Genomic DNA, 57671 nt, shown 5'->3' with positions numbered 1-57671 from the left:
GACTTCAGAGAACAACCCTCTCCCCGGAGAGGGTTGTTTGCTTTAAGCCCCCCCCATAAAATCTCTTCCTTATTCCAGATCCACCTTACATCACCGATCATTGAGTGATAGCTTGGGTGGTGAATCACTACTCAAATCCTGAAGCAACATACCGGGCGCACGTTCAAAATCATGGCGGGACTGATTCCACAAGGCTTTATAGATGATCTGCTGGCCCGCACCGATATTATCGATGTGATCGGTGAACGCATGACCTTGAAAAAGGCCGGCCGCAACCATCAGGGTCTTTGCCCGTTCCATAAAGAAAAATCTCCGTCCTTTACCGCCAATCAGGATAAACAGTTCTATTACTGCTTCGGCTGTGGGGCCAGCGGTAATGCTATGGGCTTCGTGATGGATTTCGACCATGTCGATTTTCCTGAAGCCGTTGAAATGCTGGCTCGCCGAGCGGGCATGCAGGTACCGAGAGAAGCTTCAGCTTCACCAGAGAAACGTGAACGCTACGATACGCTCTACAACCAACTGGCCACCGCCGCCAAATGGTACGCCGAGCAACTGGCTTCAAGTGACGCTTCCCACAAGGCCAGTGACTACCTGAAACGTCGCGGCCTCGATCAGTCCACCATTGAACGCTTCCAGATAGGTTATGCCCCGGAAGGCTGGGATAACCTGATCCAGAAACTGGGCAATACGCCGGAACGGTTACGTCTATTACTTGATGCCGGCCTTGTTGTTGAGAACGAAGAGCGTAAGTCCACCTATGATCGCTTCCGTGACCGGGTCATTTTCCCTATCCGGGATCAGCGTGGTCGGGTTATTGGTTTTGGCGGGCGCGTACTCGGTGATGAAAAACCTAAATACCTGAACTCACCAGAAACGGCAGTCTTCCATAAAGGAAGAGAGCTGTACGGTCTGTACGAAGCACGCCAGGCGAATCGTGACCTCAGCCAGATTCTGGTGGTTGAAGGCTATATGGATGTAATTGCCCTGGCACAGCAAGGCATTACTAATGCGGTTGCCACACTGGGTACAGCAACCTCTGCCGAACACCTGAATATTCTGTTCAAACACACCAGCCAGGTAACCTTCTGCTTTGATGGCGACAATGCCGGCCGTCAGGCAGCATGGCGCGCGCTCGAGAATGCTCTTTCGGTAATGGACGACGGTCGCCAGATTCGCTTCCTGTTTCTGCCGCAGGGAGAAGATCCGGATTCACTGGTACGCACCGAAGGTCCGGAAGCTTTCCTGACCCGTCTGCAAGATAAAACCCAGGCACTGCCGTTTGATGATTACTTCTTCAAACACTTTGAGCAGGAAATCGATACCACAACACTGGATGGCAAAGCGCGGCTTGTGCATAAGGTCACGCCATTTATCCATAAGCTGCCACAAGGCTCATTCAAAAGTCTGATGATCAAGAAGCTGGGTGATATCAGCGATCTTGGCACCGAAACGGTGAACTCCATCATCCAGACCAATATTGATGCGGGTACACCAACGTATCAGCAGCAACCTGCGACAACCTACGAAGCCCCATACCAGCCCCAGGACAACTATCAGGACAGTCCTTACGCATATCAGGCTGAAGAACACTACGGTTCAACTGATAGCAGCCAACCTTATAAAGGTGGCAAAAAGCCTTTCAAAAAATTTCGGCCTTTTGGAAAGGGTGAAGAGCGTCCGGCACCGCCGCCGTCCATTATGCTCCGCCCACAGCAGCGAGCTCTGCGTCTTCTGTTGGAACGGCCTGATCTCGCGAGTCAGATTGATGCCAGCAAACTGAATATGTCGTCTGGCGATGAAGATATTCGCTTTCTGGGCATGCTGGTTGAATCACTGCTTCGTAATCCGGTTGAAAGTGTCTATGGCGTTCTTGGAAGCTGGTACGGTACCCGTCTGGGTGAACGGCTGACCCTGCTCATGAAGACAGATATCCCCACCGATAACGCTGAGCAGACACTTGAACACTGCCTTAAAAGCTTGACCGTTGACGTACAACAAGGTGACAAAGAGCTAAGCGACATGGATCGTTTACGCATGCTCCACGCCAAGCGCCAAAAGGACTGGTTCGAGAAAAAACAAATCATCCAACAGGAAAATCCTACAAAACACTGATACAATGCCTTGAAATCCGGGCCGTCAACCCCAACAAATTACTTATCCCGGTCTTCTGCCTATTGTCAGTTAGTGGAAGTACATGAATGCTGCATCGCATGGAAAGCAGCTAAGGCAAGGGGAGCCTGATCATTTTCTCCCGGTTTATATGCCGGGTATTCGTATTCGGCATATAGCATACGGGAAGCCCTGTACGCTATAATTGCCCGCTTATTGTCAATACGCCGGGAACATTTCGTCTTGAAAAGGTCTCGCTGTTAAAGGGTTGATATGTCCGCAAATTCTCAACAACAATCCCGACTGAAAGAGCTCATCAGCCGAGGTAAGGAACAGGGTTACCTGACCTATGCGGAGGTCAACGACCACTTGCCGGATGATATTTCTGATCCGGAACAGGTCGAAGACATCATCCGCATGATCAACGACATGGGTATCCGGGTGTTTGAAACAGCACCTGATGCGGATTCCCTGCTCCTGGACGAAGACGACAGCTCCACTGATGACGACGCAGCAGAAGAAGCTGCCGCCGCACTTGCCGCTGTAGAACAGGAAGCTGGTCGTACGACTGACCCTGTGCGCATGTACATGCGGGAAATGGGTACTGTTGAGCTTCTGACCCGCGAAGGCGAAATCCAGATCGCCAAGCGTATTGAAGAAGGCCAGCGTGAAGTTTCTACCGCTCTGGCTCACTTCCCGGGTACCGTTGAACTGGTTCTTAACGAATACCAGCGTATCGTTGACGAAGAAGGTCGCCTGAGCGATCTGTTTACCGGTTACATCGACCCTGTTGACGAAGAAGAAGCTTCCAGCAGCGACGAAGACGACATCCCTGAAGACGCCCTCGAAGATGACGAGGACGATGAGGATGAAAGCGAAGACAACTCCGGCCCTGATCCAGAAGAAGCCAAAATCCGTTTTGGCGAACTGGCTCAAGCTCACTTCGGCGCGCAGGACATTATCGAGAAGCACGGCCGCAAGAGCCCTGAAGCTCGTGCAGCCATGGCCGCGACTGCCGAACTGTTTGTTGCCATCAAACTGGTTCCACGTATCGTTGATCTGATGATCTTCCGTGTGCGTAACGCTCTGGACCAGATCCGTGCCAACGAAAAAGCCATCATGCAGCTGTGCGTACGTAAAGCACGCCTGCCACGCAAGACTTTCCTGTCAGAGTTTCCGGGCAACGAAACCAATCTGGACTGGCTGGACCAGCTGATTGAGCAGAACCCGAACCTGGCAAACAGCCTGAATGCCCAGCGTGTTGAGATTGTCCGTGCCCTGCGCAAGCTGAAAGCTGTTGAAGACGAAATTGCTCTGCCGCTGACCGACATCAAAGATATCAACCGTCAGATGTCTATCGGTGAAGCCCGTGCTCGCCGCGCCAAGAAAGAGATGGTTGAGGCCAACCTGCGTCTGGTTATTTCTATCGCCAAGAAATACACCAACCGCGGTCTGCAGTTCCTGGACCTGATTCAGGAAGGCAACATCGGTCTGATGAAGGCAGTGGACAAGTTTGAATACCGTCGTGGTTATAAGTTCTCCACTTATGCCACCTGGTGGATCCGTCAGGCGATTACCCGCTCTATCGCTGACCAGGCGCGCACCATCCGTATCCCGGTTCATATGATCGAAACGATCAACAAGCTGAACCGTATTTCTCGCCAGATGCTTCAGGAGATGGGCCGCGAGCCAACTCCGGAAGAACTGGCAGAACGTATGGAAATGCCGGAAGACAAGATCCGCAAGGTTCTGAAGATTGCCAAAGAGCCAATCTCCATGGAGACGCCGATCGGTGACGATGAAGACTCCCATCTGGGTGACTTCATTGAAGATACCACCATCAGCTCCCCAATTGACTCCGCAACCTCTGAAGGCCTGCGTGAAGCAACCCGTCAGGTTCTGGGTGGTCTGACCGCTCGTGAAGCCAAGGTTCTGCGCATGCGCTTCGGTATCGATATGAACACTGACCACACCCTTGAGGAAGTGGGCAAGCAGTTCGACGTTACCCGTGAGCGTATCCGTCAGATCGAAGCCAAGGCTCTGCGCAAGCTGCGTCACCCTACCCGTTCTGACCACCTGCGCAGCTTTCTGGACGAGCAATAAGCTCTCCGGTTAGAGCCCGCAATAAAAAAGACGCCACCCGGCGTCTTTTTTATTGGCTTCATTTAACTTAAAAAGATTAGAGCTGCCCTGCTACCCACTCACCCAGCAAGCGATGACCAATCTGTGTTGTCGGATGCTTGCCATTAAAGAAAAAGTAGCCATCACACGCCTCCTGCTTATGCGCTGCCACACAACTGGTTTCAGCCCCATAAACAAAGTGATTAGCGTCTTTATTATCCAGAACTTCATTCAGCCAGCTATAGATATCAATAACCTTCACTTCCGAAAAACCTGCCAGAACCATCTCCACTTTCAGAACCTTGTCATAACCGCTACAGAAGCCCTTCAGCAGCTTATTAAGAAACGGCTTACCGCTCGTTAGCTCATGACCAATAGGTGTACGAGACAAGTCCGGGAGATTCATTACTGCAATATTACTTTTAGGAACCCCAGCCTTAACCAGTAAATTGACTGCTGAAATAGTGTTGGATATAGGAAAGTCCAATTGTTGATGCCCGGACGAAGCATCAGCCTGCTTTTCATTCAGCAAGTTGGCGATACCGCCTGCAAGGTTAAAGTAATAGCTCAGCTTATCCTTTTCACGCTTAGCCCATTGTTCAATACGCAGGATGTTATCGATCACATCATTACCACCGGCAAAAATCAGGTATTGCCGCTCTTTCTTACTCTTCACATCTGATGCAAGAAAAAGCTGCACCTGTCGCAACACTCCCGGCACACAACTGTAGCCCGCAAACAAACCTGCACCATTACAATTTTCGCCAACAGGGAAAGGGGCACCGGCAAGATCATTTAAATAATTATCCCCTGTTTCAGCGCTTGCCCATGCTGCATTGATAGCCAGATCCTCAGGCACCGCCTGACTGCTTGGAACAGAGTCCACACCATATTGCTTTTTTGAGAGATACTGAAACCAGACTACACCATGGTTTCTTTCCAACGGGACTCCCGGCCAGTTTGTTAGAGGTGCGCCTTTGCTTTTACCACTACGCCCATCATCTTCACACCAGCAATTATTACCCTGGTCACTAAGGCTATCCCCAAAGACGACAATACCTGCAGAAGTCGTAGCCCCGACAAAAGATGAGAAAAGAATCAGAACAAGAGTGACAACAAAGCGCATAATCAGTTGTCCAGCTAACGGGAAGGGTTGAGTCACACTAGACGCTGAACAAGCAATCAGCAAAACAGCCATCTCTCATTTGACGGAAGAAAAACCATAAAAAAAGGCGATCCGAAGATCGCCTCTTATCAAACCGGGAACGGTTTAGGAGTCAGAATTATTCCTGATCCTGCGCGTTAGCCAGTTCTTTCATGCTCAGCTTGATGCGGCCACGGTTATCAACATCCATAACCACAACTTTAACCATCTGGCCTTCGCTCAGGTAATCGCTAACATTGTTCACACGCTCGTCAGAGATCTGGGAGATGTGAACCAGACCATCACGACCTGGCAGGATGTTAACAAACGCACCGAACTCAACGATACGAACAACCTTACCTTCGTAGATCTTGCCAACTTCAGCTTCAGCAGTAATACCGAATACCTTGTCGTAAGCCGCCTGACAAACGTCTTTGTTCTCACCGTAGATCTTAACCTGACCATCGTCAGCGATATCGATGGACGCACCAGTCTCTTCACACAGAGCACGGATGGTAGAACCACCCTTACCGATAACGTCACGGATCTTGTCCGGATGAATCTTCAGGGTCATGGTCATTGGCGCGTTAGCGTTCAGCTCGGTACGGGAGCTGGCAATAACCTGGTTCATCTGGGACAGGATGGTCTGACGAGCTTCCAGCGCCTGTTCCAGAGCAATCTCCATGATCTCTTCGGTGATACCCTGAATTTTGATGTCCATCTGCAGGGCAGTGACACCTTCAGCAGTACCGGCAACCTTGAAGTCCATGTCGCCCAGGTGATCTTCGTCACCCAGGATATCGGTCAGAACAGCAAAACGGCCGTCTTCGTCCTTGATCAGACCCATGGCGATACCGGCAACAGGCGCCTTCAGAGGAACACCAGCGTCCATCAGCGCCAGAGAAGTACCACATACGGAAGCCATGGAGCTGGAACCGTTGGATTCAGTGATCTCGGAAACCACACGCAGGGTGTATGGGAACTCTTCTTCGTTTGGCAGTACCGCAGCAACACCACGACGAGCCAGACGACCGTGACCGATTTCACGACGACCAACACCACCCATACGACCACACTCACCTACAGAGTAAGGAGGGAAGTTGTAGTGCAGCATGAAGGAATCGCGGCTTTCGCCTTCCAGGCTGTCGATCAGCTGTGCGTCACGGGCAGTACCCAGAGTAGTGGTTACCAGAGCCTGAGTTTCACCACGGGTGAACAGAGCGGAACCGTGAGTCTTTGGCAGAACGCCAACTTCGATGTGCAGCTGACGTACAGTCTTGGTGTCACGACCGTCGATACGTGGCTTGCCATCCAGGATAGCGTTACGTACGTGCGCTTTTTCCAGCTTGCCGAACAGACCCTGAACTTCACCAGCGGAAGGACCGTTTTCAACAGCGAACTGCTCAACAGCCGCGCGACGCAGATCGCCCAGAGTGTTGTTACGCACCTGCTTTTCAGCGATAGCGAAAGCGTCAGCAATCTTACCAGCGTAAGATGCCTTGATTGCGTCGCTCAGCTCGGTGTTTACGACAGGAGCAGTCCACTCACGGGTTGGCTTGCCAGCTTCAGCGGCAAATTCCTTGATCGCCTGAACGGCGCCACGGTAGCCTTCCTGAGCAAACAGAACCGCACCCAGCATTTCGTCTTCGGTCAGCTCTTTCGCTTCGGATTCAACCATCAGTACCGCGTTTTCGGTACCGGCTACCACCATGTCCAGCTCGGAAGCCTTCAGGTCTTCGTAACTAGGGTTCAGGATGTAACCACCCTTCTCTTCGTCAAAACCAACACGGGCTGCACCGATAGGACCAGCAAATGGAATGCCGGAGATAGCCAGAGCTGCGGAAGTGGCGATCATGGCCAGAATGTCTGGATCGTTCTTCTTGTCGGTAGACAGTACAGTGATGATGACCTGAACTTCGTTCATGTAACCCTTAGGGAACAGAGGACGAATAGGACGGTCAATCAGACGGGAAGTCAGAGTTTCTTTTTCGGAAGGACGGCCTTCACGCTTCAGGAAGCCACCAGGGATCTTACCAGCTGCGTAGGTCTTTTCGATGTAGTGTACGGACAGTGGGAAGAAGTCCTGACCTTCGTTGCAGCTATGAGCGCCAACAACAGTTGCCAAAACAACCAGATCGCCCATGGTTGCTACAACAGCACCATCAGCCTGACGAGCCATACGGCCAGTTTCCAGAGTGACCTGCTGGCCACCAAATTCAAACGTCTTAGTTACAGGTTTCACAATTATTTCCTTTCAACTTTCAACCAAACCTGACTGACGCTGCGACCTTCTGGGCGGCAGGATGAATGCCGCCTGACTGGGATGCAATCCAGAATACAGCCATAAGCTTCTGTATTCGCCCTGCACTCTGGATTGCACCCGGGCATATAAGTTCGCCATCAGTCAGCGCTGCACCCCGTGAGAACATAAAAAACGATGTTCTGGCATCGAGGTGTCTTCTTGCCGATTCCAGATTCAACCAGGAACCGGTTGCCAACGCTTTCACTCTGTATAGAGCCAGCCTTGGCAAGCTGTCTGTTAATGCACCGATCACTGGCACGGTTAACAACGCAGCTACAAACACAACATATAACAAAACACCGCCACCTTCCCCTTACGGGTTACGGAAGCGGTGTCCTGTCAATTGTACCCCCATCTGCAAGAAACAGGGATACAAAGTCCACCGGAAAAGTAAACTTCGCCGATGCCGACCGCCTCACCCATTGCCTGAGCAATAAGAAAATGAAGCAGGCCAGAAGCTCTTGAGGAGCTATTAACGACGCAGACCCAGGCTCTGGATCAGAGCACGGTAGCGCTCAACGTCTTTCTTCTTCAGGTAGTCCAGCAGGGAACGACGAGCGTTAACCATGCGGATCAGACCACGACGGGAGTGGTGATCGTGGATGTGTGCCTTGAAGTGGGACTGCAGACCTTCGATGTTAGCGGTCAGCAGAGCAACCTGAACTTCAGGGGAACCAGTGTCGTTCTCGCCACGGGCGTACTTGGCTACGATTTCAGCCTTTTGCTCTACAGTCAGAGACATTGTGTAACTCCTATTAAAAATATGCATCAATCAAGGGAATAGCCGCGCATATTAACAGCCACCCCGAAATCACAAATGACCAGCCAGAAGCCAGTCATTTATAAAGAAGCGGTATTCTAAACCGTTCCTCCCGATTATTCACCCCGCAAATCACCTCAAAAATGTTACGAGTGATTCCAGCGCAAATAGAGGTTATCGCAAAATTCGCCAAGTCTCGTCCCTACGGTCCTCCGTGGGAATGCATACCTATCTACATCTGGTCGCTAGCGGTATGGGTTACCACGCAGAGCATGGGAACCAGAGCTCAGCAAACATCGGGAGTTACGCAGTCAGCCTTTCTCTTCAGCTAGCTGCGCTCAGTTTTTAGCCACTAAGCGGCGTGGAGCCACCAAACCATCATCCTGGATCTCACCGATACCGAGGAAGATATTCGGTGCACCTTCAACCTGATGGTAAATGCGCACAAACCCGGAAGTCGGCGCGCGGGAAACCTGCACCGGCTGCCCCTGGCTGACATAGTGAGCACTGCTATCACCCAGCAGCACCTGCGGCCAATGGCTAACGGCAGAATCCTGATCCAGAAGAATCGCATCCAGAGCGGCATGGCCACCATTGTTACGAATCTCTTCCAGCTCTTCGATGGTGTAGGACTGCTCTTCCTCGTAAGGACCGGCCTTCAAGCGACGCAGTTCGGCAACGTGGGCACCACAGCCCAGCATTTCTCCGATATCCTCAACCAGAGTCCGGATATAAGTACCCTTGCTGCAGTCCACTTCCAGCACCAGCTCATCGCCGCGGAACTCAATCAGAGTCAGACGGTAGATGTTCACCTTACGGGCCGGACGCTCAATCTCGATACCCTGACGGGCATACTCATACAACGGCTTGCCGTTGTGCTTGAGCGCGGAGAACATGGACGGAACCTGTTCGATCGGACCGCGGAACTTGGCCAGAACCGGCTCCAGATCAGACTCAGTGACAGCAACCGGACGCTCGGCAACCACCTCACCTTCGGCATCGCCAGTATTGGTGCGAATGCCCAGCTTGGCAGTAGTGCGATAGCTCTTGTCAGAGTCCAGCAGGTACTGGGACAACTTGGTCGCCTCACCCAGACACACCGGCAGCACGCCAGTTGCCAGCGGATCGAGGCTACCGGTGTGACCGGCTTTCGCAGCGCCATACAGACGCTTAACCTGCTGTAGAACCTGGTTGGAAGAAGCACCGATCGGCTTGTCGACCACTACAATCCCGTTAACGGGACGACCACGAAAACGACGACGACCACCAGACATCAGTTATCCTCCTGCTCTTCATCCTGCTTTGCCACATCAGCAACATTGGCTGAATCGTTGGCACGAGCCTGATCAATCAGGGAAGAAATGTGGCGGCCACGCACCAGGCTGCCGTCGTAACGGAAACGCAGTTTTGGGGTGAAGCGCAGACGCATCCGGTGAGACAGCTCGGTACGCAGGAAGCCGGCCGCTTCAGTCAGCAGCTCAACAGCTTCGTTAATTTCCTGCTCACCATCCAGACCCAGGAAGGTCACGTGAATGGTGGCAAAAGCCATATCCCGACTTACCTCTACCGCACTCACGGTAACCATACCGAGGCGCGGGTCTTTCATATCCTGCTGCAGAATGGTGGCCAGCTCACGCTGAATCTGGTCGCCAACGCGCTGGGTTCTACTGAATTCTCTTGGCATAGCTTGATTCTTCTAGAAGCATGCTTTACGAAAAAAGGCGTGCAGGTGACCAAAGTCGCGCCGCACGCCTTTCTGCTTGTTCCGTAAAAATGCCCACGCATGTTCATGCTTGATGTGGGCATTTTCAGCTCATGGCTGTTACGTCAATGTACGCTAGCGTACCGGCGCTTACAGGGTCCGCTGAACTTCAACAGACTTGTAAACTTCGATCTTGTCGCCAACCTTGACGTCATTGTAGTTCTTAACGCCGATACCACATTCGTAGCCGGTGCGAACTTCGTTAACGTCATCCTTGAAGCGACGCAGGGATTCCAGCTCACCTTCGTAGATAACCACGTCTTCACGCAGTACGCGGATGCGTTCGTTGCGGAACATGGTACCTTCGATAACCATACAGCCGGCAACCGCACCGATCTTAGGCGCACGGAATACGTCACGTACTTCGGCAACACCCACGATCTGCTCACGGAACTCAGCCTTGAGCATACCGGTCAGAGCCTGTTTCACATCGTCAATGATGTCGTAGATTACGCTGTAGTAGCGCAGATCCAGACCTTCAGACTCAACGATACGACGGGCAGACGCGTCAGCACGTACGTTGAAGCCAACCAGAATCGCGTTGGAAGCCAGAGCCAGGTTAGCGTCGGTTTCGGTGAGACCACCTACGCCGCCGAAGATAACCTTAACATCCACCTCATCGTTACCCTGCTCATGCAGCGCAGCGGTGATCGCTTCCAGGGAACCACGTACGTCGGTCTTCAGAACAACCTTCAGAGTACGCTTCTCGTCGGCACCCATGTCCTTGAACATGTTCTCCAGCTTGGCAGCCTGTGCACGGGCCAGCTTAACCTCACGGAACTTGCCCTGACGGAACAGTGCAATTTCACGGGCCTTACGCTCGTCCTGTACAGCCAGCATGTCGTCACCGGCATCCGGAGTACCGTCGAGGCCGAGAATCTCAACCGGAATGGATGGGCCAGCTTCGTCGATTGGCTTGCCGTTTTCGTCCAGCATCGCACGGATACGGCCGAACTGCTGACCAACCAGAACGTTGTCGCCTTTCTTCAGAGTACCGGACTGAACCAGTACGGAAGCAACAGGGCCACGACCCTTGTCCAGACGGGATTCGATAACCACACCCTTCGCCGGACCATCTGCAACAGCAGTCAGTTCCAGAACTTCGGATTGCAGCAATACCGCTTCCAGCAGGTCGTCGATGCCCTGACCAGTGTGAGCAGACACACTGATGAACTGAGTGTCACCACCCCACTCTTCAGGGATAACTTCACGTACAGCCAGCTCGTTCTTCACACGATCAGGATCCGCAGATTCCTTATCGATCTTGTTCACGGCCACAACCAGAGGAACGCCAGCGTCCTTCGCGTGCTGGATCGCTTCTTCGGTCTGAGGCATTACGCCGTCGTCCGCAGCAACAACCAGGATTACGATATCGGTCGCCTTGGCACCACGGGCACGCATTGCGGTAAACGCCGCGTGTCCTGGAGTATCCAGGAAGGTGATCATGCCGCGATCGGTGGTTACATGGTACGCACCGATATGCTGGGTAATACCACCCGCTTCGCCGGACTGAACCTTGGCTTTACGGATGTAATCCAGCAGGGAGGTCTTACCGTGGTCAACGTGACCCATTACGGTCACAACCGGCGCACGGGTAACTTCTTCACCAGAACTCTGAGCGACAGCGTCCTGCAGGGAATCTTCCAGTGCATCCGCCTTAACCAGCTTGACCTTGTGACCCATTTCTTCAACCACAATCGATGCAGTGTCCTGATCGATAACCTGGTTGATGGTCACCATGGTGCCCAGCTTGAACATGTACTTGATAACTTCAGCGGCCTTAACAGCCATCTTGTTAGCAAGTTCACCAACAGTAATGGTTTCCGGAATCGCAACTTCACGCACTACCGCAGCGGTAGGCTTGGTGAAGCCGTGCTGATCAAACTCGGAAGAACGCAGTGGCTTACGGGACAGCGGCTTACGGCCACCGCGATCATCGCGACCGCCACGACCCTTGCCACCCTTACCGCGACGACGATCATCGTCATCATCACGCTCACCTTTCTTCTTGCTGCCAGGAGCAGCGCGACGACGGCGACGATCATCCTCATTTGGAGGCGGTGGAGGTGCATCCGCAGCTACAGGTGCAGGAGATGGACGTACATCATCACGACGTGGACGACGATCACCTTCTTCCTTACGACGTGCGTCAGCAGTACGACGTGCGCCGTCTTCATCGCGACGAACATTGTCACGACGACGATCGGTAGCCGCACGATCTTCCTTGCGACGATCATCACGGCCTTTTTCCTGTTCGCGCTTCTTCTTCTGCGCGTCCAGATCTGCCTTGGCATCTTCCTTAACGAAAGTACGCTTCTTGCGAACTTCTACGTTAACAATCTTTTGCTTGTTGCCGCTGCCGCCAGCTACTTTCATCTGGCTTACGGTCTTACGCTTCAGGGTGACCTGCTTAGGTTCTGCATCCTTAGGCAGGGTAGACGGATCTACGCCACCCTTATGGGAATTGCGCAGGTGGGAAAGCAGTTGCGCCTTCTCAGCATCAGAAACGGACTGATCACCCTTTTTATGGGGCAGACCTGCGTCGCTCATCTGCTTGAGCAGGCGTTCCAGTGGAGCTCCGACCACCTCGGCAAGTTGTTGTACTGTTACATCTGCCATAAAACTTCTCCTCTAGTGGCCAGCTCAGTTCTGTTCCCCGAACCAGCAGATATTCCTTGCCTTCATAATCAGCTCTGCAGCTTGTTCAGAGTCAAGGCCTTCAATACCTTCCAGCTCATCCGTCGCCTGTTCGGCGAGATCTTCCAGGGTGATAACACCCTTGGCAGCCAGCGCGTACGCCAGGCTTTCTTCAAGACCTTCCAGTCCCAGAAGATCTTCGGCGGGCTGAGTACCCTCTTCACGGGCAATCGCCTGAGTTAACAGACGATCTTTGGCGCGTTGGCGCAGCTCTTCGACCACTTCGTCATCAAAGCCATCGATTCCCATCATTTCTTCAACAGGAACGTAAGCAATCTCTTCCAGACTGGTGAAGCCTTCGTCTACCAGAGTGCGGGCCAGATCGATGTCCACATCCAGATGATCAACGAACACCTGCGCCTGCTTGTCGGATTCCTTGGCCTGCTTCTCTTCAGCCGCAGACTCGGTCATCACGTTCAGATTCCAGCCAGTCAGCTCGGACGCCAGACGCACGTTCTGACCACCACGACCGATAGCCTGAGCCAGGTTGTCTTCTGCTACTGCCAGATCCATGGTGTGACTATCTTCATCAACGATGATGGAGGCCACTTCCGCAGGTTGCATGGCGTTGATCACCAGCTGCACAGGGTTGTCGTCCCACAGCACGATATCCACACGCTCGTTACCGAGTTCGTTGGAAACCGCCTGTACACGGGAACCACGCATACCTACGCAGGCACCAACCGGGTCGATACGACCATCGTTGGTCTTCACGGCGATCTTGGCACGGGAGCCTGGATCACGGGCCGCGGCACGGATTTCGATCACTTCTTCAGCAATCTCTGGCACTTCCAGACGGAACAGCTCAATCAGCATTTCCGGGCTGGTACGGCTCAGCATCAGCTGTGGACCACGGTTCTCTTCAGAGATGGTCTGCAGCAGTGCGCGAACGTGGGAACCCATACGGAAGGTTTCACGCGGGATCACCTGATCCTTACGCAGAACCGCTTCAGCATTGTTACCCAGATCCACGATCAAATTGTCACGGTTCACCTTCTTGATGGTGCCGTTAATCAGCTCGCCCAGCTTGTCGCGGTAGGAATCCACCATCTGACGACGTTCGGCTTCGCGCACCTTCTGCACGATAACCTGCTTGGCAGTCTGTGCCGCAATACGGCCAAACGCGATGGACTCAATCGGATCTTCGTAAACAGAACCGATTTCCGCATTCTCATCCCGCTCTTTACCTTCATCCAGGGTCAGGTGCGCACCGGGAATGGAGAAGTCTTCATCAGCGACAACTGTCCAGCGACGGAAGGTGTCATATTCACCTGTCGCACGATCAATCGCTACGCGAATATCGAGTTCGTACTCGTAGCGTTTCTTTGTTGCCGTCGCCAGGGCAGTCTCCATCGCCTCGAAGATCACTTCTGGCGGTACACCCTTTTCGTTGGAGACGGATTCAACCACCAACAGAATTTCTTTGCTCATGCTCTGCCTCGCGTATCGCTAAACCGGTTCTTCCCTTTCGGACCCGCGCACCCTTCTTTCAAGGTTTTTTGCGGGCAGGCATCAGAACTGCGGTATCACATTCGCTTTCTCAATAGTGTCAAAGGGGAACAGGAACTCGTGATCATCACAGACAACCACCACTTCATCATTTTCCACCCCAGTGATCACTCCCCGGTACTTGCGGCGCCCTTCAAAAGGAACGCGCAAACGCATCTCTACCCGACTTCCTGCCAGACGTACATACTGCTCCAGCGTAAAGATCGGTCGATCCATACCCGGTGAAGACACCTCAAGGGTGTACTCGCCCGGAATCGGATCTTCCACATCGAGAACTGCACTGAGCTGACGGCTGACTGCTTCACAGTCAGACAGGCCAACACCGCCTTCTTCTCGATCAATAAACACTCTCAGCAGCGTTTGTCTGCCCTGTGAGACGAACTCAATACCCCAGAGTTCACATCCCAGGGACTTAACAATAGGGTCAACGAGCTCGCTCAGTACTTCCAGCTTGCCTGCCACTTACCACGCCCTCGCACTGACGAATCCACCCACCGCACGCCCATGCAGGGCCCTTTCCTCGGAAAGTCCTATACGGCAGCAATAAAAAATGGGCATAAAGCCCATCCTCGACTGGCATCACCAGATGGCAACGCCAGCCGGGATACCTGCAAACCAGAACGAATCCTGGTCTCCATTTATCTACCCGAACAGCCAAAGTCGGCTTTTGTCCGGATATAACTTCAGGTCGGCAGCCAAGATGCTATGCCAACCTGAGAAATCACTTGCTGAAGTTAACTTTAAATCCTATTCCAGCCAGCTGCTTAATGCTTTGGTTACCGAAATACTGCGACACAGTCAGATCAGCTTACAAATTCTACCAAAACATCCCAGATAAACCGCCACATCCAAAACATTTTTTTGGATCATAGCAAAAGGCCCCTACTTGAGGGGCCTTTATAAATAAGTTGGTAGCGGGGGCCGGATTTGAACCGACGACCTTCGGGTTATGAGCCCGACGAGCTACCAGGCTGCTCCACCCCGCACCAAAACTCTGCGAATTATATTGCTGAAAGCCGGTACAGGTCAACCTGACACAACCTTCAACAATATCGACATTCTAACACGTAGATGTCTTTCAAACTGGTGCCCAGGGCGGGACTTGAACCCGCACGCGCATAGCGCACCACCCCCTCAAGATGGCGTGTCTACCAATTCCACCACCTGGGCAACAATCTTCTCGCTATCTTATTTAACAGCAGAGGATCACTCAGCAAAAATCAGCTTACTCAGCTGGCTTTTCTGCAGGCTCTCCCTCAGAAGACGCGGCAGAGTCTACCACAGGAGTTTCTGAAGAATCTACTGAAAAATCACCGACTTCCGGCACATCAGTAGATGCCGCAGGCACCTCCTGAACAGTGGTGGTTTCCACTGCCTGAGGGATACCCAGAACACCACCGGAGGTCAGAGCTTCTGCCTTATCTTTAGCAATCATGGCCAGGCCAATGCTGGTCACGAAGAAGACTGTTGCCAGAATCGCTGTGGATCGGGACAGGAAGTTACCTGAACCTGAACTGCCAAATACAGTCTGAGATGCACCAGTACCAAAAGAAGCACCGGTTTCAGCACCTTTACCCTGCTGAAGCATCACCAGACCAATCAGGCCCAGAGCCACAAACACATGTACGATTAGAATTACTGTTTCCATTCCTTATCCCGCAGCACCACATATAGTAAGGAAGTCCTGTACGTCCAGAGACGCACCGCCAACCAGGCCCCCATCAACATCTGCACCGGCAAAAATTTCTGCCGCGTTGGCACCCTTCACACTGCCACCATAAAGGATTCGAGTGCGAGCCGCCATATCTGCATCGTGTTCAGCCAGCAGTTCACGGATTGCCGCATGCACTTCCTGAGCCTGCTCAGGTGTTGCGGTCAGACCGGTACCGATAGCCCAGACTGGTTCATAGGCAATAACCAGCTGCGCCAGAGATTCAGGAGAAGCACCTTTCAGTACCGCCTGCACCTGCTGGGCAACAACGTCCATAGTACGGCCAGATTCACGCTCTTCGAGGCTTTCACCCACACACAGAACCGGAATCAGGCCCGCCAGACCAGCGCGCTGAACCTTGGCCACTACATCTGCGTCAGTTTCGCCATAGAGGGCGCGACGCTCAGAGTGACCGACAAGCACGAGCTTACAGGCAAAGTCTTTGGCCATCGCCACAGACGTTTCACCCGTGTAAGCACCTTCTTCTTCAGTGCAGATATTTTGCAGACCCCAGGAGATATTGGTTGAAGCCAATACATTTCCTACCTGCTCAACAAAAATGGCAGAAGGAAATACGGCAACATCCACAGCCAGACCATCTTCAGTAGCCAGACCGGCTTTCAGACCATCAACCAGTGCAGACACTGATTCACGGGAGCCGTTCATTTTCCAGTTACCGGCAACAAGTGGCTTGCGCATACAGAACCTCATTAGAGAAGGGACAAGATGTTAGCTACGCTCTGCGCCTATTACAATGGGCACAAAACCAAAGAAGCGGCTGCGTAGCGCAACCGCCATGGTATTTTTCAGGTTCAGGCAGTTAATTTCCGGTCAATCAGCCCAATTCAGCCTCAACCACGTCCGCCAGAGCCCGGCAGCGAGTCTCAACCTCAGAGGCGTCCTCACCTTCGATCATAACCCGGATCACCGGCTCTGTACCGGAGGTACGCAACAGCACGCGACCGCGCCCTGCCATTTCAGTCTCAGTAGTACGAACAGCTTCCGAGATCACAGAGTTTTCCTGCGGATTCACCCGTGAAGACATACGCACATTGATCATAGTTTGCGGGAACTTGGTCATATCACCACACAATTCCGCAAGACTGCGTCCGGTTGCTGCCAAAACCCGCAAAACCTGAAGGGCAGCCACAATACCATCTCCAGTGGTAGAAACATGGCGACAGATCAAATGACCGGAAGATTCACCACCCAGCTGCCAGCCTTTTTCCAGCAGCAGCTCATTCACATAGCGGTCGCCCACCTTGGCTCGGGCAAAAGGAATACCAGCCGCCTCGAATGCTTTCTCAAGACCCAGGTTAGACATTAACGTACCCACAACACCACCACCCAGCAGGCCATTTTCATGGCGATAGCGGGCAATCACATAGAGCAGCTCGTCCCCATCAATCTCGCGACCGGTATGGTCAACCATCAGCACACGGTCACCGTCCCCATCAAAGGCGATACCAAGACCTGCACCTTTTTCCAGAACCGCCTCACGCAGAGCACCCATATGGGTTGAGCCAACACCCTCGTTGATATTGAGACCATCAGGGGAGACACCAATCGCATCGACCTTCGCACCCAGCTCCCGGAATACATCAGGGCCTACGTGATAGGTGGCGCCATGGGCGGCATCCACAACAATGTGCATACCGGTCAGATCCAGCAACGGACGCACGGTCGCCTTGCAGTATTCAATGTAACGACCAGCCGCATCTTCTATACGACGGGCACGGCCCAGTGCCGCCGGCTCAGCAAAATCCATCTCCTTGTCGAGCATTTCCTCAATGGCAAGCTCCACTTCATCTGGCAGTTTGGTGCCATCGGCTGAGAAGAACTTAATACCATTGTCGTAGAACGGATTATGGGATGCGCTGATCACAATGCCGGCATTGGCATTAAACGTACGGGTCAGATAGGCAATCGCCGGCGTTGGCATAGGACCCAGCAGCCAGGCATCAACACCTGCCGCAGAAAGACCAGCCTCGAGAGCGGACTCAAACATATAACCGGACAGACGGGTATCTTTACCAATAAGAACCCGGTTTGCGCCCTGGCCGGCAAACACTTTACCAGCCGCCCAACCCAACTTGAGCACAAACTCAGGGGTGATAGGAAACTGGCCAACACGACCACGAACACCATCTGTTCCGAAATATTTACGTCCCATGAAACTCCTACCTGCTTTCCATTTTCAAGTACGCTCTTCCAATCCCTGATCAGACCGTAGCGACTGCTTTTAACATGGCCAGTGCATCGGCAGTTTCCTGCACATCATGCACCCTTAAAATTTGCGCACCAGACTGCGCCAACAGAACGGCAAGTGCAAGACTGGCTGACAGTCTTTGCCCTTCTGTATTACTCAATACCGAACCAATAAATGACTTGCGCGATACACCGGCAAGAAGTGGGAACCCAAGTTCGTGCAGCTCCGCAAAACGCCGGATCAGCTCAAAGTTCTGCGGTGGTGTTTTCCCAAACATACCGGCACCAAAGCCAGGGTCCAGAATAATATTCTCCCGTCGCACACCGGCAGACTCACAAGCCACAACCCGCTCAAGAAGGTATTCACCGACAGATAAAACAACATCTGCATATTCAGGCTCAACACCCTGCGCCGGCTGCTCAACCAGTGAATGCATAAGAATAACCGGCACCTGCAACATAACCGCCGCATCCAGAGCTCCGGGGAGGGACAGCGCACGAACATCATTGATAATCCCCGCGCCGGCAGCAACCGCCTCACGCATAACATCGGGGGAACTGGTATCAATGGAGATGATGACATCCGACTCACGGCGCAAAGCCTCGATGACCGGTACAACCCGATCAATCTCTTCCTGAGTTGTCACCTTGTGCGCATTGGGGCGCGTTGACTCTCCGCCGATATCGACAATTCTGGCACCGGCAGCAATCATCTCCCGGGCATGAATCAGAGCCCGCTCCAACGTATTGTAACGGCCACCATCAGAGAAGGAGTCGGGCGTAACATTGAGGATGCCCATAATCTGGGGCACAGAGAGATCGAGCTCTCGCCCGGCACACAGCTTTAGCAAATCAGACGGTCTCTGCATTCGTTTCCACACTTGCACCAGCCGAGGCATAACTCATTGGCAGCCTCGGGCAACAAAATCACGCAAGTATACCCGCAAAACGAATAAAGACGCAGGTTGACCTTACAGGAAGTCTTAAAAGCGAGGAGTGAACTACATAAAGCAACAGCAAACCGAAGAAACCGGGAGCCAAAACACAACTCCCGGCATTCACATTTTTACCGCAGACCGCGCTCATAGAGGATTTGGGTTGTCAGCGCCGGATAGTCACCAATAACACCATCCGCCCCCATATCAAGCGCTCTTTCAATATCCTTACGGCTATTGGTGGTCCAGATATGTACTTTGACATTCTTGCTCTGCAGGAAGCTTACAAACGGTTTTGAAGCGATAGCCAGAGGAACCTGCGCAGCCTCATACTTCGGCTTTACAAAACGCCCAAAGCCAAAGAACCAACCTGCAGCCGCATCTGAAATCTCAGTTGAGAAAGCACTGGTAGGCACAGAGCCCTGCACAATCTCTCTGAATCTCTTCATGGGCTTCTTATTGAAACTGGCCACAACAATTCGGTCAGTCAGCTCCAGACGCTCAATCTCTGCCACCATCAGCTCGGCAACCTGAGTATTGTTGGGCTTCATTTCAACATTCAGACGAAATTCTGGATAGCGTAGGGCCACATCCTCAAGAGTCAGAAATTGCAGTCCCTGCCCGCGCCACGGATACGTCTTGCCACCATCGGTAGAAAATTCATGTCCGGCATCAAGTGCACGAATATCTGTCAGCGTCATATCCGCAACCTTCTGATTTACGCCGGCTGTCGCCTTAAAGTTGTCATCATGATGAACCAGCAGCTGACCATCGGCCGTTACCTGCACATCCATCTCGAGCACATCCGCACCACGAACAATGGCTTCATCAAAGGCGACAGCGGTTGCCTGTGGAAACAAGCCCGACGCGCCCCGGTGAGCCAAATTATGCGGACATGGACAATCAAACGAAGTGGTTTCTGCCCAAGCACCTTGCGCAAAGAACAGCACAACACTCACTAGACTGGCTTTTATTACCTTTATCATTGTTTTTCCTTTTTCTGGTAAGACCAGCCCAATAAGCTAGGCATGCCCTGTGAACAAATAATTATCAATTCATGACAATTACCTCACCAGAAAGGCAGACAAAGAACAACGATACAAGACAGTGGGTAGAGGAAGACTTGAAAGGAATCACTTAAGTGATTTTGAGAAAATGAAAAAGGGAGCCGAAGCTCCCTTTTTAACATCTAACCCTAAGGTTTAGATTTAGTGCTGCCCTGCTGGACCACCAACCGGCTTATCACCTTCCTCATCGGAAGAGTCATCAGCAGAAGGCGCATCAGATTCAGGCTTTTCTTCAGTGGCTTTTACACCACCAGCGCCATTGTCCTTATCCCAGTCTTTAGGTGGACGAGGTTTTTTGCCTTCCATGATGTCGTCGATCTGAGGTGCATCAATGGTTTCATATTCCATCAAGGCATCTTTCATCATTTCCAGCTTGTCACGGTGCTCTTCAAGAATCCTGTAAGCGGTGTCGTAGCAGTGGTCAATGATGGTACGAACTTCTTCATCAATCAGCTTGGCAGTCTCACCGCTCACATTCATATGATGGGAGCCCTGACTCTTACCCAGGAAGACTTCACCTTCTTCCTCAGCGTACAACAGAGGACCAAGCTTCTCGGACAAGCCCCACTTGGTCACCATATTGCGAACCATCTGGGTAGCCTGCTGAATATCATTAGATGCACCAGTGGAGACACCATCTGCACCGTAGAGCAGCTCTTCCGCGATACGGCCACCGTACATGGACGCCACACGGCCAATTAAATAACGACGGCTGTAGCTGACCTTGTCTTCCTCAGGCAGGTACATGGTGACACCCAGCGCCCGACCACGAGGAATGATCGTGACCTTATAAACCGGATCATGCTCTGGCATCAGACGGCCGACAATCGCGTGACCAGCTTCATGATAAGCGGTCATCTCTTTGTCTTTCTCGCTCATCACCATGGACTTACGCTCAGCGCCCATCATGATCTTGTCTTTAGCCTGATCGAATTCCAGCTTGCCGACAGTGCGCTTGTTGGCGCGGGCAGCAAACAGAGCGGCTTCGTTCACCAGGTTGGCCAGATCAGCACCGGAGAAGCCTGGAGTACCACGGGCAACAACACTTGGATCCACATCATCACCACAAGGCACCTTGCGCATGTGAACCTTCAGGATCTGCTCACGACCGCGGATATCCGGCAGCGGCACAACAACCTGACGGTCGAAACGACCAGGACGCAGCAGTGCAGGGTCCAGTACGTCAGGACGGTTAGTCGCAGCGATAACAATAATGCCATCGTTGGCTTCAAAGCCATCCATCTCAACCAACAGCTGGTTCAGGGTCTGTTCACGTTCGTCATGACCACCGCCCAGACCGGCACCGCGGTGACGACCCACCGCATCGATCTCGTCAATAAAGATGATACATGGAGCCTGCTTCTTGGCCTGCTCAAACATATCGCGGACACGGGATGCACCCACACCCACAAACATTTCTACGAAGTCGGAACCGGAGATGGTGAAGAATGGCACCTTGGCCTCACCAGCAATCGCTTTTGCCAGCAGGGTCTTACCAGTACCCGGAGAACCCACCATCAGTACGCCACGAGGAATACGACCACCCAGGCGCTGGAACTTGCTTGGGTCTTTCAGGAAGTCTACGAGCTCCTGAACATCTTCCTTGGCTTCATCTACACCCGCCACATCAGCAAAGGTGGTTTTGATCTGGTCTTCAGACAGCAGGCGCGCTTTGCTCTTACCAAAGCTCATTGGACCGCCTTTGCCGCCACCGCCGCCCTGCATCTGGCGCATGAAGAACATGAACACCGCAATGATGACCAGGATCGGGAAGCTGGCTACCAGCAACTGGGACCAGATACTCTGTTTTTCAATCTCCTTCGCCTGAACCTGAACGCCGCTGCGGAGCATTTCGTCCATCAGCTTATCGTCACGGATAGTCGGAGGAAGATTCACAACGAAGCGTTCGTTGTTGGTGTAGGAACCATTCAGGGTGTAGCCATCGATCAGCACACTGCTAACCTGACCACTTTCCACCTTGGAGACAAAGTCGGAATAGTTAACTTTCTGAGTAGAACTTTGCATGCCGTCGAAGTTTTTAAACACCGTCAGCAGCACCAGGGCGATGATCACCCAGAGAATCAGATTTTTTGCCATATCATTCAAATGTGTACCCTCACCGAGCGCCTTCGGTACTTCGGAAACAGCCAGGAGCTTAAAGCTCTGAGCAAAAAGTCATGCTCTGTACCGGGGATAAAATACCAGAGCGTCCTGTTATTTTTTAGGAGGCAGGCCCGCCGGATTTAAAGCCCTGCGCAGCGAATTTCCCCCATCAAACATTACTACAGAATGGTGTGTAGAAACAGCCTGTAACTGATGTATCTACCTATCCCTGCCATTACAAAATTCTATTACTTATCCATAAAATGATAAGCGTATTTACTGTAAGTGGGGGCAAAATTAACAACTTCAACCCCCAAAATTCTCATCTCTTATCCATCGGCCTGTCAGCCTTTGAATTGACGACCCAGCAGATAGGTTTCACTGGAACGTGAGCGGGAAGCGCCGGGCTTACGGGTAACAACCGTGCCAAAGCTGGTTTTCATATCCCGCAGGTATTCATCAAACCCTTCACCATGGAAGATTTTTACCAGGAAGGTACCACCCGGCTTCAGCACCTGACGGGCCAGATCCAGCGCCAGCTCAACCAGATACATGGCGCGCGGCTGATCGGAAGCCTTCACACCGCTCATATTTGGTGCCATATCCGAGATCACCATATCAACCTGATCGGAACCGATAGCTTCCAGAATCTCTTCCAGCACCGCCTCTTCGGTGAAATCGCCCTGCACAAAGGCCACATCGGCAATCGGTGCCATCGGCAGAATATCGGAGGCAACAATCTTACCCTTTCCGCCAATCTTCTCGGCTACCACCTGAGTCCAGCCACCCGGAGCCGCACCAAGGTCAACCACACTCATGCCCGGACGAAACAGCTTGTCCTTTTCAGCGAGTTCCAGCAGCTTATAACTGGCCCGTGAGCGGTAGCCGTCCTGCTGGGACTGCTGCACATACTGATCATCAAAATGCTCTTTCAGCCAACCCTTACTGCTTTTTGATCTCGCCATAAAAAGAAGCCCTCGTAAATTTGAGGGCATTCTAGCGAAACAGCGAGCCATACCCAATCGGGATAATGCCTCTTGTACTGCTGATAAGTCCTAAATACTGATGAATGTGCTTCGGTCTTACTTAGCGAAGTTCACCAACGGGAAACACTTGAAGAAGCCATTTTCCGCACAGTTGACCAGACCAATCTGCACGCCATCAATATGATCAGTCACATTGACGAAGCCCAGCTGGAAATTGGATTTGGCTGACAGGCTGAAAAAGCCAACATCCGCCATTGTATGACCTTCGGAAAAGTTCACCGCACTGAGATTCAGGCCTTTTACATTATTGGTCAGGTTTACAAACCCCAGATTCAGGCCGGTCGCCTGCCCTTCATTCCAGTTCAGCGCGCTGAAAGAGACACCTTTCATCTCCTGGTTCACCTTGGAAGCACCAAAGAAGATACCCAGATTCAAACCGGTCGTGCGATCAGACTCAGACAAGCCCAGAGCAGAGATATCAATGCCTTTCACTTCATTGACCTGCCCGTGGAGCACAGAGAAGCGTACACCACCCACAGCACTCTGCTCCGGCAGGTTGGTCCCATCCAGAGTGGAAAACATGGCAGGGCTATTTGCAAACACGGAAGACGATACCATCACAGAAGCAACGGCCAGTGCTTTAAAGAGTTTTTTCATAAGGAAGGGAAGCTATACAAAGGAGGGAAAACAGAAAAAAGCGCGGGATTCTACCACCACATTTTCCCGAATATAAAGGGCTATCACGGGAATCGACGCTTGCATCCCCTGCCTGCCACTATAGAATGCGCCACCAGCAAAAATTTACCGGAGAGTCTGCCATGGCGCTGACCAACGAGAAAAAACGTGAATATCGTGCCATCGGGCACACTCTCAAGCCAGTTGTAATGGTGTCTGAAAACGGCCTGACTGACGGCGTTGTTGAAGAGACCCGTCGCGCCCTGAACGACCACGAGCTGATCAAGGTTCGCTTTGCCGTTCTGGACCGTGAAGCGCGCAAAATGCTGATGGATGAACTGTGTGAAGCAACCGGCGCTCTGAACATTCAGACCATTGGCAAGATCGCCCTGATCTTCAAGGCTGCCAAAGAGCCAAACCCGAAGCTTTCCAACCTGCTGCGTTAAACTTCGTTTACACACAGGTACAAAAAAGGCAGCTCAGAGAGCTGCCTTTTTAATGCACTGTCAACAATCAGAGATGCTCGACACTGTCGATCTCATACTCAATCTTGCCGCCAGGCGTGGTAACCACAACCACATCACCTTCTTCCTTGCCGATCAGAGCACGGGCTATCGGTGAGGTGACAGAGATTTTCCCTTCCTTAATAGACGCTTCATCTTCCCCTACGATCTTGTAGGACACTTCAGCGTCATCTTCCGTGTTAATCACAGTCACGGTCACACCAAAAATTACCTTGCCGGTATTTTCGATCTGGGTCACATCAATGATCTGGGAATTGGACAGCTTGGCTTCCAACTCCTGTACACGGCCCTCATTGAAGCTCTGCTGCTCACGGGCTGCGTGATATTCAGCATTTTCTTTGAGGTCGCCCAGTTCACGGGCTTCTGCAATCGCAGCGGCAATGCGCGGGCGATCCTTGCTTTTACGAGTGTGCAACTCCTCGCGGAGGGCCTTTTCGCCCTCTACGGTCATTGGGTAGCGCTGCATTCAGTTATACCTTCGTGTAAATCCTGTAGTCTTCTGACATCGCGCTCCGGCCCAAAGCTGATCGCTTCGGCGACGGCCAGTGCACAAGGCATTGTTGTGGTGTAGAGCACTTTGTTCATCAGAGCTGATCGACGGATTGTAAAGGAATCAGCTATTGCCTGACGACCCTCAGTAGTATTAACCACCAGAGAGATTTCGCCATTTACAATCATATCGACCAGATGAGGGCGCCCTTCCTTCACTTTGCTTACCACTTCTACAGGAATACCCGCATCAGTCAGAACCTTGGCAGTTCCTTGAGTCGCCAGGATCTCAAAGCCACACTTCCGCAGCATTTCTGCCAGCCTCGGTGCCTGCGGCTTATCACGCTCACGCACACTCAGAATCGCCTTACCACCTTCAGGCAGCGCCATCTTCACGGCCAGCTGCGCCTTGGCATAGGCTTCCGGGAAGGTTGCACCAACGCCCATAACCTCACCGGTGGATTTCATTTCAGGGCCAAGAATCGGGTCAACACCCGGGAACTTGTTGAACGGGAACACCGCTTCTTTCACATAGAAGTGCTCAGGAATAATTTCCTGGGTGAAGCCCAGATCCTGCAGCGTTGAGCCCGCCATAACCCGTGCAGCCAGCTTGGCCAGAGAGACACCGATCGCCTTGGATACAAATGGCACTGTACGGGAGGCGCGAGGGTTCACCTCGATTACGTAGATCTCGCCATCCTGAATCGCCATCTGCACATTCATCAGACCAACCACGCCCAGCTCCAGCGCCATCGCCTTACACTGCTCACGGATAGTGTCCTGAACATCCATCGGCAGACTGTAAGGCGGCAGGGAGCAGCCAGAGTCACCGGAGTGAATACCGGCCTGCTCGATATGCTCCATGATCGCGCCGATCACCACATCCTTACCGTCGCAGACAGCATCCACATCAACTTCAACCGCGTGGGTCAGGTAGAAGTCCAGCAGTACAGGGCTTTCGTTGGAAACCTGCACAGCCTCATTCATGTAGCGGTTCAGTTCATCTTCACCGTACACAATTTCCATCGCACGGCCGCCCAGAACATAAGATGGACGCACCACCAGCGGGTAACCAATGGACTTGGCCTTCTCGATAGCTTCATCAATGCTGCGGGCCGTGGCATTCGCCGGCTGCTTGAGGCCCAGCTTTTCAATCATCTGCTGGAAGCGCTCACGGTCTTCCGCCATATCGATGGCTTCAGGGCTGGTACCGATAATTTTTACGCCAGCCTCTTCCAGCGCAAGTGCCAGCTTCAACGGAGTCTGGCCGCCGTACTGAACAATCACACCATCCGGTTGTTCAACATCAACAATGGCCAGTACATCTTCCAGCGTGATTGGCTCGAAGTAGAGGCGGTCGGAGGTGTCATAATCGGTAGAAACAGTTTCCGGATTACAGTTGACCATAATGGTCTCGTAACCATCTTCACGCATCGCCAGCGCCGCGTGTACACAGCAGTAGTCAAACTCGATACCCTGACCGATACGGTTCGGGCCGCCACCGATAACCATGATTTTCTTTTTATCGGATGGGTTGGCCTCACACTCTTCCTCGTAGGTTGAGTACATGTAGGCGGTATCGGAAGCAAACTCAGCGGCACAGGTATCCACACGTTTGAATACCGGACGCAGACCCAGCTGATGACGATGGGCGCGCACCTCACCTTCTAGGGCACCCAGCAAGGCGGAAAGACGCGCATCACTAAAGCCCTTGCGCTTCAGGCTGCGCATAAAGGCGTAATCAATATCGGCCAGTGAACCTTCAGCGACCTTGGCTTCATCCAGCAGCAGATCTTCAATCTGTACAAGGAACCATGGATCGATTTTGGTGAGCTTGAAGATATCAACCAGCGTCATCCCGGAACGGAACGCATCACCGAGGTACCAGATACGCTCGGCTCCTGGAGTAATCAGTTCTTCCTGCAGTTTTGCCACAGCATCCGGATGGGAGAGATCCATCTTTGGATCAAAGCCGGTCGCACCGACTTCCAGGCCTCGCAACGCTTTCTGCATGGACTCCTGGAAAGTCCGACCAATCGCCATGACCTCACCAACAGATTTCATCTGAGTAGTCAGGCGCGCATCAGCCTGCGGGAACTTTTCAAAAGCAAAGCGAGGAATTTTGGTAACAACATAATCGATGGACGGCTCAAACGACGCTGGTGTCACACCACCGGTAATATCGTTTTGCAGTTCATCCAGCGTGTAACCCACAGCCAGCTTGGCCGCAACCTTGGCAATCGGAAAACCAGTAGCCTTGGAAGCCAGAGCGGAAGAACGGGATACCCGCGGGTTCATCTCGATAACAACCATACGACCATCGTCAGGGTTAATACCGAACTGAACATTGGAGCCGCCAGTTTCCACACCAATCTCACGCAGCACCGCCAGAGAGGCGTTACGCATGATCTGGTATTCCTTGTCGGTCAGAGTCTGTGCCGGTGCAACAGTGATGGAATCACCAGTGTGAACACCCATTGGATCAAAGTTTTCGATGGCACAAACAATAATGCAGTTGTCGTTTTTATCTCGGACAACTTCCATCTCGTACTCTTTCCAGCCGATCAGGGATTCATCAATCAGCAATTCATTGGTTGGGGAAAGGTCGAGTCCGCGATTACAGATCTCTTCAAATTCTTCTTTGTTATAGGCGATACCACCGCCGGTTCCGCCCATAGTGAATGAAGGACGAATAATGCAGGGGAAACCAACTTCATTAAGAACGCCGTAGGCCTCTTCCATACTGCGGGCAATACCGGCACGCGGACATTCCAGGCCAATATTTTTCATGGCCACATCGAACTTGCTGCGGTCTTCCGCTTTGTCGATGGTTTCTGCGTTGGCGCCAATCATCTCTACGCCATACTTTTCCAGAACACCATGCTGCTCAAGTGCCAGCGCACAGTTCAGAGCCGTCTGTCCGCCCATGGTTGGCAGAACAGCATCCGGACGCTCTTTCTCGATAATCTTTTCTACAGTTTCCCAACGGATCGGCTCGATGTAGGTGGCATCAGCCATCGCCGGATCAGTCATAATGGTGGCCGGGTTGGAGTTCACCAGAATGACTCTATACCCCTCCTCTCTCAGGGCTTTGCAGGCCTGGGCGCCAGAATAGTCAAATTCACAGGCCTGCCCGATGACGATAGGGCCGGCACCAAGAATCAGAATGCTTTTGATGTCTGTCCGTTTTGCCATGATATGTTCTTCTGCGCTCAGTCTTTCCAATGGCGGCCTGCCTTAAAGAGGATTCAGGCCGCATGCGATACCGTTTTCTTTTAGCGAGGCGCCAGTTCTTTAAAGTAAGTACTTCAAAGTAAGAACTTTAAAGCCGCAACCTCAAAGCGGCTTTTAACGCCGCTCTTCCAGCTCTTTGATAAAGCGATCAAACAGTGGTGCCACATCGTGTGGGCCGGGGCTGGCTTCCGGGTGCCCCTGGAAGCTGAAGGCCGGCACATCTGTACGCTCGATGCCCTGCAGGGAACCATCAAACAGGGATTTATGGGTCGCCTTCAGGTTTTCCGGCAGAGTCGCTTCGGAGACAGCAAAACCATGGTTCTGACTGGTAATCATCACCACATTGTCTTTCAGGTCCTGCACCGGGTGGTTGGCACCGTGATGACCAAACTTCATCTTTTCAGTCTGGGCACCAGAGGCCAGTGCCAACAACTGATGACCAAGGCAGATACCAAAGACCGGCAGCCCGGTGGTTAGAATTTCACGAATGGCTTCAATCGCATAGTCACACGGCTCAGGGTCGCCAGGACCATTGGATAGGAATACGCCATCAGGATTCAGAGCCAGAACATCTTTGGCTGGCGTAGTTGCCGGAACCACGGTCAGACGGCAGCCACGTTCCGCCAGCATGCGCAGGATATTGCGCTTCACACCGAAGTCGTAAGCGACAACATGGTATTTAGCCTGATCGGCACGGTCGGTATGGCTATCAGTTTCCAGATTCCAGACACCTTCCGTCCAGCCATAGCTTTCAGCAGTCGTTACCTCTTTGGCGAGATCCATTCCCTTCAAGCCTGGGAAAGCTCTGGCCAACTCCAGCGCCCGCTCTTCAGAAGCACCAACGCCAGCAACGATAGCGCCGTTCTGAGCACCTTTTTCCCGCAGAATACGCGTGAGACGACGGGTATCGATATCAGCGATAGCGACAATATTGTGGTCTTCAAGGTATTCATTAAGAGGCTGGGAATTACGCCAGTTACTGGCTAAAAGAGGGAGGTCACGAATAACAAGTCCGGCGGACCAGATCTGGCTGGCTTCTTCATCTTCCGGGGTAGTGCCGGTATTGCCGATATGGGGATAAGTAAGGGTCACAATCTGACGAGCATAGGAGGGATCGGTGAGAATCTCCTGATACCCGGTCATTGCCGTATTGAAAACGACTTCTCCGCTGGTTTCGCCGTCACTGCCAATAGCGATACCGTGGAAAATGCTGCCGTCCTCAAGAGCAAGTATGGCCGTCCTGCTCAAAGCGTCCTCCTGCTGCACAACGCTGCTTTGGTTATATTCTTTCCGCAAAAAGGCGAGATGCAACCAAGGTTCCATCTCGCCTTCACAAATCCTTATTTTGTTCGAGCCCCACGAGCTGGTTAAAAAACGACTAACTCGCAAGCAAATTTTACATACGTTATCAGAAAAACAACCTACCGTCGATCGGTTTTTACTTACAACATTTTTCCAGCGAGGATAACCACAGCGCATCAAGGGTATCTATTTCCGCGACATCGAACTGATCTACACATTTCCAGTACTCGCCGTCCTCAACAAAGTAACCAAGCCGGACTTCTTGACTCAGAGCTCGATCAACAATCCCCTGATTAAAAACCAGATCAGGAAAATCACTGGCTTGAGTCAGCTGTTCAAATGATATTTTTGGAAAAACCTGCCGACTGGCTTCAAGACTGGTCAGGTTCAGAACCTGACATCCATCCCGCTGTGCCAAGGCTGAAAAGCGCGCTGACTTAGCCTCCAAGGATCTCAGAGAGATATCTTCCCGCAAAGGGTCAGGCTGGCCGTTACCATAAAAATGTGTATTTCCAGCTTTGGGATACACCATGTCACAGCCAATAAAGCAGATAACCTTAGGCTTTAAAGCTGCCAGCACCCAATAAGCCGCAGTAAATGCCATTGTGCCGCCAGCATAGACAAAACCACCATAAAGGTTCTGCAAGGGAACAAAACCTTCCTCGGTGATTAACTGCTGATTTGCCAGGGGAACAGGCTGGCGCGCTTCAGGAAAGTCTGCAGGGAAAATACAGTGAGTCCAGTCAGGACAGATACGCCAGGCATTATTCACAGCAACCACCTGACTGAAAGCAGAAAGACTCCACTCGCTGACTCGAGAAGCATCCGGAGAGCTACCAATGATCAGAACAACATTCTTGTTATCCGTCAAAGCAGCCCTCTCGGTGTTTGGAGTTGAATTTCCAGATTAGATCAGCGTAACCCCAAAACATCCTGCATATCAAACAGGCCCTTGCCTTTGCCCATCAACCATTTGGCACCGCGTACCGCACCATTGGCATAGGTCGCCCGACTGGCGGAGCGAATGCCTATCTCGACCCGCTCACCTTCTGCGATAAACATGGCATTGTGCTCACCAACAATATCGCCACCGCGAATGGTCGCAAAACCGATAGTATCTTTATCACGGGCACCGGTATGACCTTCACGGCCATATACCGCACATTTACTCAGATCACGCCCCAGGGTTTCCGCAATAATTTCACCCATACGCAAGGCTGTACCGGACGGTGCATCAACCTTATGGCGGTGGTGAGCTTCCACAATTTCAATATCACTCTCATCACCAATCACCCGGGCAGCAGTTTCCAGCAATTTGAAAATCAGGTTCACCCCGACACTCATATTGGCCGCAAAGATAACCGGAATCTCATCACCGGCAGCCTTCAGCTCAGCCTTCTGCTCGTCACTAAAGCCCGTAGTGCCAATCACAATACCTTTGCCATGCTGACGGCAGTACGCAATATGAGCGAGCGTGCTTTCCGGGGAGGTGAAATCAATCAACACATCAAAGTCAGGCGCTTTGGTAATATCATCTACCAACGTCACACCAACCTTGCCAATACCAGCCAGTTCACCGGCATCTGCACCGATCAGAGAACTGCCAGCACGATCCGTCGCAGCGGCAAGAGTAGTTACCTCATCCTGAGAAACAGCCTGAACCAGAGCCTTACCCATTCGCCCTGCTGCACCGGCCACTGCTATTTTCGTCATCATTTATTCTCGTTCGTTTATCGGGATATGGAGCCATTATCGCAGGGCAACACAACACCGCAAGCCTGCAGGGGTTTACACCGTAGAAAACACCTTCAATGACATAAGTTCATGTTAATCTGAGCACCATCCGGCTAATCTGGCCGCAGAATTACTTGTATCAGGTATAAGAACGGCAATGAACATCCTCTCCATTCAGTCGCACGTTGCCTACGGCCATGCCGGAAACGCGTCTGCAGTCTTTCCACTCCAGCGCATGGGCTATGAAGTCTGGCCCGTGTTCACGGTTATGTTCTCAAACCATACCGGTCATGGTGCATGGCGTGGCCCGGTTTTTGGTGCCGATGTCGTGACCGACGTGATTACCGGCATTGAAGATCGCGGGGTTATGTCTGAGTGCAACGCCGTACTATCCGGCTATATGGGCGCCCCGGAACTGGGTGATGCAATCCTTGAGGCTGTGGATAAAGTCAAAGCCGCCAACCCTGAAGCACTCTACTGCTGCGACCCGGTGATTGGCGATTTTGATCGCGGTATCTTTGTCCGTGCCGGCATTCCCGAGTTTTTCCGGGACAAGGTACTGAGGCGTGCTGATATCATCACCCCTAATCATTTCGAGCTGGAATTACTAACCGGCCAGAAGGTCAACACTCTGGAAGATGCCCTGCAGGCCGTACGCTCCCTGCAGGCCATTGGCCCATCCAAGGTTCTGGTGACAAGCCTGATTCGCACCGACGCAGACAGCGGTGTTATCGAAATGCTGGCCGTGGATGAAAACGAAGCCTGGCTGGTTGCTACGCCGCGTCTGGAATTCCCATACCCCGTCAATGGTTCCGGTGATGCGACTGCGGCCGTGTTCTTAGGGAAATATCTGGAAACCAAAGATTTGAAACAATCTCTAGAGCATGTCGCCGGCGCCATCTTTGCTTTGTTTGAGAAGACCTGGGCCACCAAGAGTCGCGAGCTTACTCTGATCGCCTCACAGGATGCCTATGTAAATCCACCTCAACGGTTTACTGCAGAGAAAGTCGTTTAACTTCCCTTTCTGCAATAAAGCAGACAATAAAAAAGCGAGCACTGCGTAAACAGTTGCTCGCTTTTTTGATCCCAGAATTCTTTTACGAGGACATATCGTCAAAGAATTTTTTCACACCATCAAAGAAGCCACGCTTTTGTGGTGAGTGCTTGTGGTCACCTTCAAAGGTGGCCTGCAGTTCATTCAGCAGTTCTTTCTGACGGGAAGTCAGATTCACCGGTGTTTCAACTACAACCTTGCAGATCAGATCACCCTGCGCACCACCGCGCACTGGCTCAACGCCCTTGCCACGCAGGCGGAACATTTTGCCAGTCTGAGTTTCGGCAGGGATCTTCAACTTAACCTTGCCATCCAGAGTCGGCACTTCCATCTCGCCACCCAAGGCAGCGTCAGTGAAAGTAATCGGTACTTCACAGTACAGATGCTTGCCATCACGATGGAAGATCTTGTGTTCGCGCACTTCGACCTGAACGTATAGATCGCCAGCCGGACCACCGTTAACGCCCGCTTCACCTTCGCCGGTCAGACGGATACGATCACCGGTATCCACGCCCTTAGGCACTTTAACGGACAGTGTCTTGTATTCCTGAACACGACCCTGGCCATGACAATCCGGGCAAGGATCCTTGATCATCTTGCCGGTACCATGACAGTCCGGGCAAGTCTGCTGCACAGCAAAGAAGCCCTGCTGCATACGCACCTGCCCCACACCACCACAGGTGGTACAGGTTACTGGAGAAGTTCCCTTCTTGGCGCCGCTGCCATCACAGGTCTTACAGCTAACCAGGGTCGGAATACGAATTTTCTTTTCTACACCACGAACGGCTTCTTCAAGATCCAGTTCGAGGTTGTAACGCAGATCAGCACCACGCTGAACGCTGGAATGGCCGCGACCACTGCCGCCTCCACCGAAGATGTCACCAAAAACATCCCCGAAAATATCACCGAAGTTGCCACCGCCGAAGCCGCCACCAAAGCCACCAGCACCACCCATGTTCGGATCAACACCGGCATGACCGTACTGGTCGTAGGCTGCGCGCTTTTGCGGGTCGGAAAGAATTTCAAAGGCTTCGTTAACTTCTTTGAATTTATCTTCCGCTTCTTTATCTCCCGGGTTCCGGTCAGGATGAAACTTCATCGCCAGACGGCGATAAGCCTTCTTCATCTCTTTGTCGCTGGTGTCACGGGCAACCCCGAGCACCTCGTAATAATCTCTTTTCGACATAACCGTTCTTAAACCTGGGCGAAAACCTTTACAGCAAAACGCGGGAGAATCCCCCCGCGCGTTTCAAATCACGTGTGCAGGAGCTGTGAAAAGCCACCAACTCCTGCCAAGGGAAAGACAGAATTACTTCTTGTCGTCCTTCACTTCTTCAAACTCCGCATCAACAACATCGTCGTCTTTTGCAGAAGATTCTTCACCAGAAGCCTGCTGAGCACCAGCATCGTCAGCCATCTTCTGAGCCAGAGGGCCGGAAGCCTGAATCAGAGCCTGAGTCTTGGCTTCGATCGCGTCCTTGTCGTCACCCTTCAGGGCTTCTTCAAGCTCTTTGATCGCAGCTTCAACAGTGTTCTTCTCGTCTTCAGTGACCTTGTCGCCAGCTTCAGTCAGAGTCTTGCGAGTCGCGTGAACCATGGCGTCGCCCTGGTTACGTGCCTGAGCCAGCTCTTCAAACTTCTTGTCTTCTTCAGCGTTCTTCTCGGCGTCACGAACCATTGCATCGATTTCTTCATCGGACAGACCGGAAGACGCCTTGATAACGATGGACTGCTCTTTGCCGGTGTTCTTGTCCTTGGCGGACACGTTCAGAATACCGTTGGCATCCAGGTCGAAGGACACTTCGATCTGTGGCATGCCACGCTGGGCGGCAGGAATGCCTTCCAGGTTGAACTGACCGAGGGACTTGTTGCCGGAAGCCTGCTTACGCTCACCCTGCAGTACGTGGATAGTTACCGCGGACTGATTGTCTTCTGCAGTGGAGAAGGTCTGGGACTTCTTGGTCGGGATAGTGGTGTTCTTCTCGATCAGAGGAGTCATCACGCCGCCCATGGTTTCGATACCCAGAGTCAGCGGAGTTACGTCCAGCAGCAGAACGTCGGTACGGTCGCCAGACAGTACGCCACCCTGCAGAGCAGCACCCATGGCTACAGCTTCGTCAGGGTTTACGTCGCGACGAGCTTCCTTACCGAACAGCTCAGCAACCTTCTGCTGAACCAGAGGCATACGGGTCTGACCGCCTACCAGGATCACTTCGTTGATCTCGGAAACGCTCAGGTCAGCATCTTTGATCGCCTGACGAACCGGCTCCAGAGAGCGGGCAACCAGGTCTTCTACCAGAGATTCCAGCTTGGCGCGGGTCAGTTTAACGTTCAGGTGCTTAGGACCGGTGGCGTCTGCAGTGATGTAAGGCAGATTCACATCAGTCTGGGTTGCAGAGGACAGCTCGATCTTGGCTTTTTCTGCAGCTTCTTTCAGACGCTGCATGGCCAGAGGGTCGCCAGTCAGGTCGATGCCCTGGTCTTTCTTGAATTCTGCGGCCAGGAATTCGATAACGCGCATATCGAAGTCTTCACCACCCAGGAAGGTGTCACCGTTGGTGGACAGCACTTCAAACTGGTGCTCACCGTCTACGTCAGCGATTTCAATGATGGAGATATCGAAAGTACCACCACCCAGATCGTATACCGCTACAGTCTGATCACCGCCTTTGGCTTTACCCAGACCGTAAGCCAGAGCGGCAGCGGTTGGCTCGTTGATAATACGCTTAACGTCCAGACCTGCGATGCGGCCTGCGTCCTTAGTAGCCTGACGCTGTGCATCGTTGAAGTAAGCCGGTACGGTTACAACCGCTTCGGTAACTGCTTCACCCAGATAGTCTTCTGCAGTCTTCTTCATCTTCTTCAGAATCTCAGCGGAGATCTGAGGAGGAGCCAGCTTGTCGCCTTTAACGTCAACCCAGGCGTCGCCATTGTCGGCCTTGATGATCTTGTAAGGCACCATCTTGATGTCTTTCTGAACTTCGTTGTCTTCAAAACGACGACCGATCAGACGCTTGATGGCGTACAGGGTGTTGTCCGGGTTGGTAACAGCCTGACGCTTGGCCGGCATACCTACCAGAGTCTCACCATCGTTGGTGTAAGCAACAATGGAAGGCGTAGTACGGGCACCTTCTGCGTTCTCAATAACCTTTACGCTGTCACCATCCAGTACAGCTACACAAGAGTTAGTGGTACCCAGGTCGATACCGATAATTTTGCCTTTACTCATCGAAACCCTCTCCGTAAACCTTGCCCGGATGCATATACCGGGATGTAAACCGTGATCAAAGACTGATCAAAAGTTCGTAATCTTTGCCAGTTCCGTGGCAGCTCCGGGATAGCCTGGAGGCCTTACCCATCTGCCTTTCTGGCTGCTTGGCTTGGTATATGGGAACGCACCAAAACCTTTTCAAGGGAGAAATGTTATTTTTTTGTATTTTTTTGCTCTTGCCACCCAGAAAGCCCCTCAAAGGTAGTAAAAAAGCTGATTGGCGGAGGGATTCAGAAGTCTGACTGTTCAGGCAGGTAAGCGGAAAGTGTGGCAGGCCGGCACAATGTCTATCCGGTATGGCTTTGCCAAAAGCAAAAAAAGCAGCGACGGGCGCTGCTTTTTGGAGATTTTGAGGCTTATTTAAGGTGCCTTGGAAACCACAACCATTGCCGGGCGTACAACACGACCGTTCAGCAGGTAACCTTTCTGCACAACATCCATAACAGTATTAGGCTCCATCGCAGGGTTAGGCACCATGGTCATAGCCTGATGGAAGTTAGGATCCAGTGGCTCACCCACCGGGTTCAGCTGCTCGACATTGTGCTTGGCCAGCGTGTCGACCAGCAGTTTCAGAGTCAGCTCCATACCTTCACGAACCGCAGGATCTGCACCTTCAGTGCTCTTCAGGCCCTGCTCAAGGCTGTCTACAACTGGCAGCAGGTTTTCAACAAACTTGTCCAGCGCAAACTTGTGCGCTTTTTCAACGTCCTGCTGGGCACGACGCTTAATATTCTGGGCTTCAGCCACCGCACGCAGCGCCTGATCCTGAGCCTTGGCGACCTCTTCCTGAGCACGCACGAGTTCATTTTGCAGAGCAGACAGGGCATCTTCCTCTTCAGTGATCTCTTCGATCACCTCTTCGGCAGCTTCCTCAATCGCTTCAACACTTTCAGCCAGCGCCTCTTCCACGGCAGCTTCAACCTGATCTTCCGGCTTGTTCTGCTGTTCACTCATTACGCAACTCCTGTCCTTAAAATACATTCTGCGGTGTGCTTCAGTGCGCGTATCAACCGCATCAGAATCTTGGGCATATATTGGGGATAGATTTCCAACATTCAAGTAAGAACCGCTTTTTTCTGCGAGCAGTTTTTTCACAACAGGGATTGCAGAGAACACATTTGCAGATTACTGTATAAAAAAACAGTTACGTTGTTCGGATTGGCTCCATGCTTACCCACCTGTCCATCAGCAACTTTGCCATTGTCGACAAGCTCGACCTGGACATCCCCACCGGCATGACCGTAATCACAGGGGAAACCGGCGCCGGCAAATCTATCATGCTTGATGCTCTCTCCCTCGCTACCGGCGCAAGGGCCGATACCGACTGCGTGCGTACCGGCTGCGATCGAGCCGAGATTCTGGCCACCTTCGATATCCGCAATCTGCCGCAAGCCACCAAGTGGCTGAAAGAACGGGAACTGGATAGCGATGACGAATGCATCCTTCGCAGGGTGATTACTCGTGAGGGCCGCGGACGGGGCTATATCAATGGCACACCGTCACCGCTCAACCATTTACGAGAGCTGGGTGAGCTACTGGTCGATATCCATGCCCAGCATGAATCCCAGTCCCTGCTGCGCTCTGAAACCCACCAGCGCCTGCTGGATGAATTTACCGGCTGCGGCAAACTGACAACTCAGGTAGCCAGCTGCTGGCAGGAGTGGAAAGGGCTTCAGCGTCAGATTGAAACACTGCGCACCTCCAGTAAAGAACAGGATGCCCGCATTCAGCTGTTGCAGTATCAGGTGGAAGAACTGGATCACCTTTCCCTGTTTGAAGGCGAAGTTGAGGAGCTGGAACAAGAGCAGAAGCAACTGGCCAATGCTGAAACCAGTCTGCACACCTGCCAGCAGGTACTGGACCTCTGCTCTGAAAACGACAATGGAAACATTCTGCATAGCCTGACCCTGTGCCAGCATCTGCTTGTTGATCTTGGCTTAGACCTTCCGGCCTTGCAGGAAACTATCAACCTTCTCTCCAATGCCCAAATCCAGGTGGAAGAGGCTATTGGCGAGATGAATCGTTTTGTAGATAACTTCCAGGCTGACCCTGATCGCCTGCAGGAGATTAATGAACGACTGTCTTCTGCTTATTCTCTGGCACGTAAACACTTTGTTGCTGCAGAAGATCTCCATAAGAAACACGAAGAGCTTCAACATGAACTGGAAGGTCTCCAGTGCAGCGACGAGAAGATAGAAGAACTGGAGCAGCTCCTACTTACGACAGAACAGTCCTATTTTGAGCTGGCAGGCAAGCTAAGCGAGAAGCGCAACAAAGGCGCTGCGAAGCTCAATAAAGCCGTCACCAAACATATTCATGATCTGGGCATGCCTGCAGGTCGCTTTGTCGTTGAGCTGGCAGCGGTTAATGCAGCCAAATGCGAGCCTCGCAGCCAGGGTATGGAAGAGATTCGCTTTCTGGTCAGCACCAACCCGGGAAACCCGCCTCGCCCGCTGGACAAAGTCGCATCTGGTGGCGAACTGTCCCGCATCAGCCTGGCCATTCAGGTTATCACCGCAAAGACATCCGGCATCTCGACTTTGATCTTTGACGAGGTCGATGTGGGTATTGGTGGTGGCACCGCAGAGATTGTTGGCCGCCTGCTGAAGGAGCTGGGCGCTCAGGGACAGGTTCTTTGTGTTACCCACCAGCCACAAGTCGCCTCTCAGGGACATACCCATTTCCATGTCCGTAAGAAGCTCGGCAAGAACAGCACCAGCACCCAGATTACTACCTTGCTGGAGGAAGCCCGCACTCAAGAGGTTGCCCGGATGCTGGGAGGCCTCGAGATGACCGAGCACACTCTGGCCCACGCCAGAGAAATGATCTCCCGCGCAGAGCCGTCACCGGCAACAGCCTGATGAATACATTGTCAGCCACTTCAACAGGCTTGTTACCCTTCTAGCACCACGCCCCTTGTCTAACCCTGACAAAGTTTCAGGGTCTGACGCGGGGCTGGTATGTCACTACTTCAAACACTTCAATCTGTTGCTGAACGCACAATTCAAAAAAGCAGCGGCAGCAAAAAAACAGTTTTATTCCTCACACTGCTGGCAGTGTCTCTTGTCGCTCTGGGCAACAAAGAGTTTGAAGAAGTCACACAAGTGCTTTCGCGCACTATTAGTCAATGGACAGGCTTTGCACCCGACAGCCTGAATGACGACGAGCTTAGCTGGAACGACCAGCTGGCCTTGATGGAACAGGCCGAGCTTAACAAGGAAGCTTTTACCGCAGCCTCTCAACAAAAACAGGCTGTAGACCGGGAGCAGATGAACCTTCTGAACGGCATCGATAAAACAACCGAACATGTATTGAATCGAAACAATTGGCAGTCGGGTATTCGGGATGCCAAAGAGGGCGGAAAAACAGTCGCAAAGAATGTTGGAGCAGCCGTCAACGCACTGCGAGGCAGCAAACAGACATCCCAGCCCAACTCAAACGACAGAGATAGCAATGCTGAGCCCAGCGTTGAAAATAAGCTCCAGAACTCTAAGAGCAGATTTCACTCGGCAGGCTCAGGTGACAATCTTGAACTGTCCGCCACCCTGGATCAGCTTAAGCAGCGCCTTTTAGCCCTTAACCTGCCGCTGAATCAGTGGGAGCTTTACAAAAAGAAGGACAGATTAGCGTTCGATATTGCCTTTGCTGAGCAGATCATTCAGCAAAATCCTTCCTACAGCCTGGTCATCTCGACTTTTGCCGACCGCCTTGCTGCTGCCAGCCAACAAACGACAACGAACGACTTTAGTGAACTGTTTGCAGAGATCACACTGCTCCACCTTTATCTCCATCCGGCTCACGGACTGCGACTGACAGCATTAGGAATGAGAAAGAAACACCCTTCTTACAGACAGGAATACCAAAAGCGGTTTCATCTACAGTCGGACCTGCAGATAGAAGACCAAAAGCTCAAGACCATGGAGCTTCATCAGGAGAACCTGCAACAAGCACTTACTCCTAACGATGAAGAATATCGTCGTTTAACGAGTGCTCTGAATTCTATTCTGGAAAAACACGCAGGCGCCCTGAGTACTTTTTCGTTTCATCAGTACCAGTTGCAAACAGCCATTACTCTGAGCGCAATCGTTCATGATCTTAGCGAAGCAAAAGCCACACGCAATGATGCCGTAAAACTGGCAAAGCGTATGCAGCCTCTTGCGACGCTTTGGGAATTCAGTGACTGTCGCCAACATATCCCCAATGGTCAAAACCGAAACAGAATCTGCTCCGATCTGCTGGAGCAGGATCTGACACCAGATCACCACCAAACGATCGCGCAAGCAGACAAATTATTTTTAAGCACAGAAGTCACTCACTTTACTGTGCATCAATTATTCCATGCCAAAGAGCTTATTTTCCGCCTGACCGGACATCACCCACTACCCAAAAACGAGGAGCAGTAATATGAAATACTTTACACGACAGTTACTGCTGATCATTGCAGCTTCAGCCATCGCAATGTTGACCACGAGCGTAAGTGCATCCCTCACGGCCGAGGAAATTGAGAATTTGCGATCCTCCTGCGAACAGAATCAGCTGACCGGTCCAGAAAAGAAGACTCGCTACTTTACGTTAAGCCCAGAGATTGAAATGGATAACTGCATCGTCATTGATGCTTTTAATACCCATGCCCTGACACATACAAGCAAACGGGAACTATATGCGTTCAGTCTGGAGCGAATCAGTGACCGGAAAGAGTTATTGATGAATGCTCTAAAAGAGCTTCGCCACCTCAGCCATCTCTATGCTGCTGATAAAACAGGCTTCCCTGCACATTGGACCAAAAGAACCAAAAACGCCTATGCAAAAGACATGGTCAGCAAGGTCATCGTTCTTATTCATCTGATGCTTAAGCATGAAGGCTTCTTAAAGGCTGGCGATCCTTTAGCCCTGACCATTGAAGAGCAAACTCAAGTTCTTACAACATTGCAAAAACTATCGTCTGATCTGGGGCGACATCTTTACGCCTATGATTTATTTTCCAGACAGTGCGCCCCGAACACCTGCCCGCGTATGCTTTTTATGGCTCCTATACTGTGGACGGATATTCTGTATCGCCTGCATCGTTACTCGCCGCTAAGCAAAGATGTCATCCAGAACATAATTCCACAATTAAACCTGATGCTTGAGGCACACTCACAGGCTGCCATGGGACTACCGCTGTTCACTACAATTGATGATCCGAGAGATAACAAATCCTATGGCGTCGCCAAACGTGCCTATGAAGCCGCATTGCAGAATCGTGGGGGCATGAGCAGGGAAAGGGACTTGCACGATAACTTTGAGGGCGGTGCCTCATTCAAGATCTGGTTTATCTTGAGGGGCAGTGATGATTTGCATCTCACACTGAAACAAAGACTGGATTATGCCAATGACGCTTTCCACTATGCGGAACTATCCCGGGAGAGAGTAGCAAGCATTCTGATGGACAATAACATCCACCCCAGCACCGGTGAGGCACTGCTAAATCTGGAGTCTTTCTCCAGACAGATGTTCAATAGCACAGTCGCGAGAACACAAACTGAGACGGTCATCGAGCTGATCAGTGTCTTCGGACAGCTGAATAACGGGGATCAGGCAGAACTGCACCCCGATGACCCATATCTGGATATCAGCGACTAATCTTCCGGTAGTGGCACCTGCTACAAATTAACAGGTGCCCATCCAACTCCAGAAGGATTCAACAAGGTTACTCCTTGTTTTTCACATACAACACCAGGTTGTGATCGACCAGTTCATAGCCATGCTCTTCGGCAATCTGGTGCTGCAGCTTCTCGATTTCCGGGCTGCGGAATTCGACAATGCGCCCCGTTTCCAGACACACCATATGGTCGTGATGTTCTCCGCTGGCCATCTCGAAAACAGAATGTCCGCCATCAAAGTTGTGGCGAATGACCAGACCGGCACTCTCAAACTGAGTCAGTACACGGTAGACCGTAGCCAGGCCAACTTCGTCTTCAGCCTCAAGCAATGCCTTGTAGACATCTTCTGCGCTCATATGCCGATCTGCAGCACTCTCAAGGATCTGCAGAATCTTGACCCGGGGTAACGTTACCTTTAACCCAGCCTTTCGTAGCTCTTGATTTTCCACCCAAGTATCCCTTTCTAAACCCCTGGAGATGTAATAAGCTGGGGATTATCTCATTTCCGTCCAAGATAGTGGAAGTCGGTAGACGATGCAAAAGCACAAAGCAACGTTTGCCCTGGTTCTTTCAGCTGCTTTTATCGGGGGATGTTCCTGGTTCGCAGACAACAATCCTCGCATGCTGAGTTTTCCGGGCGTTTATAAAATAGATATACAACAAGGTAACGTCATAACTCAGGACATGGTGAACCAGCTTCGGCCAGGAATGACCCGCGAGCAGGTTCGCTTTGTGATGGGTGAAGCTTTGCTGCCAGATTCCTTCAATACTGACCGCTGGGACTATATCTACAGCTTCCAGCCTGGCGATAAAGCCAGAACTCAGCAGACCCTGAGCCTGTTCTTCAAGAACGATCAGCTGGCCTATTTTGAAGGCGACATGCGCCCTGGCGGTGATGACAACAGCGTAAATGATCAGGTTCGTGCGGCTGCTGATAAAGATGCCCAGAACGCCAAAGATCAGGCTGAGAAAAGTATTCAGGACGAGTAATCGTTCCAAATACAAAAAAGCCGGAGCTTTTAAAACTCCGGCTTTTTTGTATTCGCAGAAATTATGCTTTGTCAGCTTTTGCCTTTTCAGCCCTTCGCTTGCGAACCTCTTTAGGGTCAGCAATCAGCGGCCGATAGATCTCTACCCTTTCTCCAGCCTTTAAAGCCTGATCAGCAGGCTTTGGCACAGCTTTGCCCCAAATGCCCATTTTTGCCTGAGTTAAATCCAAATTAGGAAAGTGTTCGACAATTCCAGAGAGTTCAGCTGCCTGGAAAAGCGTTGTGCCCTCAGGTACAGACAGAGAAATTATTTTTTGCCGTTCGGGCGTTGCGTAAGCTACTTCAACAGAAATATCTGACATCACTTCTACCGGTACACCTGATCCGCACGCTGACAGAAAGCATCAACCATAGTTGCAGCCACCTGCTCAAACACTTTACCCACAGCAGAACTCAGCATACTGCTCTTCATCTCAAAAGATAGATCCAAAGAAACCTTACAGGCATCTTCTGCCAATGCTGTAAAACTCCACGTTCCGGTCAGTGAAGAGAAAGGACCTTCTTTTAGGGCAATATCAATTCTCTCGCCCGGAACCATAGCATTGCGGGTAATAAAGCTGGCTTTGACACCTGCCCGACTTATATCAAGTCGGGCTTCCTGAGCAGTTTCCGTCTTCTCAAAAACCTCAACTCCCGCACACCATGGCAGAAAGGCCGCGTAATCTTCTACATTGTTGACTAGGTCGTACATCTGCTGTGCAGAGTGCATAACCAGTGCTGATCGTTCAATCGTCTTCATATCTGACTATCAACCCGTGATGTTAGATACGAAGATGACAACAACCGCTGCCGGAGCAATAACCCGGCAGAGTGCCCGCCAGATATTGAAGTGCAATGTAGACAGATTCATCTCTTTGAAGATGTGTGAGCGCTTCATAATCCAGCCAGCAAAGATGGCAATTAACAGACCACCAAGAGGCAGGGTGATATTCGCTGTCAGGTAATCCATCAGCTCGAAAAAGGTCATTCCGAACATTTGATACTCTTCACCGGCCCACTCATTGAACGACAAGACAGAGCCGATACCAAACAGCCAAACAACCAGAGAATACACAACCGTTGCCGATACACGATTTACCGGGAACCGTTCGATAATCCAGGCAACAACGGGTTCAACCATAGAGATGGATGAGCTCAATGCCGCAAGAGCCACAAGCAGGAAGAACAGGCCACCGATAAACTGACCACCCGGCAGGGACGCAAACACAGACGTTAAAGAGACGAACAGTAAGCCCGGCCCTCCACTTGGCTCCATTCCCTGAGCGAAAACCAATGGGAAAATTGCCAGACCAGCAACCAGAGCAATAACTGTGTCCAACGCCGCTACTGCTCCTATGGTGCGAGCGATAGAGGCTTTCTTCGGCATGTAAGCGCCATAAGCCATGATTGCCCCCATACCAAGGCTCAGGGTAAAGAACGAGTGCCCCATCGCTGACAACAATGCTTCCGTGGTCAGATCTTCTGGATGGAAGGAGAACATAAAGCGAACGCCTTCCATAAATTTACCTGACTCCATTACGCTATAGCCAAGCAACAACAGGAGCAGAATGAACAGGCCGGGCATCATAACCCGCACGCTGCTCTCCAGACCTTTATGCACACCTCGAGCTATTACAAAACCAGTCAGTACAATAAATACGGCATGCCATACTGTCATTCTCACCGGATCAGCGGTGAGCGCATCAAAGCTTTGCCCAACCTGTTCAGCCGACATCCCCTGAAATGAACCAGCAAACATATCGACGGTATAGGAAAGCGACCAGCCAGCCACAACGCTGTAAAAAGAGAGAATAATAAATCCGCTGAGTGCGCCCACCCAACCAACAAGCCCCCATGCCCGACCGGCATCCGCTTCACGAGCCAGTTCACGCATACTGTTGATAGGACTGTGACGACCATGACGACCCAATGCGGCTTCGGCCATCATGATGGGAATACCTATCAAGGCAATACAGACAAGGTATGCGATGACAAAAGCCCCGCCACCGTTCATGCCGGCCATATACGGGAACTTCCAGAGATTTCCCAGGCCTATAGCAGAGCCTGCAGCCGCAAGGACAAACGTCCATCTGTGAGTCCAGGTCTGGGCTGTTGATGTCGCATGCTGATCGGCCATGCAAATCCTCAAGAACAGTTGTGTATTTTATCAACTACAGGGTAAGACAACGCGGCTTGTAGCTCCTGAAAGAGGATGCAGCATGCTCCCGGCAGTAGGTTTTTGATTGCCGATCATTGTATCCGTTTAGACTTGGGGTACAACCACAGACATAAGTAATAGCCTCAAACTACAGTACACGAGAGGCTGGCAGCGAGAATTCCTGCTTTCGCAAACGCAAGCAACATGGTATTTAGAGTACTGACACGTATAATTCCGGCATTATGGCAAAGAAAGCAAAGAAGTCCGGCGACTCAAGTATCGTCGTGAATAAGAAGGCCCGCCACGACTACCACCTGGAAGAAACCTTCGAGGCAGGTATTGAACTCAGTGGATGGGAAGTCAAAAGCCTCCGGCAGGGCAAAATCCAGCTGGTAGACAGCTACGTTCTGCTGAAAGATGGGGAAGCCTGGCTGATTGGTGCCCAGATCACACCGCTGATCTCCGCGTCAACACACGTTATTGCAGACCCTCGTCGAGACCGTAAACTGCTACTGCACAGACGCGAGCTGGCCAAGCTGTTTGTTGAAACCCAGCAGACAGGTAAGACCTGTGTGTGCACCAAGCTCTACTGGAAAAAGCACCTGATCAAAGCGCAAATCTGCCTTGCAAAAGGTAAGAAAGAGTTTGATAAGCGCGCGACCACCAAAGAGCGTGAGTGGAATATTGAGAAGCAGCGAGTCCTTGGAAGAGGCTGATTGCACTCTTCTGAGAGAGCAAGCTTGAGGGAGGCAAACTCCCTCAAAATCATCTCTTCTGCGTAGCACTCTTATACGCATAACGGAAAAATCTATTGACCTCACCCCATAAGACTCATTTAGAATAAGGCCATCTAAAGGTTTCGACCTTACCGGGGGCGATTAGGATTCGACGACGGTGACGAAACCCAAGGTGCATGTCGAGCGCGTAGCAGCCCTCGTTAAACAAATTGCTACAACCCTATTAGTTGCCAACGACGACAACTACTCCGTAGCACTGGCCGCTTAAAACCGGCCCGCTACCAGTTAACCTGACTTTTCTGTTGGTTGGGACTAACTGTCATCTTAAACAGAATCGTTGCTTCTCGCGGGCCCAACGCGGGACAACTAAAACTCTACCGGGATCGCTTCACAAACCCTGCCTGTTGGGTCGTGTGAAGTTAAAACAAAGACAGATCTAAGCATGTAGAGCCAAGGGCAGAGTGCCGGCGGACGGGGGTTCAAATCCCCCCGCCTCCACCACTTCCTTATGAATCTGCAGCCTCTTATAGCTACTCCATTGCTACTATGAATAAATCATACGCCCTAACCCTTTAATAAGCTTCATAGGATATTGAGCCACTGGGAAACGAAGCAATAATTCTTTTGCGAGCTTTTTGTCACAGCTAGAAGCTTTGACAAAGCTTCGGGCGACCAAAGATTTCACAACATCGTTGAATGCAGGATGACTTCTGTAATCCTCAATAATTTTCAACTCATTTTCAAACATTAACCGAATATTTGAATGGGTATTGGTGCTATGCTGACGATAATAACTGTAAAGATCCGTTGAGTGCACAATCGTATAGCCAGCTTGTGTGATCTTTAACCACATATACAAGTCTTCAATCCTAATATCAGGATCATAACCACCGACTTCATCTAATGCGGCCTTACGGATCATCACCGTTGGTGCTGGTGCCCCCCTCACTTTACCAAGAAAAATGTCGTCAAAGGTTAGCACTCGCTTCTCCCGCATTTTTTGCTTGAGAAGGACTTCCCCCTGTTCATTTATAGCAATCATATTACCGGAACAGGCCCCAGCTTCAGGATTGTTTTCCATAACCTGAACCTGTTTTTCAATCCGGTCCAGCATCATGACGTCATCCGAGGCAAAGCAACAGACGTAATCTCCCTTGATAAGGGACAATCCCTTATTCAAAGTATTACATAGCCCTTGGTTCTTTTGCCGCTCATAGTAGAAGCCATACTGTAAACTTAATTGTCTGATAAGCTCATCGCTTGCATCCGATGAACCATCATCAATAACGACAAGCTCAATATTTTTATAGGTTTGCTGGCAGATGCTTTTAATACACGCCTCTATAAAATTAGCATGGTTATAGCTGGCAACAATAACAGATACGAGTGGTTTATCAGGGGAGTAGCTATTCATGTAATGTAATTTTAGTCTCAACTCTTAAAGCCATTCACCAGCTCCACCACTTTCAGAGCATCCTCTTTGCTCATTACAGGGCTTATTGGCAAGCTCAAAACTTCATTATGGAGCATCTCACTCACAGGGAGATCAAGACAACTTAATTCTTTGTACGCATCTTGCTTGTGAGGCGCGAGCGGATAATGAATAACCGTCTGAACGCCATTCTCATTCAGGTAACGAGCCAGCTTGTCACGTTGCCTATGGCGCACAACAAACAGATGCCACACATGTGCGTTTTCGTCTGCGACTTCAGGTAAAATCACTTCCGGATTGGAGATAGACGAGCGATATATGTCCGCTATCTGCCGGCGCGCCAAGATTTCTTTATCAAGATGGCGCAGCTTGACACGCAGGAAAGCAGCCTGCATCTCATCCAAACGGCTATTTACACCTTTATAAAGATTTTTGTACTTTTCATGGGAGCCGTAATTACGCAGGGCTTTGATGACACTTACAAGCTCAGGATCCGAAGTCGTTACCGCACCAGCATCCCCCAAAGCACCTAGGTTCTTTCCAGGGTAAAAGCTGAAACCAGCCGCATCACCAAGGCTTCCAGCTTTTTGCCCCTTATACTGGGCACCATGAGCCTGCGCGCAATCTTCAATTATTTTTAGTCCATACTTCTGGACCAACGAATTGATTTCATCCATAGCCGTAACCTGACCATAAAGATGCACCATCAGGATCGCTTTGGTTTTATCGGTGATATGTTTTTCTATTAATGTAGGATCAAGATTGTATGTAACTGGGTCTGGCTCTACCAGTACAGGTTTTAAACCATTCTCCGAGATGGCAAGAATTGAGGCAATATAAGTATTTGCGGGCACAATCACCTCATCACCATCCTCCATAATGCCCATTTCCTTATAAGCACGTAGAATCAGAATCAGGGCATCCAGACCATTGGCTACGCCAAGGCAATGCTCGACGCCACAATACTCAGCGAATTCTTTTTCAAAACCCTCAACCTCTTGGCCGAGGATATACCAGCCGGAATCAATAATGCGGGTGGCAGCAGTTATCAGCTCATCCCGATATAACTGGTTGACACTCTTTAAATCAAGAAAAGGGATCATTTTTATCAACTCAGCAAATTAACGCATTTGATTTTGCCGGATTACCGTACACAGTTTCACCCGCAGGCACATCTTTTGTAACAACGGAACCTGCACCTACCATTGCTTCTTCCCCAATAGTTATACCTGGAAGAATGGTTGCGTTAGCTCCAATGGATGCACCTTTTTTGACGATGGTTCTCAGGAATACTTCAGGATAGTGTTTTGATCGTGGTGACTTATCATTGGTAAAAGTAACATTTGGCCCAATAAAAACATCATCTTCCAAAGTGATACCATCCCAGAGTTGCACTCCGCTCTTTACTGTGACATTGCTGCCAACCACCACATCATTCTCAATAAAGCAGTGCGAACAGATATTAGTATTCACGCCAATCACAGCACCTGAGAGCACCACACAAAATTGCCATATAGTTGAGCCTTCACCTATATGGGTACTCTGAACATCAGATAAATGATGAACAAACATCAAGCCACCATTTCTATAAACGTATCGTAATGACGGATATAATCAGCTTCATCATAGTGGTCGCTGGCCAAAACCATTAGCACACAATCGTCGGTAAAATCATACATCTCGTGCCAAAGCATGGCTCCCATATACAAGCCAACGGTAGGAGACTCTAGTCGACAATGCGCCTGCTCCTTTCCGTCGTCCAAAGAAAAAGAACACCCACCTTTTACACAAATTGCAACTTGTTCCAACTCTTTATGAGCGTGAAAGCCACGACGCACATTTTCCTGAGTGCCATAAATGTAATAAACGCGTTTAATTTCAAAAGGGATATTGTGGCATTGCTCAAGAGCAACCAATGCTCCTCGCTCATCACCCAATTCTTTAAAACTTATCAACTCAGGCTGCATTCACTCTTGCTCATATCCAGTTCTGCCGACAAACTCAGCAGATATTGCCCGTAACTGGTTTTGGCCAGCTGCTCACCTTTTCTGTAAACATCTTCATCCGATAGCCAGTCATTATTAAATGCAATCTCTTCCAGACAGGCGACCTTCAACCCCTGCCGTTGCTCGATAGTCTGCACAAAATGTCCAGCCTCCAGCAATGCATCATGGGTTCCGGTATCCAGCCAGGCAAAACCCCGACCGAGGATTTCCACATGAAGCCTGTCTCTATCAAGATAAAGGCGGTTCAGATCGGTAATCTCTAATTCACCTCGGGATGATGGCTGTATTTCGCGGGCCAGCTCGACAACTTGATTATCGTAGAAATACAAGCCTGTGACCGCATAATTGGATTTTGGCTGTGTAGGCTTCTCTTCCAGAGATGTCACCTTCCCTTGTTGATCAAAGGCGACAACTCCAAAGCGCTCTGGATCAGCCACATGGTAGCCAAAAACAGTCGCTCCCTCTGCCCTTGCCGCAGCATCCTTTAATTTTGGAGTAAAACCTTGCCCGTAGAAAATATTATCTCCCAGGACTAATGCGACTCGGCTACTACCGATAAAAGAACGCCCAATGGTAAATGCCTGCACAAGCCCCTTTGGTTTAGGTTGCACAGCATAGCTAAGTGCCACGCCAAACTGGCTTCCGTCTCCAAGAAGATTACGAAAACTCTCCTGCTCTTCTGGCGTAGTTATTACCAGAATGTCCTGAATGCCAGCCAGCATCAGCACCGACAGGGGGTAGTAGATCATCGGCTTATCATAAACAGGAAGCAGCTGTTTCGAGACACCCAGAGTTATCGGGTGCAACCGTGTCCCACTGCCGCCAGCCAAGATTATTCCTTTCATGCAGATTCTCCAACATGACCAAGCCGCTCACGCTGATAACTGCCATCCTGCACATGCCGACACCAGACAGAATTATCAAGATACCACTGCACAGTTTTACGCAATCCGGTTTCAAACGTTTCTATTGGTCGCCATCCGAGCTCACGCTCAATCTTCCCTGCATCAATTGCATAACGATGATCATGACCTGGGCGATCCTGAACATAAGTTATAAGATCACGGTAAGCTTTTACGCCAACGGGTTTGGAGGGACACAGTTCTTCAAGTAAATCGCAAAGCGTAGAAACCACCTCTATGTTCTTCTTCTCGTTATGGCCCCCAATGTTGTAGGTTTCGCCCACCTTGCCTTCAGTAACAACTTTGTAGAGTGCACGTGCATGGTCTTCTACATAAAGCCAGTCCCTGATCTGCTCACCTTTTCCGTAAACAGGGAGAGGCTTACCCTCAAGAGCATTCAGAATCATGAGGGGTATCAACTTCTCAGGGAAGTGGTATGGCCCATAGTTATTGGAACAGTTGGTAATAACTATGGGCAGACCGTAAGTGCGGTACCAGGATCTTACAAGGTGATCGGAACTGGCCTTGCTGGCAGAGTAGGGGGAGCTAGGCGCGTAGGGAGTTTCTTCCGTAAAAAGATCGGTCGTACCTTCCAGATCACCATAGACCTCATCTGTTGAGATATGGTGGAAGCGGAACCCAGCTTTCTTTTCTCCCTCCAATCGACTCCAGTAGGATCGGGCAACTTCCAGCAGTGTGCAGGTACCAACAATATTGGTGTGGATAAATGCCGTAGGTCCATCTATTGAGCGATCTACATGGCTCTCTGCAGCCAGATGCATTACAAGATCAGGCTCGAACTCAAGAAAAACCTGTTCCATCAAAATGGAATCACAAATATCACCGTGGACAAAGTGATACCTGGAACTCTTGGTGGCCTCTGACAGAGATTCAAGATTGCCGGCATATGTCAGCTTGTCGATATTGACTACACCGTGTGAAGTCTCATGGATCAGGTAGCGAACAACTGCAGAGCCGATAAAACCGGCACCACCTGTAACCAATATATTCTTTTTACCCAATTTTCTGCCTTAACCTGCAATAGCCAAGAAAATTAAAGCCAACGTTGTTTTACGGCATTGGCTTTAATACATCCCTAATTCCTATTGTGTCCAAATAGACTATATAGTTTCTCACCCATTTTTCGCTTCTTTTTATGTATTTTGTTTATGAGAGATGTTTTATCCGCTGTTCGCCATGAGCCATCCCAATCATGAATGGTGTATGCATCCATAATTTCTTGTTCCGTATCCGGGTAAAATAGCTCCTTCCTTAACAGCCGAACTCCCAATAATGTTTGAGTATTGGCATGAGTAAGGCCTCTTTTTGCGAGTAGAGGTTCAAGAACTTTTGGGCCCGTCACACGATCATCACGCACCATTCGCTTTCCAAGGCGTTTATCATATCTGCTTAAAAACTCTTCAATTAAAGCAGCCCCTTTCCTTGCGCCAATAACAGCAGTCCCAACATAAAGGTATTCTGATGATAGGGATGTCTCAAATCCGAAAAGACAATCTACACCCTCTAGTTCATGCTCAAAATTCTTAAGGACCTGCACATCTGTATCAAGATAAATACCGCCATAATTATATAATGCATGCAGTCTCACATAATCTGACAAAAACGCCCACTTCTTTGCTGACAACACTAAATCAACATATTCATTATCGGTAGGAATATTGCTTTCATCCCAGCGCATTATCGTATAGTCAGGAAATATTTCACCCCACTGTTCAATATACTTCCTTTGGTGTTCAGGCAACTCTCCACCAAACCAGCAATAATGGATGATTTTAGAATGCATACTACGCCCATAGAGGTTACATCCTCAGAAAAAGGTTTAAAATCCTATCGAAAAAACTCAATTCCTGAGATATCAATTTATAGAATTCCTCCCCACCATCCTTATCATGCCTATTATTATTTTTTATGACCTTGAGTGTTATTTTTTTCTGCAATACAGCATTCACATCGCACTTTTTAAATATTTTCAATATGTGCATATAAAAAAGAGAAGACAGTGATTTCTTCGCGCTGCCGAATCTACAAATGTCAAAATAGCAGTAAACATCTTCTAATTTTAACCCTGGATAATATCCAAGAAAAAAATTATTAAACACGCACACCAAATTATCTCTATTTTTATATTCAAGCTTCTCAGTAGCTTGAGCACCATGCTTTCGATACCGATACAAACATTCCTGAATATTACCTGCTTTATTTCCATCGAGGAATGTAAGCCTTAATACAAAGTCAAAGTCCTCACCATAGGAAAGCGACTCATCAAAGGATATACTTCCTGCTAATTGCTTTTTATATAGTAATGCTGGTCCAGCAATTGTTCGCCCAAATGTAAGAAAATTTCCTTTTAATTCCTGATCAGTCGCAGGGTAAAGCTTATCTCTAGCCTTGCGACCACCAAAAATAGAAAGACCACACCCACAGAGAGCCAGGTTATTGGCTTCAAGGTAGCAAACCTGCTTTTCTATACGCTCAGGCAGAGATACATCGTCAGCATCCTGCATAGCGATATAGACGCCTTTGGCAATCGACAACCCGAGATTACGCGCAGAAGATACACCACTATTTTCTTTTTTATAAAGTGAGATTATCGGATACTGGTTTTTAAGCTGTTCAACAATAGTAGCGGTATTATCTGTTGAACCGTCATCAACAACAATGATCTCCAAATTGCCCCAAGTTTGCTGAACTAGGGACAACAGGCATTCTTCGATATGCTGCTCTGCATTAAAGGCCGGCACGATAATACTAACTAGCGCTTGCTGCGCATGTGTGATTGTTTCCAAAATTCCCTACTCAGTCTCAATCAGTGCACGGTAATGATTACGATAGTCAACAATGTTATGCCGTGATTTCAATCTTTGAAAATGCTCGGTGCCTTTTTGGGATAAGGCGGCAACGTCCATATTCAGATAAGCCTCCATTGCCAGTGAGAGACTGAGAGAGTCTCCAGGTTCAACCAGGAGACCAAGCCCCTCGATGACCGGGGCGATAGACGGAATATTGCTACCTATGGTCGGAATACCTCCACTCATTGCCTCCAAAAGAGAAAGCGGCAATCCCTCACTGAGAGACGGCAGTACAAATACATCAAAAGCTTTAATATACTGCAATGCATCATCTTTCCAACCAGCCAGACTGACATTATCACCAAGCCCTGCTTCTTGTATTTGTGCAGATAATGCATCGTGCTCCCTGCCTCCACCAACTATCGCAACCCGCATATGTGGGTACTTATCGGAAAGCAATGTAACGGCCTCGATTAGATACTTATGTCCTTTAACTGGTACAAGGCGCCCGATTGTGCCAAAAACAAAATCGCTTTCGGCCAGGCCAAGTAGCTTGCGGGCCTCTGCTCGCTCCAGCAGGATACTTTGAGCGCGTTCGATATCAATGGCATTATTTATAACTACTGTATTTTCAACGTTTAACCCCTTACAGCTAGCAACCAGGTAATCTCTCACAGATTCGGAAACACCAACAAACGTCCAGTTCGCTCTTATCCAACGATTGACAGCCCGCTGCCGATAGCGGCGATTATAATCACCTATCCCATGAGTCACACTGATGCAACGCCGGAAATTCAATAGGACATTGAGTAGAAGGAAAATATGTGTAGGTTTGAAGCGATGGCAGATAACCACATCAAACTGCTTCTCACGGCAAAACCTGTAAAGACGATATAGAGAGACTATTCTCCGAATGCCTTTCAGTTCAGAACTTTTAAAATTGAAATAAACAGAGTGTTCGGCACAGCTTTGAGGATCACCAGAACCCGGTTTTTTTTTGAGGTAAGCTGTTGTGACTTCAAACCTCCCCCTTGGTAATCCTTTAACGATTTGTTCGCCTAGATCAGATTCACTGATATTGTAATTGTTCTGCACCTGCAGAACTTTTAAACGTTTACTCACTCTCTTTTCCACTACATTGCATCCCTACCACTATTTTTACGGGTAAAAAAGCACCTCAGAGCCTTACGGGCATAGGAAGCATTAAAAATAACCGTCCAGTGATTCTTTACGGCCAAACGGTAATATACCAATGCACTCGCGCTATCACCGGCCAAGTAATGAGTACGAAATAGCGAGAGACACCGCTGAGAAAAATAGGCCTTACGGTATTTTTGTAGTCTGCCGGGGATAACCGCAGGATCAAAAACAACATCAATCAGGCTTGTACCCACTGCGTGCGCATAAGCTATGTTATGACGCAGACTGTCATCATGCTTATACACACGGTTAATGGGCTTCTCGATAAACGCACAGGGAAAATTGGCAAAAGAACAAGCGAAAACGGGGATGTCCTCGCTATTCCGGAAGTTCTCTGGGTAACGGATCTTTTTAAAGATATCCCTGTGCATCGCGGTAGCACCGTTTGATGGTGTAACACTCTTATTAAGAAGATAGCCCGCAAACAACGCTTCAGCATTTGCTTTACTATTGTGAACGGCATCTATCCCACGATATCTGCAACTACCATCTTCCGCTACAGAGGTATGCCCACCTACAATCATACGAGCATCAGCGTTTTCTTTTATGGCTTCACGCATAATTTCTAAAGCGTTGGGTTCAAACTCATCATCACTATCCAGAAAAATTAGCCAATCACCAGAGGTATGCTCAACACCATAGTTACGGGTAGCAGCAGCACCGAAGTTAGTCCGGTTCACTGAACAAAATCGGCTTGGATAGGCGTTATGTAGCTGTTGTAAAACGTCTTGTGTGTTGTCTGAAGAGCCATCGTTTATAACCAATAGCTCAAAATCGGAGCCGGACTGTGTCAGTACAGACTCGATAGCACGAGCCAAAGTCTGGGCATAGTTGTATGCTGGGATAACAATACTGAATAGAGGAGTGTGCTTCATATATCAAAAATCTAGTACGCTACCGCCCTTCGGCTGAGGTATAAACCGAAATACCAACCTTCTTTATGGTTAGCTCTTTCTTGATTTGAGGTTGCACAAGTCGGCAACTCAAAGAAAAGACACGCTGCAAAAACAACATGCCTGTATATTACATATTGCGGTACAGTATACCTTTTCTCTCAAGTAACCCCGCACGTTAATGACGCCTTTAAGCATGATCGCAGAGAACGCTACTACAAAAAGCCTACCTCCATGGCTGGAAAAAACGGACTACATACTGAAGCAGCGGCTGCTACCTCTTGGCCTGTTTGTTCAGCTTACGGGGATGCTATGGATTGGCTCAAATGGCGGATACATCTCGCAGACCTACATATGGTGCCTGTTTCCGGGTCTAGTTTCACTACTGATTGACCTCTACAGATTCGGTCCCAAGGCATGCTTAAAAGGAATGACGACCGGGGAAAAGATGCTGGGCATTCTGTTTTTATGGATGCAGGTACATCCACTGTTTGCGCCAGGTGGCATGGATATCGGCACCGTATTTAACCGAATCATCAAGATTGTACTGTACCTCTACGTCGTACGAACGGTGGTACTGCATATGGAGAAGCCGGAGAAGCTACTACTTGTAGCAGCAGGCGTAGCTACCGCATTTGCTGCAGCTACGATGATTTACCAGTTTGGAGTGCTTGATCGGCCGATGGGGGTGAGGGCTCTGGGCGAACATGGATATAGAATCGCAGCTTTGGGGATAGGAGAGTTTGCGGGATTCAATAACCCTATTCTTGCTGCACTTTATTATGGCTGTTTTGCATCGATTCTTTGTGGTTATCTGGCTGCAAGGCCATTCCAGTGGCAGAAAAGCGTTCCAGCGATTCTGGGTGTTGTTGTATTGGGAGGGTTTATTGTTTTTTCTGGTTCTAGGGGGCCGCTGATTGCACTTTTGGCAATGATAGGAGTGGCGATTTTTCTCTGCCAATACACTTGGAAGAAGTATTTGATCTCTGCGATTACAGCAGTTGGAGCCATAACCGCATTTCTACTTCAAACTGAAATCCTTGCACAACTAGATAGGGTATTAGCGAATGGTTTTAATGGACGGTTCGTCAACTGGTCTATGGCGGTGGATTATATAATCCTGAACCCTTTGGGGTATGGGGCTTACGCTGATTATGAAGGGCCATTATGGCGTGGAGTTATATTGCAGCACCCCCATAATATGTTGCTTAACGTTAGCTATTATTGGGGTGCTCCGACAGGGTTGGTATTTATAGCGATATCAATATGGAGCCTGGGGAATGCAGCAATACAACGACGGAAATTGCTAATGAGTATAGCTGGGTGTTGCCTTGTATTTGGGCAGGTAGGAATGATTACAGACACCTATAGTTTTCTGATTCGCCCTGATTTGCAGTGGTTGATGTTTTTCTTTCCTGTGGCTCTGTGTGCAGCCACAAAATCAACAAAATAGGGAATGGGGCTACCTAGCCCCAAATCCTGTCAACATTGTATGGATGGTCTTAAACACAATCAAAATATCAAGCCACAATGAAAAGTTCTTTATATAGTAAAGATCGTGTTCCAGCTTCAGCCGTGTTTCATCTTCAGATCCTGCATAACCATGAGTAACCTGGGCCCAGCCGGTTATACCGGGTCTGACCACATGGCGATAACCATAAAACGGTATGCTCTTTTCAAACTCTAAAACAAATACCTTCTGCTCGGGTCTAGGGCCAATTAAACTCATGTCACCTTTCAGGATATTCAGAAACTGAGGTAGTTCATCAATGCGTGTCTTGCGGATGAAATGTCCAAACCTAGTAACCCTCGCATCCCCAGAGGCTGCAAACTGGGCTCCGTTTTCTTCGGAGTTTTTACACATACTCCTGAGTTTATAGATTTTGAATTCCTTACCACCTTTACCAACCCGATTCTGGGTAAAGAATGCACTACCTGGAGATTCAAGCTTGACTATAACTGCTGCTATCAAAACCACTGGTACAACAACTGGTGCAGCGAGAAGTGCGATGCAAATATCAGAGGTTCGTTTTACCAAAGAGTAAAACGATGATGGTATAAGCCCCCCATCACTTCCCGGAGATATATGCTGAGTGTTTACACGACCAGTTAAAGATTCGAATAGCTTATCCGTACTGATGGACGCTCTGCCCTGCAGACTGACATCAGAAACAAACTTATCCCACTCGGCAGTCAGCGCTGGAAAATCTACAGCAACAGCGTCATACCTAACACCGTCGTATACTGGCTCTTTAAGGGGTCTCCATGCAACATCAGGAATACTGAAGAGATGATCTATCTTACCACACGGAACGACTGCAACCTTTGGCCTTCTGTACTTGTGAACAAAGGCACTAGAAAAAACGATGTAGAAGAAGGCCGAAAGGAAAGAGATTATCAGGGTTGATCTGGAGTAATCAATTCTTAGTAGCAATATTACCATTAAGGCCACCGCTCCAACCGCTAGACTTATTGGTACAGCATATTTTAAACGGTGAACACCAGGGTACTTGGAAACGATTGAAATACCAATATCAGAGATGAGATACACAAGTACAACTGTTACTAGTGCGTTCCATTTTGTATCAGACAACCAGATATCAGTAATTCGCATCACAAAAAAAAATGATGTTGTCAATACAATAAAAAGCACACCCAAGGCATTACGGGTGAGCTGTGTATACAGAAGTTTCTCGTAGAGCCTATCGAAACGTTTGTATTTGGAGGTGTTCAATATGTTCATAAGTACAATAGTGTTTTATTTGTATTAGTTCAGATCTAATCTGACATTCACTCTCCAGAAAAGAGAAGAGTTACCGGTGTGAAAGAGGGTACGAAACCTTAATCACAAACAATAGGTAACTCTCATGATTCAGAGTAGTGATCGCATCGTTAAACACAAGGTCGGGTTGCTCAATCTGGCCGATGAACTCGGTAATATCTCCAAAGCCTGCAAGATGATGGGTGTCTCCAGAGACACCTTTTATCGTTACCGGGATGCTGTAAACAGCGGTGGAGTTGATGCCTTATTCGATTGTAGCCGCAGAGTTCCCAACACAAAGAACCGTGTTGAGCCGCAGATTGAAGAAGCCGTTGTTGAGTACGCCATTCAGGATCCTGCTCACGGTCAGGTCAGAGTCTCCAATGAGCTTCGCAAGAAAGG

50 protein-coding genes, 2 tRNA genes and 1 other RNA gene are annotated in these 57671 nt (G+C 50.2%); 12 read left to right on the top strand and 41 right to left on the bottom strand.

The window, feature by feature from the left end; genetic code table 11:
• Nucleotides 1–171: 171 nt before the first annotated feature.
• A complete protein-coding gene (gene dnaG / locus EHSB41UT_RS00275; RefSeq protein WP_087105764.1) occupies nt 172–2115 on the top strand; it encodes a DNA primase in 1944 nt (647 codons plus the stop codon).
• A 270-nt stretch (nt 2116–2385) separates the two neighbouring features.
• The gene (gene rpoD, locus EHSB41UT_RS00270) at nt 2386–4215 is read left to right on the top strand and encodes an RNA polymerase sigma factor RpoD (RefSeq protein WP_087105762.1); all 1830 of its coding nucleotides are present in this window, start codon (nt 2386–2388) and stop codon (nt 4213–4215) included.
• A gap of 76 nt (nt 4216–4291) precedes the next feature.
• Here the strand turns inward: rpoD and EHSB41UT_RS00265 are convergent, their stop codons facing one another.
• The 18 genes from EHSB41UT_RS00265 to EHSB41UT_RS00170 all read right to left on the bottom strand — a co-directional run bounded on the left by EHSB41UT_RS00265 (nt 4292) and on the right by EHSB41UT_RS00170 (nt 24074).
• Nucleotides 4292–5359: an SGNH/GDSL hydrolase family protein gene (locus tag EHSB41UT_RS00265; protein WP_087105760.1), complete on the bottom strand. Its 1068-nt coding sequence runs from the start codon at nt 5357–5359 to the stop codon at nt 4292–4294.
• A gap of 157 nt (nt 5360–5516) precedes the next feature.
• Nucleotides 5517–7619 carry a polyribonucleotide nucleotidyltransferase gene (gene pnp / locus EHSB41UT_RS00260; protein ID WP_087105758.1) on the bottom strand — a complete coding sequence of 701 codons (2103 nt, stop codon included), beginning with the start codon at nt 7617–7619 and terminating at the stop codon, nt 5517–5519.
• A 532-nt stretch (nt 7620–8151) separates the two neighbouring features.
• Entirely contained in the window at nt 8152–8421 is a 270-nt protein-coding gene (rpsO, locus tag EHSB41UT_RS00250) for a 30S ribosomal protein S15 (protein ID WP_087105754.1), read from the bottom strand.
• A gap of 356 nt (nt 8422–8777) precedes the next feature.
• Nucleotides 8778–9713: a tRNA pseudouridine(55) synthase TruB gene (gene truB / locus EHSB41UT_RS00245; protein ID WP_087105752.1), complete on the bottom strand. Its 936-nt coding sequence runs from the start codon at nt 9711–9713 to the stop codon at nt 8778–8780.
• The gene (rbfA, locus tag EHSB41UT_RS00240) at nt 9713–10123 is read right to left on the bottom strand and encodes a 30S ribosome-binding factor RbfA (protein ID WP_087105750.1); all 411 of its coding nucleotides are present in this window, start codon (nt 10121–10123) and stop codon (nt 9713–9715) included. The genes truB and rbfA overlap by 1 nt, the downstream gene beginning before the upstream one ends.
• A gap of 168 nt (nt 10124–10291) precedes the next feature.
• A complete protein-coding gene (gene infB, locus EHSB41UT_RS00235) occupies nt 10292–12820 on the bottom strand; it encodes a translation initiation factor IF-2 (protein ID WP_087105748.1) in 2529 nt (842 codons plus the stop codon).
• Nucleotides 12821–12844: 24 nt separating this feature from the next.
• Nucleotides 12845–14329, bottom strand: coding sequence for a transcription termination factor NusA (gene nusA / locus EHSB41UT_RS00230; RefSeq protein WP_087105746.1), 1485 nt, complete (start codon nt 14327–14329; stop codon nt 12845–12847).
• A gap of 81 nt (nt 14330–14410) precedes the next feature.
• On the bottom strand, nt 14411–14869 hold the full coding sequence (gene rimP / locus EHSB41UT_RS00225; RefSeq protein WP_087105744.1) for a ribosome maturation factor RimP: 459 nt from the start codon (nt 14867–14869) through the stop codon (nt 14411–14413).
• 447 nt (nt 14870–15316) lie between these two features.
• Nucleotides 15317–15393: transfer RNA gene (locus tag EHSB41UT_RS00215), tRNA-Met, on the bottom strand.
• A 98-nt stretch (nt 15394–15491) separates the two neighbouring features.
• Nucleotides 15492–15577: transfer RNA gene (locus tag EHSB41UT_RS00210), tRNA-Leu, on the bottom strand.
• A 55-nt stretch (nt 15578–15632) separates the two neighbouring features.
• Entirely contained in the window at nt 15633–16055 is a 423-nt protein-coding gene (secG, locus tag EHSB41UT_RS00205; protein WP_087105740.1) for a preprotein translocase subunit SecG, read from the bottom strand.
• A 3-nt stretch (nt 16056–16058) separates the two neighbouring features.
• Nucleotides 16059–16817 carry a triose-phosphate isomerase gene (tpiA, locus tag EHSB41UT_RS00200; protein WP_087105738.1) on the bottom strand — a complete coding sequence of 253 codons (759 nt, stop codon included), beginning with the start codon at nt 16815–16817 and terminating at the stop codon, nt 16059–16061.
• Nucleotides 16818–16953: 136 nt separating this feature from the next.
• Nucleotides 16954–18291 (bottom strand): phosphoglucosamine mutase, encoded by a 1338-nt coding sequence (glmM, locus tag EHSB41UT_RS00195; protein ID WP_087105736.1) that lies wholly within the window; start codon nt 18289–18291, stop codon nt 16954–16956.
• Between the two features lie 49 nt (nt 18292–18340).
• Entirely contained in the window at nt 18341–19195 is an 855-nt protein-coding gene (gene folP / locus EHSB41UT_RS00190; RefSeq protein WP_165767101.1) for a dihydropteroate synthase, read from the bottom strand.
• Between the two features lie 197 nt (nt 19196–19392).
• Nucleotides 19393–20247 (bottom strand): glycerophosphodiester phosphodiesterase family protein, encoded by an 855-nt coding sequence (locus EHSB41UT_RS00185; RefSeq protein WP_087105732.1) that lies wholly within the window; start codon nt 20245–20247, stop codon nt 19393–19395.
• Nucleotides 20248–20469: 222 nt separating this feature from the next.
• A complete protein-coding gene (gene ftsH / locus EHSB41UT_RS00180; protein WP_087106839.1) occupies nt 20470–22425 on the bottom strand; it encodes an ATP-dependent zinc metalloprotease FtsH in 1956 nt (651 codons plus the stop codon).
• 350 nt (nt 22426–22775) lie between these two features.
• Nucleotides 22776–23396 carry a 23S rRNA (uridine(2552)-2'-O)-methyltransferase RlmE gene (gene rlmE / locus EHSB41UT_RS00175; RefSeq protein WP_087105731.1) on the bottom strand — a complete coding sequence of 207 codons (621 nt, stop codon included), beginning with the start codon at nt 23394–23396 and terminating at the stop codon, nt 22776–22778.
• Nucleotides 23397–23513: 117 nt separating this feature from the next.
• Nucleotides 23514–24074 (bottom strand): VC2662 family protein, encoded by a 561-nt coding sequence (locus tag EHSB41UT_RS00170; protein WP_087105730.1) that lies wholly within the window; start codon nt 24072–24074, stop codon nt 23514–23516.
• 161 nt (nt 24075–24235) lie between these two features.
• Here EHSB41UT_RS00170 and EHSB41UT_RS00165 point away from each other — a divergent pair, with 161 nt between their 5' ends.
• Nucleotides 24236–24538, top strand: coding sequence for a YhbY family RNA-binding protein (locus tag EHSB41UT_RS00165; protein WP_087105729.1), 303 nt, complete (start codon nt 24236–24238; stop codon nt 24536–24538).
• Nucleotides 24539–24605: 67 nt separating this feature from the next.
• Here the strand turns inward: EHSB41UT_RS00165 and greA are convergent, their stop codons facing one another.
• The 5 genes from greA to dapB all read right to left on the bottom strand — a co-directional run bounded on the left by greA (nt 24606) and on the right by dapB (nt 31354).
• Nucleotides 24606–25082 carry a transcription elongation factor GreA gene (gene greA, locus EHSB41UT_RS00160; RefSeq protein WP_087105727.1) on the bottom strand — a complete coding sequence of 159 codons (477 nt, stop codon included), beginning with the start codon at nt 25080–25082 and terminating at the stop codon, nt 24606–24608.
• A complete protein-coding gene (gene carB, locus EHSB41UT_RS00155; protein WP_087106837.1) occupies nt 25064–28300 on the bottom strand; it encodes a carbamoyl-phosphate synthase large subunit in 3237 nt (1078 codons plus the stop codon). The genes greA and carB overlap by 19 nt, the downstream gene beginning before the upstream one ends.
• A gap of 153 nt (nt 28301–28453) precedes the next feature.
• Nucleotides 28454–29587 (bottom strand): glutamine-hydrolyzing carbamoyl-phosphate synthase small subunit, encoded by a 1134-nt coding sequence (gene carA / locus EHSB41UT_RS00150; protein ID WP_087106835.1) that lies wholly within the window; start codon nt 29585–29587, stop codon nt 28454–28456.
• A 190-nt stretch (nt 29588–29777) separates the two neighbouring features.
• Nucleotides 29778–30512 (bottom strand): hypothetical protein, encoded by a 735-nt coding sequence (locus EHSB41UT_RS00145; protein WP_087105726.1) that lies wholly within the window; start codon nt 30510–30512, stop codon nt 29778–29780.
• A 41-nt stretch (nt 30513–30553) separates the two neighbouring features.
• Nucleotides 30554–31354 (bottom strand): 4-hydroxy-tetrahydrodipicolinate reductase, encoded by an 801-nt coding sequence (dapB, locus tag EHSB41UT_RS00140; RefSeq protein WP_087106833.1) that lies wholly within the window; start codon nt 31352–31354, stop codon nt 30554–30556.
• A gap of 178 nt (nt 31355–31532) precedes the next feature.
• Between dapB and pdxY the strand changes: the two genes are divergently transcribed.
• Nucleotides 31533–32390, top strand: a complete 858-nt coding sequence (pdxY, locus tag EHSB41UT_RS00135) for a pyridoxal kinase PdxY (protein WP_087105724.1) — start codon at nt 31533–31535, stop codon at nt 32388–32390.
• Nucleotides 32391–32472: 82 nt separating this feature from the next.
• Here pdxY and dnaJ read toward each other — a convergent pair whose 3' ends face one another.
• The 3 genes from dnaJ to grpE form a co-directional block, all read right to left on the bottom strand.
• On the bottom strand, nt 32473–33615 hold the full coding sequence (gene dnaJ / locus EHSB41UT_RS00130) for a molecular chaperone DnaJ (RefSeq protein WP_087105723.1): 1143 nt from the start codon (nt 33613–33615) through the stop codon (nt 32473–32475).
• Nucleotides 33616–33738: 123 nt separating this feature from the next.
• Nucleotides 33739–35658, bottom strand: coding sequence for a molecular chaperone DnaK (dnaK, locus tag EHSB41UT_RS00125; RefSeq protein WP_087105721.1), 1920 nt, complete (start codon nt 35656–35658; stop codon nt 33739–33741).
• 402 nt (nt 35659–36060) lie between these two features.
• Nucleotides 36061–36654 carry a nucleotide exchange factor GrpE gene (grpE, locus tag EHSB41UT_RS00120; RefSeq protein WP_087105719.1) on the bottom strand — a complete coding sequence of 198 codons (594 nt, stop codon included), beginning with the start codon at nt 36652–36654 and terminating at the stop codon, nt 36061–36063.
• A gap of 212 nt (nt 36655–36866) precedes the next feature.
• Between grpE and recN the strand changes: the two genes are divergently transcribed.
• The 3 genes from recN (at nt 36867) to EHSB41UT_RS00105 (ending at nt 41322) form a co-directional block, all read left to right on the top strand.
• The gene (recN, locus tag EHSB41UT_RS00115; RefSeq protein WP_087105717.1) at nt 36867–38561 is read left to right on the top strand and encodes a DNA repair protein RecN; all 1695 of its coding nucleotides are present in this window, start codon (nt 36867–36869) and stop codon (nt 38559–38561) included.
• A 333-nt stretch (nt 38562–38894) separates the two neighbouring features.
• A complete protein-coding gene (locus EHSB41UT_RS00110; RefSeq protein ID WP_133060327.1) occupies nt 38895–40103 on the top strand; it encodes a hypothetical protein in 1209 nt (402 codons plus the stop codon).
• 1 nt (nt 40104) lies between these two features.
• A complete protein-coding gene (locus EHSB41UT_RS00105; RefSeq protein ID WP_087105714.1) occupies nt 40105–41322 on the top strand; it encodes a hypothetical protein in 1218 nt (405 codons plus the stop codon).
• 67 nt (nt 41323–41389) lie between these two features.
• Here EHSB41UT_RS00105 and fur read toward each other — a convergent pair whose 3' ends face one another.
• Nucleotides 41390–41791 carry a ferric iron uptake transcriptional regulator gene (gene fur / locus EHSB41UT_RS00100; protein ID WP_087105713.1) on the bottom strand — a complete coding sequence of 134 codons (402 nt, stop codon included), beginning with the start codon at nt 41789–41791 and terminating at the stop codon, nt 41390–41392.
• A gap of 85 nt (nt 41792–41876) precedes the next feature.
• On the opposite strand from fur, the gene EHSB41UT_RS00095 reads away from it, so the two are divergent.
• Nucleotides 41877–42332: an outer membrane protein assembly factor BamE gene (locus tag EHSB41UT_RS00095; RefSeq protein WP_087105711.1), complete on the top strand. Its 456-nt coding sequence runs from the start codon at nt 41877–41879 to the stop codon at nt 42330–42332.
• 61 nt (nt 42333–42393) lie between these two features.
• Here EHSB41UT_RS00095 and EHSB41UT_RS00090 read toward each other — a convergent pair whose 3' ends face one another.
• The 3 genes from EHSB41UT_RS00090 to EHSB41UT_RS00080 are packed head-to-tail and all read right to left on the bottom strand — an operon-like array spanning nt 42394 to nt 44507.
• Nucleotides 42394–42693, bottom strand: a complete 300-nt coding sequence (locus tag EHSB41UT_RS00090; RefSeq protein ID WP_087105709.1) for an RnfH family protein — start codon at nt 42691–42693, stop codon at nt 42394–42396.
• A gap of 5 nt (nt 42694–42698) precedes the next feature.
• Nucleotides 42699–43130, bottom strand: a complete 432-nt coding sequence (locus tag EHSB41UT_RS00085; RefSeq protein ID WP_087105707.1) for a type II toxin-antitoxin system RatA family toxin — start codon at nt 43128–43130, stop codon at nt 42699–42701.
• Between the two features lie 9 nt (nt 43131–43139).
• Nucleotides 43140–44507, bottom strand: coding sequence for a sodium-dependent transporter (locus EHSB41UT_RS00080; RefSeq protein WP_087105706.1), 1368 nt, complete (start codon nt 44505–44507; stop codon nt 43140–43142).
• A 263-nt stretch (nt 44508–44770) separates the two neighbouring features.
• On the opposite strand from EHSB41UT_RS00080, the gene smpB reads away from it, so the two are divergent.
• Nucleotides 44771–45244: an SsrA-binding protein SmpB gene (gene smpB, locus EHSB41UT_RS00075; RefSeq protein ID WP_087105704.1), complete on the top strand. Its 474-nt coding sequence runs from the start codon at nt 44771–44773 to the stop codon at nt 45242–45244.
• Between the two features lie 154 nt (nt 45245–45398).
• Nucleotides 45399–45766, top strand: a transfer-messenger RNA (tmRNA) gene (gene ssrA, locus EHSB41UT_RS00070).
• Nucleotides 45767–45809: 43 nt separating this feature from the next.
• Here the strand turns inward: ssrA and EHSB41UT_RS00065 are convergent.
• The 10 genes from EHSB41UT_RS00065 to EHSB41UT_RS00020 all read right to left on the bottom strand — a co-directional run bounded on the left by EHSB41UT_RS00065 (nt 45810) and on the right by EHSB41UT_RS00020 (nt 54490).
• A complete protein-coding gene (locus EHSB41UT_RS00065) occupies nt 45810–46679 on the bottom strand; it encodes a glycosyltransferase family 2 protein (RefSeq protein ID WP_087105702.1) in 870 nt (289 codons plus the stop codon).
• Nucleotides 46680–46696: 17 nt separating this feature from the next.
• A complete protein-coding gene (locus tag EHSB41UT_RS00060) occupies nt 46697–47800 on the bottom strand; it encodes a DegT/DnrJ/EryC1/StrS family aminotransferase (RefSeq protein WP_087105700.1) in 1104 nt (367 codons plus the stop codon).
• Between the two features lie 10 nt (nt 47801–47810).
• The gene (locus tag EHSB41UT_RS24910) at nt 47811–48269 is read right to left on the bottom strand and encodes an acyltransferase (RefSeq protein ID WP_087105699.1); all 459 of its coding nucleotides are present in this window, start codon (nt 48267–48269) and stop codon (nt 47811–47813) included.
• Complete coding sequence (locus EHSB41UT_RS00050; protein ID WP_087105697.1) at nt 48269–48664, bottom strand: sugar 3,4-ketoisomerase; 396 nt, start codon at nt 48662–48664, stop codon at nt 48269–48271. The genes EHSB41UT_RS24910 and EHSB41UT_RS00050 overlap by 1 nt, the downstream gene beginning before the upstream one ends.
• Nucleotides 48649–49548: a glucose-1-phosphate thymidylyltransferase RfbA gene (gene rfbA / locus EHSB41UT_RS00045; RefSeq protein ID WP_087105695.1), complete on the bottom strand. Its 900-nt coding sequence runs from the start codon at nt 49546–49548 to the stop codon at nt 48649–48651. The genes EHSB41UT_RS00050 and rfbA overlap by 16 nt, the downstream gene beginning before the upstream one ends.
• Nucleotides 49545–50627, bottom strand: a complete 1083-nt coding sequence (gene rfbB, locus EHSB41UT_RS00040) for a dTDP-glucose 4,6-dehydratase (protein WP_087105693.1) — start codon at nt 50625–50627, stop codon at nt 49545–49547. Before rfbB ends, rfbA begins: the two co-directional genes overlap by 4 nt.
• A gap of 74 nt (nt 50628–50701) precedes the next feature.
• Nucleotides 50702–51409 carry a glycosyltransferase family 32 protein gene (locus EHSB41UT_RS00035; protein ID WP_087105691.1) on the bottom strand — a complete coding sequence of 236 codons (708 nt, stop codon included), beginning with the start codon at nt 51407–51409 and terminating at the stop codon, nt 50702–50704.
• Between the two features lie 16 nt (nt 51410–51425).
• Nucleotides 51426–52412, bottom strand: coding sequence for a glycosyltransferase family 2 protein (locus tag EHSB41UT_RS00030; protein WP_165767100.1), 987 nt, complete (start codon nt 52410–52412; stop codon nt 51426–51428).
• 6 nt (nt 52413–52418) lie between these two features.
• Nucleotides 52419–53537 carry a glycosyltransferase gene (locus tag EHSB41UT_RS00025; protein ID WP_165767099.1) on the bottom strand — a complete coding sequence of 373 codons (1119 nt, stop codon included), beginning with the start codon at nt 53535–53537 and terminating at the stop codon, nt 52419–52421.
• A gap of 11 nt (nt 53538–53548) precedes the next feature.
• Nucleotides 53549–54490 (bottom strand): glycosyltransferase family 2 protein, encoded by a 942-nt coding sequence (locus tag EHSB41UT_RS00020; protein ID WP_087105685.1) that lies wholly within the window; start codon nt 54488–54490, stop codon nt 53549–53551.
• Between the two features lie 214 nt (nt 54491–54704).
• Here EHSB41UT_RS00020 and EHSB41UT_RS00015 point away from each other — a divergent pair, with 214 nt between their 5' ends.
• A complete protein-coding gene (locus tag EHSB41UT_RS00015; protein ID WP_165767098.1) occupies nt 54705–55961 on the top strand; it encodes an O-antigen ligase family protein in 1257 nt (418 codons plus the stop codon).
• Nucleotides 55962–55970: 9 nt separating this feature from the next.
• Here the strand turns inward: EHSB41UT_RS00015 and EHSB41UT_RS00010 are convergent, their stop codons facing one another.
• Nucleotides 55971–57251, bottom strand: a complete 1281-nt coding sequence (locus EHSB41UT_RS00010) for an exopolysaccharide biosynthesis polyprenyl glycosylphosphotransferase (protein WP_087105681.1) — start codon at nt 57249–57251, stop codon at nt 55971–55973.
• Nucleotides 57252–57375: 124 nt separating this feature from the next.
• Between EHSB41UT_RS00010 and EHSB41UT_RS00005 the strand changes: the two genes are divergently transcribed.
• Nucleotides 57376–57671, top strand: a 296-nt coding sequence (locus EHSB41UT_RS00005) for a helix-turn-helix domain-containing protein (protein WP_133060326.1), incomplete at its 3' end; no start/stop codon positions are given.

This window comes from Parendozoicomonas haliclonae, from assembly GCF_900174585.1.
In the GTDB taxonomy this organism is placed as follows: Bacteria; Pseudomonadota; Gammaproteobacteria; order Pseudomonadales; family Endozoicomonadaceae; genus Sansalvadorimonas; species Sansalvadorimonas haliclonae.
Note: the sequence above shows the minus strand (reverse complement) of the source record. Positions and strands in the feature narration are given on the sequence as shown.

Coding starts and splice junctions, on each gene's coding strand:
- EHSB41UT_RS00035 (WP_087105691.1), bottom strand. CDS start 51,409: ATGCATTCTAAAATCATCCATTATTGCTGGTTTGGTGGAGAGTTGCCT.
- tpiA (WP_087105738.1), bottom strand. CDS start 16,817: ATGCGCAAGCCACTTGTTGCCGGTAACTGGAAAATGAACGGCTCCCGT.
- greA (WP_087105727.1), bottom strand. CDS start 25,082: ATGCAGCGCTACCCAATGACCGTAGAGGGCGAAAAGGCCCTCCGCGAG.
- rpoD (WP_087105762.1), top strand. CDS start 2,386: ATGTCCGCAAATTCTCAACAACAATCCCGACTGAAAGAGCTCATCAGC.
- EHSB41UT_RS00060 (WP_087105700.1), bottom strand. CDS start 47,800: ATGATCCCTTTTCTTGATTTAAAGAGTGTCAACCAGTTATATCGGGAT.
- rpsO (WP_087105754.1), bottom strand. CDS start 8,421: ATGTCTCTGACTGTAGAGCAAAAGGCTGAAATCGTAGCCAAGTACGCC.
- truB (WP_087105752.1), bottom strand. CDS start 9,713: ATGTCTGGTGGTCGTCGTCGTTTTCGTGGTCGTCCCGTTAACGGGATT.
- nusA (WP_087105746.1), bottom strand. CDS start 14,329: ATGAGCAAAGAAATTCTGTTGGTGGTTGAATCCGTCTCCAACGAAAAG.
- glmM (WP_087105736.1), bottom strand. CDS start 18,291: ATGGGACGTAAATATTTCGGAACAGATGGTGTTCGTGGTCGTGTTGGC.
- EHSB41UT_RS00265 (WP_087105760.1), bottom strand. CDS start 5,359: ATGCGCTTTGTTGTCACTCTTGTTCTGATTCTTTTCTCATCTTTTGTC.
- EHSB41UT_RS00065 (WP_087105702.1), bottom strand. CDS start 46,679: ATGAATAGCTACTCCCCTGATAAACCACTCGTATCTGTTATTGTTGCC.
- dnaK (WP_087105721.1), bottom strand. CDS start 35,658: ATGAGTAAAGGCAAAATTATCGGTATCGACCTGGGTACCACTAACTCT.
- infB (WP_087105748.1), bottom strand. CDS start 12,820: ATGGCAGATGTAACAGTACAACAACTTGCCGAGGTGGTCGGAGCTCCA.
- EHSB41UT_RS24910 (WP_087105699.1), bottom strand. CDS start 48,269: ATGTTTGTTCATCATTTATCTGATGTTCAGAGTACCCATATAGGTGAA.
- EHSB41UT_RS00020 (WP_087105685.1), bottom strand. CDS start 54,490: ATGAAGCACACTCCTCTATTCAGTATTGTTATCCCAGCATACAACTAT.
- ftsH (WP_087106839.1), bottom strand. CDS start 22,425: ATGGCAAAAAATCTGATTCTCTGGGTGATCATCGCCCTGGTGCTGCTG.
- rlmE (WP_087105731.1), bottom strand. CDS start 23,396: ATGGCGAGATCAAAAAGCAGTAAGGGTTGGCTGAAAGAGCATTTTGAT.
- EHSB41UT_RS00170 (WP_087105730.1), bottom strand. CDS start 24,074: ATGAAAAAACTCTTTAAAGCACTGGCCGTTGCTTCTGTGATGGTATCG.
- carB (WP_087106837.1), bottom strand. CDS start 28,300: ATGGCAAAACGGACAGACATCAAAAGCATTCTGATTCTTGGTGCCGGC.
- dnaG (WP_087105764.1), top strand. CDS start 172: ATGGCGGGACTGATTCCACAAGGCTTTATAGATGATCTGCTGGCCCGC.
- smpB (WP_087105704.1), top strand. CDS start 44,771: ATGGCAAAGAAAGCAAAGAAGTCCGGCGACTCAAGTATCGTCGTGAAT.
- EHSB41UT_RS00015 (WP_165767098.1), top strand. CDS start 54,705: ATGATCGCAGAGAACGCTACTACAAAAAGCCTACCTCCATGGCTGGAA.
- secG (WP_087105740.1), bottom strand. CDS start 16,055: ATGGAAACAGTAATTCTAATCGTACATGTGTTTGTGGCTCTGGGCCTG.
- dapB (WP_087106833.1), bottom strand. CDS start 31,354: ATGACGAAAATAGCAGTGGCCGGTGCAGCAGGGCGAATGGGTAAGGCT.
- EHSB41UT_RS00010 (WP_087105681.1), bottom strand. CDS start 57,251: ATGAACATATTGAACACCTCCAAATACAAACGTTTCGATAGGCTCTAC.
- grpE (WP_087105719.1), bottom strand. CDS start 36,654: ATGAGTGAACAGCAGAACAAGCCGGAAGATCAGGTTGAAGCTGCCGTG.
- rbfA (WP_087105750.1), bottom strand. CDS start 10,123: ATGCCAAGAGAATTCAGTAGAACCCAGCGCGTTGGCGACCAGATTCAG.
- EHSB41UT_RS00090 (WP_087105709.1), bottom strand. CDS start 42,693: ATGTCAGATATTTCTGTTGAAGTAGCTTACGCAACGCCCGAACGGCAA.
- EHSB41UT_RS00050 (WP_087105697.1), bottom strand. CDS start 48,664: ATGCAGCCTGAGTTGATAAGTTTTAAAGAATTGGGTGATGAGCGAGGA.
- EHSB41UT_RS00110 (WP_133060327.1), top strand. CDS start 38,895: ATGGAACAGGCCGAGCTTAACAAGGAAGCTTTTACCGCAGCCTCTCAA.
- dnaJ (WP_087105723.1), bottom strand. CDS start 33,615: ATGTCGAAAAGAGATTATTACGAGGTGCTCGGGGTTGCCCGTGACACC.
- folP (WP_165767101.1), bottom strand. CDS start 19,195: ATGCAGAGACCGTCTGATTTGCTAAAGCTGTGTGCCGGGCGAGAGCTC.
- EHSB41UT_RS00185 (WP_087105732.1), bottom strand. CDS start 20,247: ATGATAAAGGTAATAAAAGCCAGTCTAGTGAGTGTTGTGCTGTTCTTT.
- EHSB41UT_RS00095 (WP_087105711.1), top strand. CDS start 41,877: ATGCAAAAGCACAAAGCAACGTTTGCCCTGGTTCTTTCAGCTGCTTTT.
- EHSB41UT_RS00105 (WP_087105714.1), top strand. CDS start 40,105: ATGAAATACTTTACACGACAGTTACTGCTGATCATTGCAGCTTCAGCC.
- pdxY (WP_087105724.1), top strand. CDS start 31,533: ATGAACATCCTCTCCATTCAGTCGCACGTTGCCTACGGCCATGCCGGA.
- rfbA (WP_087105695.1), bottom strand. CDS start 49,548: ATGAAAGGAATAATCTTGGCTGGCGGCAGTGGGACACGGTTGCACCCG.
- EHSB41UT_RS00085 (WP_087105707.1), bottom strand. CDS start 43,130: ATGAAGACGATTGAACGATCAGCACTGGTTATGCACTCTGCACAGCAG.
- EHSB41UT_RS00165 (WP_087105729.1), top strand. CDS start 24,236: ATGGCGCTGACCAACGAGAAAAAACGTGAATATCGTGCCATCGGGCAC.
- recN (WP_087105717.1), top strand. CDS start 36,867: ATGCTTACCCACCTGTCCATCAGCAACTTTGCCATTGTCGACAAGCTC.
- EHSB41UT_RS00080 (WP_087105706.1), bottom strand. CDS start 44,507: ATGGCCGATCAGCATGCGACATCAACAGCCCAGACCTGGACTCACAGA.